The organism is Ornithinibacillus liuyingii (assembly GCF_055550225.1).
On record NZ_JBPWOS010000014.1, the window covers coordinates 1 to 57,671 of the forward strand.

Consider the following 57,671-nt stretch of genomic DNA (forward strand, 5'->3'; position numbering starts at 1 on the left):
TACAGGCCCATAAATTAATGGAGCGGGTGAAGGGAATCGAACCCTCGACATCAGCTTGGAAGGCTGGAGTTTTACCATTAAACTACACCCGCATAAAGTATAGAAATAGATATTCTTTTTTTAGCCAGTCTTATTAATAAAGCCTCGGATCGGGAAGACAGGATTCGAACCTGCGACCCCATGGTCCCAAACCATGTGCTCTACCAAGCTGAGCTACTTCCCGATAAAATGGCGCGCCCGAGAGGAGTCGAACCCCTAACCTTTTGATCCGTAGTCAAACGCTCTATCCAATTGAGCTACGGGCGCAAAAGCGACATTCTTAATAATACCATATTAATCATATTAAATCAAGTCGTTTATTTGTGCAAAACAAACACTGGAACTAAGTGCGGCCGAGAGGATTTGAACCTCCACGGGATTAACTCCCACTAGGCCCTCAACCTAGCGCGTCTGCCATTCCGCCACGACCGCATTAATACGGACTTTACATTTTGTAGTGGTGCGGGTGAAGGGAGTCGAACCCCCACATCCGAAGATACTAGATCCTAAGTCTAGCGCGTCTGCCAATTCCGCCACACCCGCATATTTAAATGGTGAGCCATGAAGGATTCGAACCTTCGACCCTCTGATTAAAAGTCAGATGCTCTACCGACTGAGCTAATGGCTCGTAGTAATGAATGATTCCAAAACCACTTTGTTAAAGATATCACAAACAAAAAATTGGCTGGGCTACCAGGATTCGAACCTGGGAATCACGGGACCAAAACCCGTTGCCTTACCGCTTGGCTATAGCCCAACAATTAAATGGCGGTCCGGACGGGACTCGAACCCGCGACCTCCTGCGTGACAGGCAGGCATTCTAACCAACTGAACTACCGGACCTTTATTTAGTTTATTAAAGAAATGACCCGTACGGGATTCGAACCCGTGTTACCGCCGTGAAAGGGCGGTGTCTTAACCGCTTGACCAACGGGCCATATTAGAATGGCGGAGAAGGAGGGATTTGAACCCTCGCGCCGGTTACCCGACCTACACCCTTAGCAGGGGCGCCTCTTCAGCCACTTGAGTACTTCTCCATATGGCTCCACAGGTAGGATTCGAACCTACGACCGATCGGTTAACAGCCGATTGCTCTACCACTGAGCTACTGTGGAATAATAATAACTTGTTCACTTATTCTGTCTTAAAACAATTTCCATAATCTCGACCCCTGCATCTACTAGCTTGTTCTAAGATGCCAAATGCTTCGGGGTTACTCGTAGCTTATTCGGTAGATGTTTTGCTCGTCTCTACCACTGAGCTACTGTGGAATAATTTCAGCGACGAAAAATATCATATAACATTATTAATTTATTGTCAAGATATTTTATAAAAGTTTTTTCTTAAACTTCTATGTACATTTCGTCTGTTTTGTTAAGACTTTATATAATTTATCATGGCTAGTCCATTTCGTCAATCTATTTTTTGCGTCTGAATTTATAAACTTTTCCAGACTCTATTTTCTTCCTACTATATTGTTTTTTCATCTACTTTATTAAGGAAGCATTTTTTACTTCTACTAATCTCCCCCGACAAATACCACATCGATACTTTTTCATGTCCACTCTTCTTACTCTCCTATAAGTATGATGACAATTAGTACATTTATACTCATAGTTAAATTTATTTAGATTGGATTGAAGTGGTTTACAATGTCTTGGTGATCCGGTCTTTTGTAATAGAGCTCTAAATTCTGGATCTCTATGCTTATACCCTTTCCCTTCAATATGCAGATGATAATGACATAATTCATGTTTTATTATTCCAATAAACTCATCCTGGTCCGCTTCCACATAATATTTCGGATTTAATTCAATTAGTCTTTTTGCCGGTATATACCTACCACCAGTTGTCCGCAGACGATTATTAAATTTAACTTTATCAACAAAAGGTTTATGGAAAAATTCTATAGAGATGGAATGAACCAATTGTGTTAGTTCTTTCTCACTTAATAATTTCATTTGCGAAAACCCCCTTCATTTAAAGTATTATATTTCAAAACCAACCTATTAAACAAAATAAACTTCATCCTTAATTAAAATTATTATAATTAAAAATTGATTTTTGTTTATAATCCTTTATAATAGAATTTGAAAGTAATTATTATCAGATTACACGAAAGGAGGATAGTCTTGTTTACTTAATCCTAATAAGGGATTTTACTCAAACTATCTTTTTAGTAATCTATTAATTACTCTAATATTTGTATTTTATTATTTAGGAGGGACATATTCAATGAGTGAAGATAAGAAAAAGTTAACCACTGCATTTGGTGCTCCAGTACCAAATGATGATGATTCAAAAACAGCTGGTCCAAGAGGTCCACTATTAATGGAAGACTTCTGGTTCCTAGAAAAACTAGCTCACTTTGACCGTGAAGTTATCCCAGAACGCCGTATGCATGCTAAAGGTTCAGGTGCTTATGGTACATTTACTGTTACGCATGATATTACTAAATATACGAAAGCATCTATCTTCTCCGAAATCGGTAAGAAAACAGATATGTTTATCCGTTTCTCTACTGTAGCTGGTGAGCGTGGTGCTGCTGATGCTGAGCGCGATATTCGTGGTACAGCACTTAAATTCTATACAGAAGAAGGTAACTGGGATTTAGTTGGTAACAACACACCAGTATTCTTCTTTAGAGATCCTAAGCGTTTCCCAGACTTAAACCACGTAGTTAAACGTGATCCTAAAACTAATATGCATAGTGCACAAGCAAACTGGGATTTCTGGACTAGTATACCAGAAGCTCTTCACCAAGTAACAATTGTTATGAGTGATCGTGGTATTCCTGCAACATACAGACATATGCACTTATTCGGAAGTCATACTTACAGCTTAATTAATGCTGATAACGAACGTGTATGGGTTAAATTCCACTTCCGTTCTCAACAAGGTATCAAAAACCTAACAGACAAAGAAGCAGAAGCAGTAATTGGTAAAGACCGTGAAAGTCATCAAAGAGATCTATTTGAATCAATCGAAAAAGGTGACTTCCCTAAATGGACACTTTACATTCAAGTAATGACTGAAGAACAAGCTAAGCAAGTACCTTACAATCCATTTGATTTAACTAAAGTATGGTATAAAAAAGACTTCCCTCTAATCGAGGTTGGTGAGCTTGAGCTTAACCGTAACCCTGAAAACTACTTTGAAGAAGTTGAGCAAGCAGCATTTGCTCCAACTAACATTGTACCTGGTATTGGTTTTTCACCAGATAAAATGCTTCAAGGTCGTCTATTCTCTTATGGGGATACACAACGCTATCGTTTAGGAGTTAACCACTGGCAAATTCCAGTTAACTATCCTAAAAATGCGAAGAACTTCAATCCATACCATCGTGATGGCGCTATGCGTGTAATTCCACATGGTAGTCAAGTTTCTTACAGCCCTAACAGCTACGGAGAATGGCAAGATAGTAAGGAGCATCAAGAGCCTGCATTACAGCTTGGAGCAGATGTAGACTATTATGATTTCGATAAAGATGATGATAACTACTTCGAGCAACCAGGTAAGTTATTCCGTCTTATGACTTCTGAAGAGCAACAAAGATTATTTGAAAACACTGCTAACAACTTACAAGGAACTACAAAAGAAGTACAATTAAGACACATTAACCATTGCTACAAAGCAGATCCAGCATATGGTGAAGGTGTTGCTAACGCACTTGGTATTTCCATGAGCGAAGTAGAAGCTGCAAGTGAAGTAGAATAATAAAAGCACACTATGAAAGACGGCTGGATACTTTTCCAGTCGTCTTTTTTATTGTGGCTCGTGTTGTCTTAGTAGTATTTAGCATCTATCGTTTAGAAGAGTTATTCTGCTTCATATTTAGATGGATACGCATCACGTATCCCATCATTAAAGCAAAAAACGTTATGAGAATTCCTCACAACGTTTTTTGCTTAGTATATATCGGACTACTATACATTAATTTTAACTTTCCTTCACCATGGACAAAGCGACTCTTCCTTTATGCACATCAACACTTTCAACCCAAACTGTTATAACATCACCAACAGATGCTATATCCATTGGATGTTTAACAAAGGTATTTGACATCTTAGAAATATGCACTAGGCCATCCTGTTTTACTCCAATATCAACAAACACTCCAAAGTCTACCACATTTCGAACCGTTCCTTGTAGCTCCATTCCTGGTTTTAAATCCTCCAGGGACAAGACATTTTTCTTTAACAATGGTTGAGGAAACTCGTCACGTGGATCTCGTCCAGGCTTACTCAATGCTTCCATAATGTCTTCTAATGTTGGTTCACCAATTTCTAGCTGTACGGCGGTTTCCTTTTTATTAAGAGAGGCAAGCTTCTCTTTTAACTTATCGGAGCCAATATCGTCAATCTTGCAATCAAGCATAGCTAGTAGCTTTTCGGTATGATCATAACTCTCTGGGTGGATTGGTGTTCGATCTAGTGGGTTATCTCCATCAATTATTCGTAAGAACCCGATTGCTTGCTCATATGTTTTAGCGCCTAATCTTGGAATCTTTTTCAACTGTTTACGATTGGTAAACTTACCATTTTCATTGCGCATCTTCACAATATTCCCAGCCACTGTTTTACTTAAGCCTGATACATATTGGAGTAATGATCTAGATGCTGTATTTACATTGACCCCCACTTGGTTTACGGCTGTTTCTACAACAAAGGTTAGGGATTCATTTAACGCTTTTTGACTTACATCATGCTGGTATTGTCCAACACCAATCGATTTCGGATCAATTTTCACTAGTTCTGCAAGTGGATCCTGTACACGTCGAGCAATCGATGCCGCACTTCTTTCCTCTACCTGTAAGTCAGGAAATTCTTCCCTCGCTAATTCAGATGCAGAGTAAACACTTGCCCCCGCTTCATTTACAATAATATACGGAATATCTAGGTTGTGTTTCGTAATAATATCTGAAATAAATTGCTCTGTTTCACGGGATGCTGTCCCATTACCAATTGCAATTAATTCGATAGAATACTTCTTTATATATTCCATTACTATCTTTTCTGCACCTGCGACGTCATTTTTTGGTGCAGTTGGATACATGACACCTACTTGATGTAATTTACCAGTCTCATCAATCACAGCTAGCTTACAGCCTGTCCGAAACGCTGGATCTACACCTAATACCGTCCTTCCCTTTAATGGTGGCTGTAATAAAAGATTTTTCAAATTGGTACCAAAGACAGAAATTGCTTGTTCCTCCGCTTTTTCTGTTAATCCAGCTCTAATTTCTCGCTCAATCGAAGGTTCAATCAAACGTTTGTATGAGTCTTGAATAGCAACCTTGATCATGTCTACAATTTCTAGCTGTGTTTTATGTTTCATGATTTTCCGCTGTAAGTATCCAATAATCGCATCAACAGGAGGAACAATGGAGACTTTTAATACGTCCTCTTTCTCTCCTCGGTTTAGTGCTAATATTCTATGGGAAACAATCGAACGAACAGCTTCACTATACTCATAGTACATTTCGTAGACGCCTTTTTCATCTTGCTCTTTATTCTTCACCTCTGATTGTACTAGACCTCGCTTGAATGTCTCTTTCCGAATGTACTCACGGAATTCTGGCTCATCTGAGATCCATTCTGCCATTATATCGTTTACACCAGCCAACACGTCCTCTACAGTGTGTAACTCGTGTTCTTCTGATAGATACTTCCCTGCTTCAGCTTGGACATCCATTTCTTGTTGCTTCCAGACTAATTCAGCCAAAGGCTCTAATCCTTTTTCTTTTGCAATGGTTGCCTTAGTTCTTCTTTTCTGTTTATAAGGTCTATAGAGATCTTCAACTCGTTGTAGCTGTGTTGCAATTCTTATCTCGTTTTCTAATTCTGGTGTTAATTTCCCTTGTTCATCAATTAAACGGATAACCTCATCTTTTCTTTGGGCGAGATTAAGGGCATAGTTCCATTTATCCTGGATGGATTTAATTTGGACCTCATCAAGTCCTCCAGTAACCTCTTTACGATAGCGAGCAATAAATGGTACTGTATTTCCCTCTTCTATTAAAGCTATTACTTTATGTACAACAGTAGAATGAATAGCTGTTTCTTTGGAAACCCATTGGGCTAATTCTTGATTTAAACCTTCTGACATTGTAGTTCCTCCTTTACACAAACTCTATTCTATCAAAAATGAAATCTAAATCCTACAAACTCCATTACACTTCCCTTATAACATTAGGGTATTGATTTCGTTTTTTATACAGTAACGGTAGGTATTGAACGTACTTAGAAGCCTCAATCAAAAAAACACTCAAAAAGGCACCTGCCCAAAAGTTAGCGTAAAATTCTAACCCTTGGGCACCACGACCAAATTGAGTGTTATCGATTGCTAGCTTATTCGATATCATTATCTTTATTCTCATAGCGAATAGCAATCAAGGTTGTATCATCTTTTCTCGGGGTTCCACTTCTTAGTGCAAAAGACTTTGTGATCCTCTCTACTTCCGTACCAAAGAAGTAATTATCGGCTAGCTCTTGATTCGTAACGCCATCCGTGTACATAATAAAATTCATCTCACTCTCGAGAGGCTCACGAATAACCTTAAAGTCTCTTTTGTATCCTGCTAGATACCCTGCGCTAGGTACATTTCGCTTTCTTTTATTCTCCCCAGTAACTGTTATGACACCAACATTCCCAATCGTGGAGATAGAATAGATTCCGGACATAAAATCAATTTTTAGAATAGCTAAGACTGTGCCGCGTTTTCCAAACAATTGTTCATTACACTTTTGGACTAGTTTTTCAACGGAGCAGTTCATATTTTCTTTAATAATATTTATTACGATATCAGATGATTCTTTGGCATATTCTCCACTACCTAAACCATCTGCTAGGGCACATATAAATTCACTTTCAGTTTCACAAAAATAGTAACTATCTCCACATTCATTATTACCATTTTTTGCTTCCTGAAAAACAGCTACCTTTACTCGGTTCATGACAATTACAATACCTCCGCACTATCTGAGTTAATTGCTTCACGGAGTTTCTTTAACGACTTACGTTGTAAACGTGAAACATGCATTTGTGATATTCCTAATAATTCACCGGTTTCTTTTTGACTCATATTTTGAAAATACGTACAACGGATAATTTGTTGTTCACGATCATTTAAAATGGGAAGTATCTTTTCTAATAGCATCTTGTGGTCAATTTGCGAATATCCATCTTCATCAGTACCTATCATATCTAGTATAGCTATTGTACTCCCATCTGGAGTTCCCTCAATACTACGATCAACAGATAACGCTTTATAGCTTTTATTCATTTCCATTGTTTCTAGTATCTCTTCCTCAGAGACTCCAAGATATTCGGAAATTTCCTTAACAGTGGGTGATTTTTGATTTTTAGTGGTTAGTTCATCAGCGGCTTTCTTAATCTTAGGACCTAATTCTTTAATTCTTCGTGGAACATGAACACTCCAAGTTTTATCACGGATAAATCGCTTTATTTCTCCAACTATTGTAGGAATAGCAAATGATTCAAATGTTTTACCATATGAGGCGTCAAATCGCTTAATAGCTCCTAATAAACCTATCATACCTACTTGAACTAAATCTTCATGAATCATACTATTTCTAGAATATTTTCTAGCAATCGATTCTACTAGTTCCTTGTAGGTAAAGATTATTTTCTGTTGGGTTTCCTCGTCTAAAGGGTTTTTCTGAAGTAGTTCAATCCATTCATATACCTCATCTCTTCCCTTATTGTTCGGTTGAGACGTGGTCGTCATGTAACCCCACCCCTAATTTCTCAAGGTATTTCGTCATTAGAACAATGACACCTGAATTATTATATATTTCGACTTTATCCATTAATGTATTAATTAAAAATAACCCAAAACCCCCTTCACGAAGATTTTCAATCGACTCGTTACTATCGTAAGGTCCTATTTCCGCCTTAATTTCATTAAGATTAAAACTTCCTCCATGATCTGCTACCATAACTTCTAATCGGCTCTCATATACGCCAAACCCTATGGTTACTTCTCCATCATCCTGTTCCCCATATGCATGATTAACGACATTGGTCACTGCTTCAGAAACAGAAATTTTGAGATCCTCAATATCCTCATAGGTGAAGCCCATGCGGTTTGCAATTCCGGAAATACATAATCGTATAACACCTACGTATTCCGGCTTTGCTGGGAATTTCATTTCGATAAAATCAAACGATTCCATTTATTCATCCACACCTCGAATCGTAGAGTTTATGTCCATTATTTCGTGTAATCCAGTTATTTGGAATAAACGAAATACTCGATCTTGTAAATTTATCAACGTTAATTGGCTTTCATACTCTTTCGATAACTTCAGAGCATTTACAAATACCCCTAATCCCGTACTATCCATATAAGTTACATTACTTAAATCAACTTCTAGGGATGTTCCTTGCTGCTGTAATAATGGGAGCAGTGTGTCTTTTAACTTAGGTGCTGTATAAACATCAATTTCTCCAGATAAATGAACTATAGATTTATCAAGACCTTCATCTATTTGGATTTGTAGATTCATAGTTTTCCCCCTATAACACCGATATTCGTAAGTACATCACGAGTGTTTGTTTTCCTTATTCCCTTTACACGCTAATATTAAACCACTTTTTTCAATATAACTAAGGTAAAATCATCCCGTAATTGAAAGTTTTGTAATCGTTCAAAATGACGATAAACTTGATTGACAATCTCTTGCGCAGGCAGGTGCATATATGACTTGATGACTTCTAACACTTCATTTCGTTCGATAAAAACGTCACCTTTTCGACATTCCGTAACACCATCTGTAAGCAAGACAATCATGTCACCTTTTTCAATTTCTAATTCGTATTGGGAATAGGTAGTATCAGGATTGACCCCTAATACTAACCCTTTTGCTTCGAACTCTCTAAAGGTATTATCTTTACCACTGTAAAAAAAGCCTGGCTCATGCCCTGCTGAAGAATAATAGAGCTTACCAGATCCTGGTTTATATTGTGCATAGAACATCGTAATAAACATACTAGGGTCAACATTTCGTTCTACCACTCTATTTAGGCTAGCTAGTATTGCATCGGTAGACATCTCACTTTCCGGAAAGCTATCCATCGCGTATTTAATCATGGACATAGACAATGCTGCTGGTATGCCTTTTCCAATGATATCGGCAATAGCAATACTAATCGATCCATCTTTCCCTTTGACAAAATGATGATAATCGCCATTCATTTGATTTGCCGGAACGCTAATAACACCAATATCCAGGTCATCCGTTTTAGGAATGGCAGATTTTAATAACATTTTTTGCATTCTGGCAGCAACATGAATCTCAGATTTGATTTCCAGCTGTTTTTCTCTGAGAAGCTGGTATTCTTGATGTGCTAGACCATATGAAATCATCGTCTCCAATAAGAAATTCATCGAAGTCTGTATTTGATCATGTAGTTCAGGGGATATTTCTAATAATGCTTGAATATGTAAGTTAACAATCTCTTCTGGTAAAATATTATTTTTAATAAAGGACTTTGAAATTTGTTCAGCTCCATATAATGCTTGCTCATCTTGTGTTTCTATATACCCCTTTAGTAAATCCTTATAGTTCCTAGCAAATAACTCTCTCGTATCCATCTTGGCCTCTCCTATTCTATTATTAAGAACTAAATTTCAAGTTCAAACAGTTGAGTAATCTTTGTTGATAATAAAGAAGCTTTAGATACTGAAAGGTTTATCTAACCCATTTGGCGGTTATGATTCTCGTGCCTTTTCCAACCTCGGATTCAATATCAAATTCGTCCATTAATCGCCTTACACCAGGTAACCCTGCACCTAGCCCTCCGGATGTGGAAAAACCATCCTCCATTACCTGACTTATATCTTTAATTCCCGGGCCATTATCTTGCGCTACGATAGAGATACCTTTATGATCTAAAGATTCCAATACTTCAAAGTAAATCTCACCTTCACCGGCATACAAATATATATTTCTCGCAAGCTCGGATATTGCTGTCGTAATACGGGCTTGGTCAACCGTACCAAATCCTAAGCTTTTTGCAATTTCTCGCCCCATTTGACGAGCGGCAACAATATCCCACTCTTTCATTATCTTCACACAGGATTGGGATTTCATCATCTATTCCCCCAATTCCTGATGCAGCTTCATTAAGCCCTGTTCAAGATCCAATGCGGTCGGTACATTTTGTAGATGAATACCTAATTCAATTAACGTCATAGCAACCGCTGGTTGAATTCCAGTTAAGACAACTTTAGCCCCCATTAGGTCTGACATCGAAACTACATCTCCTAACACCTTTGCAATAAAAGAATCAATAACTTCCACCGAGGTTAAATCAATGACAACCCCTGTAGCTTCTGTTGAATGAATTTCTTTTAATAAATCCTCTTGGAATTGAATAGCTGTTTGGTCATCTAGTTCGGTTTGAATAGAGATTAATAAATAATTATGTAGTTTCAATATTGGAATGCGCATGACCTTTTTCACTCCCTTTATCCAATCCTAGTAATTCATCAATGCTTTGAGCTTTATTATCCATCTCAACAATTGATTTATTGGTAACTTCTAATGCTAGCAAGAAACCCTTTTTAAGCGTACTCTTTGTTGGTAGATTTGAGAAGTTAATGCCTAAATTCACAATGGTTTGGGCAATTTCCGGACGTATTCCCACTAGAATACATTTGGCACCAAGTAATCTGACTGCTTCCGTAGCTTGAAATAAATGATGTGCAACCATGGTATCTACAACTGGTACACCTGTAATATCAATTAATACCACTTCCGCATTATGACGCATAACCCCTTCAAGAAGGTTTTCCATAATGAATTTCGCACGTTCCGTATCAATTGTACCAATTAACGGCATAATCGTAATATTATCCATCACTGGTATAAGCGGAGCAGACAGCTCCTGTAGCGCAATACGTTGCAAGGATACAACATGCTCCCAGCTAACAGAGTACTCATTCACGAGTTGTCTAATAATCGGCTGCACCCAGGACTCCACAGTATCTAGTGTCTCGGACATAAATTCACTGTCCAATTGTTCAAATTTATTTAATATTGTATGTGTTGTAACTTTACTAAACACCAATAGACCGTCTGTAATATAACTCAATGGCCATCCTAATTTAATGATTCGATCTGAAAAATCTTTTACTATTTTAGTTGAGCCGGTACCTTTGATACTACTTAATATGACATTTACAAATTCTTCATTATTATTTTCGAATAACTCATCCGAAATATCTGCTGTGTAATTTTCACTTCTAAGCTTGTTAATTTCCTTTGACCATTCCCTAATAATCTCTTCACTATTTTCAATGGCAATCTTCCTCAAATCTTTATTCATTCGAGCAACCCCCGATAAGCCAAAAATATTATAAATATTTTCACATGTTATGTTTATTATAGCAACTATATTCATTTTCACAAAAGTTTATCTATATATGCGAGTTATTTTACGAATCATCATTTTAAAAGTATTCGATATAATTTGGACATAAAAAAACTCATAAGTTTATTAATATAAACTATGAGTTCTATTGACCATACATATCCTTAAGCCCAAGGCTTATTTCTAGTGCATGATTGATTTTTTGCATCATAACTTCGTCGAGTTTGGTAATTTTATCTGTTAGTCGCTGCTTATCTAACGTTCGAATCTGCTCTAAAAGAATAACAGAATCTCTATCAAATCCATATCGTTTCGCATCAATTTCTACATGGGTGGGTAGTTTTGCTTTCTGGATTTGAGCAGTGATTGCAGCAACGATAACAGTTGGACTGAATCGATTTCCAATATCATTTTGGAGGATTAGTACCGGACGAACGCCCCCTTGTTCTGATCCAACTACAGGGGATAAGTCAGCGAAATACACTTCGCCTCTTTGAACAATCAAATTCTACACCCCGATCACAGAGCGCTCTAAAGTAATTTCAGCCTCCTCTTCAGCCTGAAAAGCTTCTGAAGCAATAGAGAGATTGATTCTTGCCATTTCTTGATAGCCTTTTTGCATGGATTTATAAAAGTTTTGGATATATTCCTCTTTCTTAGTTTCAAGATAATTTCTAGTTGCCTGACATATGAAATCACTAAGATCTCTGTTTTCTCTCTTCACTAATCCATCCACCTCATTTAGTAGGTTTTTCGGTAGCCGTACCATGATTTCCTGTGAGCTTTCTGACAAAACCAAGCACCTCCGCCAACTTCCTGAACGATCGTTACTATTTTTCTATATTTAATCAAATTTAATAATATCATTGTCTAGCTGTAATTGCAAAGGCTTATCAGCATTTTATTGAAATAAATTGGGTATAAAAGCCCGGTAATACGAATCTAACTTCTAGGCACTTTACATTCCATTATTCTATATAGATTCTTGGTACTCTTTCATTTATCATACAAGGTATCTCATAACTTATTGTATCCAAATAAGCTGCAACCTCATCCATCTCGATACAATCATTCCCTTGCTCCCCTATTAAGGTAACCTTTGTTCCGATTGGATATGATTTATCCAGTCGTATCATCATTTGATCCATGCATATTCGACCAACTATAGGCATTCGCTTTCCATTTACTAAAACGCTCATTCCTTGTAGCTTCCTATTCCATCCATCACCATAACCTATTGGAATCGTGCCAATCCATTCATCCTCCTCGGCAACATAGGTTCTACCATAGCTAACAGATTCACCCGGTTTTATTGATTTGACGTGAATCAGTTTACTATGTAAGGAGAATGCCGGTTTTAAAGAAATATGATTTTCCTCTTTTACATACTTCGAAGGATACAACCCATACATGGATATGCCAAAACGAATGGAATTATGCATACTTTCCGGAAAGCGTATGGAGGCAGCACTATTGCCGACATGAATCGTAATGGATTCTTTCCAATATTGTTTAAATAACGTTAGCAATTGTTCCATCCGCTTCGTTTGCTCATGGTAGTAAGCCAAATCACTTTCATCTGCAGTAGCAAAATGAGTAAATATTCCGGTTAAGTTTATATCACGATTCTTCTCTATTTCTTGTAACATACCTACTAACTCTTCTTCTGTCCGTACACCAATCCTACCCATTCCAGTATCCAATTTTAGGTGAACATATAGAGGCTGCTCTAGGGTTAACTCGTTTACTTCTTTTAGCCAATCCTCTTGAAAGACGGTTAAGGTGATATGATTTTTGGCTGCAATTGGTGCGTATACCGCAGGAACTCCTCCTAATACTAGGATCGGCGCTGTAATGGAGGCTTTTCTAAGTGTTATAGCTTCTTCTAATAAGGCTACTGCTAATCCATTTGCTCCTGATTTAATTGCTTTTTGGGCTATTGGGACTATTCCATGCCCATATGCGTTTGCTTTTACAACTGCAATAATATTACTATCTTGCGGTAGTTTTTCCTTTATTTGCATGATATTATACTTAATTGCTTGAAGATTTATTTCAATCCATGTATCGCGATACATTTCTCCTACCACAATAATGCTCCCTTTCTTTTCAATCATTTTACATACAAGAAAAAGACGATGATATTGATTAGACAACGCCATTCTTCCTATGCATGAAATTGGCTATGTTTACTATTATTATTACTTATTATAAAATAAAAGCAGACTCTTATCTATGAGCCTGCCCAAGTTTATGATTATTTTACGTTATGTCCTTGTACGGACTGTGCTACTTCTACCAATTCTTCTCTTGTTAGCTGATCACTAGCTAAGTAGAAATTCGAACCATTATAGTCCCATTCAACTGCATTTTCCGATAATGCACCAATAGCACCGAATCCAAGGTTGACGATATCTCCTTCAACTTCTACCGGGGACTGTAATGTCTCCACTACATTCCGCTTTTCTTGTACTAGTGTAAAATTCTTTTCTCCAGTGAAGGTTGAAATAATTCGTTTTCCATTCTCCAGGTCTACTTCAACTTGCTCAGCCAACTCGGCTCCTACTGTTTGAATTGGTACCATAACCTCTAATTCATCTATAACACCATCTCCAGATGTCGGAACATCCTCTGGGGTTGCACTTGCCATATTTTCTTCAATTTCAAAATCTTTATCATTAAAACTAGGGTTTAATTCAAAACTATTAAATTTCACTTCCACAACAGCATTACCATCCGTATCTAATACTTTCACAAGCGCCGGCGTATAGTTTTCTTTATCAAAGTAAATTTCTTGGTATGGTAAATTGTTGTTACTTTGATAATTTGTTTTTGTCTTAAAGATATAGTGGTTTTCATTAGAAGTAAATTCTGCTTCTTCATCATTTGCAATGTCCTCTACTAAGGACTGATATAAATATGGCTGACTACTGTTATCTGGCCAATCCGACTGAAATTTAAAACTCTTCTTCAGCTCTGGTGTAAGAACAAATACACCGTCTTTGTTCTTAAGAATAATTTGACTACCCTTATCCTGTTGATTGTTACTCAATGCTACACGATAGAAGTCTTCTTTCTTATGCCATACATCGATTTTGAATAGCTGTTCCTCTTGTCCCGTATTCATTTTCATTTCAACATTTGCTTTGTATCCAGCTAAATCTGCAACATTACTGCCCAGCTTTTTAACAACATCTTCTTGTGACTGTTCACCACACGCAGCTAGAACTAATACAATACCGAATACAACTATCATCCATAAACGAGATTTTTTTATCATGGACATAACTCCCTTGTCTAAAATTACAAACCTACTCTTTAGGTTTTACGATTTATACAAAGGGAACTGATTACACCGAAAGAATATACGACAGACCATACACACCCATTATGAAGACAATACGATCATCCTATCCAACCACCCTCTCTTTCTTTTCCGTTAGTTTTGCATACATAATCTCCCAATACATCTTGTTACTTGGGCCAGCTTGTTCTATTGGTGCTTGGTCATATCGTTGCTTCTTTTGCGGTGAACAACGTTATAGCTTGTTCCCTCCTGCCCGCAATAAAATATATGAGACAACCTCCATAATTATGCAGATGATAATCGATTAACAAGGAACTTTAGACTTCAATCACCACTTGAGCAACAGCATATTCTCTACTATGAGTAATGGAGATAAAAATATTCATATGCTCTTCTTTAAAATACGTTATACAGGGCGCGCCTTTTTCATCATTCAAAACCTCGATATCTTGGAAACTTAACTCGCCTATACCTGTTCCCATTGCCTTTGAAAAAGCCTCTTTGGCAGCAAATCGCCCTGCAATAAATTCTACTTTTCTGCTTTCACTTTGGAGTAAAGCAAATGTTTGTTTTTCTTTAACGGTTAAGATTCGTTCTATAAAACGATTATTATTCATTAGGTTGCTTATTCTATCAAGTTCAATAATATCTATTCCGATTCCTTTAATCATTTTAACATTCTCCTAACATGAAAGATGCCATACGCTGTTGTTTATGTAAAAATAGTATTATAGTAATCTAATAATGTACATAATAATATAATACCCGAGCAAGCTTTAAAAATACTTTAGTTAAAACCCGATATGAAAGAGGGGAAAAAATGTTTATTCGAAATGAGAGAAGTATTAAAGAGTTTATTCGATACTATCCGGTAGTGTCGACGATTATTATCATCCATATACTTACATGGCTTCTAGACATCATACCGATTGGGTTATTCAATCAATTATACCATTTAGGAGTTGGGAGTCATTGGGGGTTACAAAATGGGGAATATTGGCGATTTATAACACCAATTTTTTTACACGGTGGACTTACACATATGCTATTTAATTCATTTTCTCTAGTATTGTTTGGACCTGCACTAGAGGAAATGTTAGGTAAAGCAAAATTCTTATTCGCATATATCGGTGCTGGTGTGCTTGCAAACATTGCCACCTTCATTATCCACCCTTCGATTCTGTATTCTCACGTAGGGGCTTCTGGTGCGATTTTTGGGCTATTCGGTGTCTATGTATTTATGGTGGCATTCCGTAAAAATCTGATTGATTCCCAAAGCTCCCAAATTGTAATGGTCATTTTCATTATTGGTATCATCATGACTTTCCTACGTCCGAATATTAACATCTATGCCCATATCCTTGGATTTGTGGTGGGATTTCTTATCGCCCCTCTAGTCCTTAATGGAGCACGTCCGTATTATCCGCCGCAATACAGAAAAAGTTATGACGATGATGGAGAGATTCGCTTTGATCCGAACCGATGGAAGAAAAAAAGGTTTTCTAGAAAAACAAAACAAAATTTCCTATGGACTATTATTATTATCTTAGTAGTCATTGGGGTTTTATATAATGTGTTTTAACTTATCGAGGGGGGTTAGCCCCCTCGATAAGAATACCAATCCGCTAAGGTATCAGCATCCTTTAAATCCAATTCTTTTACATGATAATGTTTTCCTTGCCCCATCTTCCCTACGATAGACAACTGTATCGTTGCTAAATTTTCTCGCTTATGAAGGATATGTTGTTTTTTATTAAATGCTTGAATCCGTTTATGATACAGCATCATGGTAACTTTATTAAAATTACGATAGCGAATTAGAAGTTTATTCCCTGTTATTTGATATGCCGAGTCCTTATACTGAAGAATCCCTAAAAACACACTTAGTACAAACACAACACTCGGAATCCATGCAAACTGTGGAAACATATACAGAACAACGCCTAATACCAATAGCGGTATGATTGCTGCCCTTACGAGATAATATTTAAGTGAGCGCTTCGGCAATTGGATTAGCTCTGCATCGTCGGGTCTATATTCAGGTAACAATTTAGTCAGGAACTCATTCACCTCTTTTTTCTTCATAATAGGAAATAGTACCGTAGAAAAATCTTCCCCTTTTTCATTCGATCCACCTGCAATTTCTGCTATTACCGTCACATACCCGAATGGTTGTCTAATTAGATTTTCCACATAACCGACCGCTTGAATTCGTTTTAGTGGAATTGTAATTAATTTTTTCTCTAGTAGTCCACATGTTATGACAATATCTTCGTCCACTTTTGCTATGGTGAAATTCCAATATTTCAGCATTACTCCCGCAATTCCTAATAACCATAGAGAAAGAATCCCCCCTAAAGCCATGAGAGCCATTATCAACATTCCCAATCCAACAAGCCACGTATATGCACTATCGTAGAAATTAGTAGGTATAAACCGTCCCATTTCGGAAAACGCAGCCCCCGCAACGGCCAATAACACCCCTATACTACCTGAAGTAGCCCCAGCAAGAATAAGGCGTTTTCTAGTAATCGTTACGGTTGGGGGTTGTTTTTCTTCCTCCAGTTCTTCAGCCGGTTCCTTTTCCGTAATAGTGGATTTTAACTCCGACCGTAATTCCTCCCCTTCGACAAACGTGACGGTATTAAGTGATGCTTCTGCCTCTTTACCAGTACCAGCTGTTTCTATCTCCACTTTTACTAATTTAAATATTCTATGTAAGATGTTTTGCGTTAGATCGATCGATTGAATTCTATTTTTAGATATATAACGCTTCTTCCGTATAATCACACCGTATTCCAGTTTTAATTCATCACCTTCCACACGGTATGTAAATCGTTTCCAGGATATGTAGCTTGCGAAGATTAATAGTACGATTAGCGCTACGACAGCTAAAATAGCATATAAAATATCGATATTTACTAACGTAACAAAAGCAATGACAAATAAGAAAAACATATCCTTCACACTATTTATCAAATTAAAAATAATAGTAGCAGGGTGTAATCGTTTTTGCTCAGACATCATCCTCATCCACCTTTGCTAGTGAGGAAATTTTATCTCGCAAATCTGAAGCAATTTCATTTGATAATGCCGGTATTTCATGTGTAGTTGCCGCCGTTGAAATAGATACACTAGCTAGATTAAAGTGTTTCAGAATCGGCCCTTGCTTCGTCTCGACATGTTGGACACGAATCATTGGAATAAGCGTTCTGGAAACAATTAATATCCCATGCTGAATATAGATTTCCTGTTCAAATACTTCATAACGCCATCTTTTCCATCGCAAGTTTGGGATTAGGAAAACGGTGATTATAGTACTTAAAATACTAATTCCAAATGCAGCTAGGACAATCCAAATTGGAAAATCATTTATGAAGTGTAATACTAAACCTACAATTGCAAGTAGCCAAACTATTAATTCGTATAGGATAGCTGTAATTTGCCATACTTTTATCGCATCTCGTGAAATCCTATGAACCGGTGGCTTTCTCATATAATCTCTTCCCCCTAATTAATGATAAAAAAAGCCCCTATTTTACAAGGAGCTTTTTTCTAGTTGATTAGTCACGGTTTCTTCTTTTTTGAAAATTCCCTTTGCGGTTTCGTCCACCCTGGCTTCTACCACCTTGGTTTTTTCCACCGCCTTGATTGCGTTTCCCGTAATAACGTTTGTTGTTAGAACGACCTTTTTCTTGCTGAGCTTTTTTAACACTGATAGGTGCAACTCCAGAAATTTGTACTGGAACATCTCTTCTTTCCTTCGTTAGCATTTTCAATGCAGCAGCAACGATGGTTACAGAATCATGTTCTTCTAGTAATTCATTTGCTGTTTGATGATATGCATCAAGTTCGTTCTTTTCGATGGTTTTTAAGATTTTTTCAACTGTTAATTGTTGTTGACCAATACGTGCTTCCTTATTAGTTGGAGGAACCATTCGTTTCATTTTACTTTTCGTAACCTTCTCAATTAATCGAAGGTGAGCCATTTCCCTTGGTGTAATAAATGAAATTGCTTCTCCAGTACGTCCTGCACGTCCAGTACGACCGATTCGGTGTACATAGCTCTCCGGGTCCTGAGGGATATCAAAGTTATATACATGGGTAACACCTGAAATATCAAGTCCACGTGCCGCCACATCAGTAGCTACTAACACATCTACTCGTCCATTTTTAAATTTATTTAACACAGACATACGCTTTCCTTGTGTTAAATCACCATGTATTCCTTCTGATCTAAATCCTCTAGCCTGCAAGCCTTCTGTGATTTCATCAACACGTTTTTTCGTTCTACTAAATACAATTGCCAATTCAGGATTTTGCATATCCAAAAGATTGGTTAACGTATCAAACTTGTATTTTTCTGGTATTTCCACAAAGTGTTGGACGATATTTTCTACTGTCATTTCCTTTGCTTTAACCTTAACCTCTTTTGGCGTATTCATTAAGTTCGTTGCGATATCGCGAATTTCTTTTGGCATAGTCGCTGAAAATAATAGCGTTTGTCGCTCACTAGGTACTTGTTTTAGAATTTCACGAATGTCATCAATGAATCCCATGTTTAACATTTCATCCGCTTCATCTAAAACAACCGTGTGTACCGTATTAGCACGAATTGTTCTTCTTCTGAAGTGATCCAATAATCTTCCAGGGGTTGCTACGACAATTTGAGGACCGTCTTTTAACGAACGGATTTGTCTGTCCATAGGTGCACCGCCATACACTGGAAGAACACGAACTCCTTTAAATCTACCTAGACGGTTTAATTCTTCAGCAACTTGGATAGCTAACTCTCTAGTAGGAGCTACAACTAGTCCTTGCACCTTTCTTTCTGCTGTATCGATTTTTTCAAGCATTGGGATTCCAAAAGCAGCAGTTTTACCTGTACCTGTTTGTGCTTGCCCAATGACATCATGACCCTCTATTGCAAGAGGAATAGTTTGTGCTTGTATTGGTGTTGCTTCTTCAAACCCCATTTTTTCTAATGACTTCATAACCGGATTTGAAATTCCTAATTCATTAAATGTTGTCACGCTTACTAATTCTCCTTTGTACAAATATTATATTTTTTAGCGTTTGACTTGCCGTGATGCTTGTACCGAGAATTACATCACCCATTTATCTTATCTTATCCATTTATCCGAAATCTTACCTGTTTCCAAAGATACGAACTCGTCCTCAAGATAATGCAATTTGAATATGCTTCAATTCACAGAAAGTGGAAAAGGCTTAAGCCTGAAAGGAAAAGCCCTATGATTTTCATCTTATAACGTACTCTCCTAGTTCTTAAGGAGTCTCTTGACGCCTGATTTATAATCAGGCAATAAGCACCGTGGCAAATTAACCGTTAGTCTATGATAACATACGAATAATGGTAAGAGCTAGTTGCAAATGATTTTTCCATTGGGGCATGATAAAATAAGAAATTAAGTTGAAGTAAAATATCACAGAATTAATTCTTTAGGAGGCAAGAGAATGAGAGTTCCTCCATTCAATCCATACATAGCTGTTGTAATTGGTGTGTTATCTGTTTCCACATCAGCAGTACTGGTTAAACTAGCCAGCAATGCTCCAGCAGCAATCATTGCCAATTACCGTTTATTAATCGCCGTCATACTAATGGCTCCGATTATGTTCCTGAAGTATCGCCATGAATTTAAGTTAATTACGAGAAAAGATTGGCTATTATCTACCCTTGCTGGGATCTTCTTAGCATTTCATTTTATTCTCTGGTTTGAATCTTTAAATTATACATCGGTTGCAAGCTCCGTAGTACTTGTAACACTTCAACCGATATTCGCTTTTCTAGGAACATATCTGTTCTTTAAAGAACGTTTCACATCAGGGGCAATTATTAGTATGATTATCGCCCTTCTCGGTAGTGTCATTATAAGCTGGGGAGACTTCCAGATTAGTGGAATGGCGTTATTCGGGGATATTTTGGCCTTCATTGGCGCAATTGCGATTACGGCCTATTTCCTATTAGGGCAAAATGCCAGAAGAAGATTATCCTTAATGACCTATACGTTTGTTGTCTATAGTGTTAGCTCCATTACATTAATTATCTATAATGTTCTGTTGCAAAATCCATTCACCGGATATTCAACTAATTATTGGCTAATTTTCTTAGCATTAGCCATTTTTCCAACCTTCTTTGGACATACACTATTTAATTGGGCATTAAAATGGTTAAGTACTTCTACCATTAGCATGGCAATTGTGTTTGAACCAATTGGAGCATCTGTCTTAGCCTATTTTATTTTAGGGGAAAAAATTACCTGGTCACAATGGCTCGGTGGAACGATTGTCATCTTCGGATTATTCTTATTCATCCTGAGTACTAATAGAAAATCAAGTGTTACCATTCATAAAAAAGTTCAATAAGATATCACTAGGTTTACAAGTAAATAAACGATATAATAATAGCAATATACGTTAAAACCAAAGAAATAAGGTGATTCAATGTCAATTCAATTAATGACTGATGGCGGTGCAGATATTCCGAAGGAGCTTATGGACCTTGCCGATATTAAAGTGATTTCATTATATTTAAACTTTAAGGATACGCAATATAAAAGCGGTGTAGAACTTGATCTCCCTAGCTTCTTTAAAAAAATTGAAGAAACAAAAGAACTTCCCCGTTCAGCAGCACCTAGTCCTAATGATTTTTATGAAGGATATAAAGAGATTGATCCTGCTAAGCCGATTTTAATGATTAGTTTATCGAGTGGTTTAAGTAGTACTTATGAAAACGCTGTAGCCGGGAAGCAATTACTATTAGAAGAAGAACCTGATAGAAAAATCGAAGTCATAAACGCTCGTACAGCCTCTGCGGGGCAAGCATTGCTCCTTTTCGAGGCATATCAGAAGATACAAGAGAATTATTCACTGGAGGAGCTAGTTCTTCACCTGAACAGTAAAGTTAAGCAGACGGCAACCCTATTCGTATTAAAAACATTAGAAAACTTGGTCCTAGGAGGCCGAATTGATAAGGTGAAAGGAACGTTAGCAAAAACACTTAATATTAAGCTGTTGATGAAGGCTAGTGATGAAGGAACGATTGAGGTCGCCGAAAAGGTACGAGGTGACAAAAAGTCCATCCGTCGTTTTGTCGATCAAATTGGGGAATATGCGAAGACATTTGAAGATAAAATATTAGTCATGACCCATTACAACGCAGCTGAACGTGCCAAGTCCGTATTACATGATATAAAAACGAAATATCAATTTAAGGAAACATATTTAACAGAAATGGGTCCATTAATCTCTACCTATGGCGGAGAAGGAGCTTTAGTTATTACTTTCTTTAGGGATTAAATTAACAACTACGATTCAATAAAGAGATTGAGACAAAATGAAAAGTCTCAATCTCTTCTTTTAATTTGAGATCGCCATTATCCTTGTCAGAAGATCTAATCATAATCCTTTACGCTTAGCTATATTAAAACTTCACTACGTTCAACCGGCCGTTCCAAAAACTCAAATACTATCCGATTCAGAGCATCCTTATCATTGCCTAAACAGATTAAATGTCTAGACCGCTCAAAAAACACAACTTCCTTCCATTTCGCAGGAATTTCCTTATCTAAATAATATGCAGTCTTATACGGTACTAAGCTATCCATCTGTCCCTGTGCAATCAAAACTGGTGACTCCACATTTTTAAGATATTTTCTCGTCAACTTAACCAGCTTTAAAAACTCAATATTAGCCTTTAACGGGACACTGCCTAACTTCCTTTTGTAATGACGATATAGCTTATTTTGCCCAAGTTTTCCAGTAATGCCATCTTTAATGACATCCCCGATGTCAACACTAATACGCTTCAACGATAAGTACTTTCCTGCAGTAGCTAACAATACTAGCTTTTCAACTTTATATTTAGCTGCTAAATACGCGGCTATCATTCCCCCCATTGAAAAGCCAATAAGATAAATCTCATCATATTTTTCCTTTAAATGATTTAAGGAAGCTTCTGCAGAATCAATCCAACTCTTATAATTTACATTTTCAAGAGCTAACTTTTTCCCATGTCCAGGTAAAGTCGGAACTGAGATATGCCAATCTGTATGTTCTTGTAAATAATCTGTTAATGGCTCCAGTTCATGGGGCCCACCAGTAAAGCCATGAATAATTAAACAAGCTATCATGTGATTTATTCTCCTTTATGAAAAACGTATTAAAGAGCTTACGTGTACTTTTCTTTTGCCCTAATTAAGCGAAATTAATTCAGTTAGCTCTCTATTCCCGCCTTGTAAATAATCGCATTTCATTAACGGAAAGTTTTCATAAAGTCGCCAAATTGTTTGAGAATTGGCGATACTTGATGATATGTGTTTGCAATTTGGCTCACAGTAGTTAACACCTTATCTAAATTCACTTGCCCACCTTGATTTTGGAATGGCGTCGTTGTTGCATTTTGTTGCTGGGCTTGTTGATTAGCTCCTTGGGATTGGTCCAAATTAGCATACCAGTCCTGTGGTTGCTTTGGTTTGGCAAATTGTTCAAATGGTGATTGATACTGTTCATATAGGTTTACATAGTGCTGTTGATATGGAGTCGATTGGAAAGGTTGTTGGGTTGGCTGATGATGGTAGTAATTAGGCGGATTTACCGGTTGTTGGTATGGAGGGTAACCAAATTGTCGCATAAATAACACACCCTTTCCTTAGCCTTTTTCTATAATTTATGCAGATAGCTAATGTTTTGTGTGTTATTAGCTTATTGTGTTGGAGGAAATTATCATTATTGGAACAACTCTTATATCTCTAGTCTGCTAGTAATGCTTTACAAGCAGACTAGAGTCATCACATTCCTCTCACGGTGACTACTCCCCCCGCAAGAATCTATTCATATTTCTAAAGTGGTAAGCTTTTCATGATGTCTTGCTCTTACGAAATTTTAGCTGTATAAAACCATATAGTAAAATCACTATTGATACAGCGGAATAATGCGGATTAGTATGGCAGGCGATAATAATTCCTAAGCTACCAAAAGCGATCACACCTTTGATGGAAAATTGCACTAACCTTTTGTTAAGACTTTCAAATGCATTGTCCATCTTGCTCATGTAATGAATCATATATAAGCTAATTACCAACAGTAAGAAGGTAATCGACCACCAAGAATACAGGATAACCGCAATGATTGTAATAGGAATCAGAACTGGAATAAAACCAATTATTGCCCAACGCCTCATCGTCCTACGGTAGCTTTCGATATTCCAAGGCAATACTTGCACAATACCTGAGTGAAACCGATCGACAAACAAACTTGCACAAAAGGCAGTATAGATATGGATACTTAAAGCGATTAAAATCATGCCTAGAAACTCATTAAAGAAGGATAAAACTGTAATGGCCAATACTAAGCCACCAATAACTTGTACGATATATTCTATATTCCCTCTAAAATGCTGTAACCATAGCCTTCTATAGATAGCAGAGTCTGTATAAACAAATGGCTTCTTTCTAGATGCTCTATTCAAAAATAAATTGTGCTTTCTTTGCCGTTTAAATTTCACTTTCGTAGCTTTTGAAACGGCAGGCATATTCCAGACTAAGAAATCATTTACCTCTGTCACTCTTCCCCAATTGATATTGGTGAACATTCGTTTAAATAGTAGAAAATTACTGAGCACAACGATAGTGAACACAATAAAACTAATAATCATATTTACTTGGGTTACCGTTCCTAAAAAGTTAACCAATATAAGTACAACGAAAAGGATGAACCTAGGTATAAACCTCACTTGAAAAAGCTTCCATTGTGGAATCGTCATGAGCAACTCAATCAACCAAAACACAGCTAAATATACAACGATAATTTCTGGTTTAATCGGGGTAATTAAAATGATAGCAGCACTAACGATAGCGTATTTCAATAGTAGCTTTACCCACTTCTCAAGTGCTGTAAAGAGAACAATTCGCTTCATTTCATATGGAAGCATAGCTAATTGATACTCAGAACTAGTAATCAAAATGCCAGGATTACGAAAGGACTGAAACACATAGCGTAATGGAAGAATAGAAAATATGAGCCAAAATCTTTCGGTTAGCTGTTCCTCAATGAATAGAAACTGATCTTGATAAGCTGCTAAAAAATCATTAAAGATAAAAATGCTAGCAAACACGTATCCACCAACAATTAAAGAATAGAGGCTTGTTGTTAAGTCAAAGGACAGCGCCATCATTTTCTTATATACTTTCATCTTCTTGCGGGCCCTGCCTCGTCTAATTAACCAATATGCTTGCCAAGAAGAAGCATTATTCATTACACATCACTTCTCCTCTTAATCGTTTCAAACTCTTCAATTAATCCTTTATGTAATAACTCCCCTTCCTGAAGCATGATAAATTGGTTAGCAAGTCCTTTAACCCGTTCCAATTGATGCGTGGTTAGAAGTATAGCCGTTCCATTCGCTATCTTTTCCTTTAACAATTCTTCAAAGTAATCTATCGCATATATATCAAGTCCCATAAAAGGCTCATCAATTAATAGAAGGGGAACATCGGGAAGCATGGCACAAATCGTTTGTACCTTTTGTCGCATCCCTTTCGATAATGACTCTGGGTATTCATCCAACTTCCCTGTTAATTCAAACCCTTCTATATATCGCTCTATTCGTTTCATTAGCTCTTCTTCCTGAATACCATAGCTCTTACCGTACAATTGAAAATGTTGCATAGCGGTTAGCTCCGACATTAATAATGGCTCTTCTGGAATAAACGCTATTCTCCGTTTAAATTCGAGAAAATGTTTATCTTGACTATAGGTTTCCTCAAGCGTTATTTCTCCATTTGATTTTTCCTGAATCCCCATTATCGTCTTCATTAAGGTAGATTTACCTGCTCCATTATGCCCAACCAATGCAACAACAGACCCCTTCTCTATCGAAAACGAAACATTATTTAATAATCTAGTAGAAAGCACGTCAACATGTAATTCATGGACATCTAACACGTTCATTTTCTATCATCCTCTCTTTCCTTTACTATTACGATATTTTAATAAAAAGGTTTCAATTTCAACAATATGCCACACTAATTACGGTAAAATCCGAATATTATACATCGTTTTTTGTCGTTTTTTGTAAAAAACGTGTAAAAATAGTGTAAATTACACAAAAAAAGCCTAGCTTTTTCTAGTATTTTGTTATTTAATAAAATAGTAAGAAAAAAATAATCTTTATATTTTTTAGGAGGGTCACAATGAAGAAACTTTATGGTCTAGTGCTTATTCTCGGACTAGCACTTGTACTTGCAGCATGTGGAGGCTCTGGTGATGAAAAAAAATCATCAGACGAAAATACATCAGGAGATTCAAAAAAAGAAGAAGCAAGTGAAGGAATGGTTCCTGATACATTAGTAATTGGTTTCGTACCGTCTCAGGATTCAGATAATATTGCAGATACTGTAGAACCTTTAGCTAACCGCTTAGGTGAAGAGCTTGATATTGAAGTTAAAAGTCAAGTTATGACAGACTACAATGCACTAGTTGAAGCAATGGGTGCTAACCAAGTACATGTTGGTTTTATCCCTGCATTCGGATATGTTCTTGCAAATGAGCAATATGACGTTGAAGTAATCTTAAAATCTATCCGTTATGGATCAGGTACTTACAAAGCACAATACGTAGTACGTGCTGATTCTGGTATTGAAAGCCTTGAAGATTTAAGAGGAAAAGTTTGGGCATATGCTGACCAAGGTTCAACTTCTGGTTATTTATTCCCTGCAAACCAATTAATGGAAGAGTTTGACATTGCGACTACTGCTGAGTTGGAAACTGATTTCTTTAATGGTACAAGACAAGCTGGTGGACATGATAACGCAGCAATCCTTGTTTATGAAGGTGATGCTGATGTTGCTACTACTTTCGACGATGTACGTACTGAACTTGAAGAAGAATATCCAGATATCATGGAGAAATTAAAAGTTTTAACATACACAGAAGATATTCCTAACGACACAATCTCTGTAACGAAAGAACTAGACAAAGAGTTTGTTCAAAAAATTAAAGATACTTTCTTATCCTTTAACGATGATGAAGATATGATTCAAATCATGAACGATGTTTACAACTGGGATGCTATCGATGAAGCGAAAGATGAAGAGTATCAAGTAGTTAAAGATACTTACGCTAAATTCAAAGATTCTGTTGGTTTCTAATAGAAGTAACTAGTTTAATAACATAACAAAGGGGAAGGTTAGTTGACTTCCCCTTTGTTATGTTACATTTTGTAGAAAAATGTTACAATATATGAAAAACTTAGCCTTTAATGGAGGACTTATTATAATGATAGAATTTAAAAATGTGGGCCTTGTCTATCCTAATGGAACGGAAGGTTTAAAAAACATTAATGTAAAAATCAATGATGGCGAATTCGTTGTTATTGTTGGATTGTCAGGTGCCGGAAAGTCTACATTTATTCGTAGTATTAATAGATTGGTAACCCCTACTTCTGGATCCCTTCTAGTAGATAATGAAGATATCTTAAAATTCAAAGGTAACAATCTTCGCAAACTTCGCACGAAAGTCGGCATGATTTTCCAAAATTATAACTTAGTCAAGCGTTCAAATGTTTATAAGAACGTTCTAGCCGGTCGTTTAGGACACACTGGTACCTTACGATCCATCTTTAGTCTTTATTCTAAAGAAGATAAAGCATTAGCTTATGAAAGCTTAAAACGTGTTAATATTGCAGAAAAAATTTATAGCAGAGCAGATGAACTAAGTGGTGGGCAACAACAGCGTGTAAGTATTGCACGTGTATTAACACAAAAGCCTAAATACATTTTAGCGGATGAGCCAGTAGCATCACTGGATCCACCTACTTCTCATCAGGTTATGACGTACTTAAGAAAGATCAATAAAGAAGATAATATTACAACCATTGTAAACCTACACTTTATAGATATGGCAATGGAATATGCGGATCGTATCATTGGTATGCGCGCCGGAGAAGTAGTATTTGACGGACCAGCCTCAGAAGTAACCGAAAAAACATTCGAAGAAATTTATGGCCGTTCTATTCGTGAGGATGACTTGCGTGGAGGTGCAGAGGAATAGTGACTAAGGAAAATAGCACATTAACACAAAAGTCAGTACCTCTTTACCCTGCGAAAACTAAAATGCAAGTAACCATTATCTTTTTTGTAATTCTAGGAATCTATATTTTTAGTATGATCAAGACGCAAGAAGATATGGTAGGGGGCTTCAGTGGCGCTCTAGGAAATATGTACGTTGTTATTGAAAAGTTCTTCCCACCAAATTTCGCCGTATTATCAGCGATTTGGAGTTCGATGCTAGAAACCATTAAGATGGCAATTATCGCCACTACGATTTCAGCAATTATTACCATACCATTAGCGGTTCTATCAGCACAAAACATTACAACATTTAAACCATTATATTATTTCATGAGAACGTTACTGAATTTATTACGTACTATTCCTGATTTAGTATTAGCAGTAATATTTGTAGGATTATTCGGCGTTGGTGTATTCCCTGGTATTTTAGCCCTTGCCGTTTTCTCTTTAGGTATCTTAGCGAAGTTGATTAGTGAGACAATTGAGTCAGTTGATATGAACCCATTAGAAGCAATGCGAGCTTCTGGGGGAAATGTATTTCAAGTTATCTGGTACTCATTAGTACCTCAAATAGCACCACAGTTCACTTCTCTAGTACTATATGTATTCGAAATTAATATTCGTGCATCTGTTGTACTAGGAATGGTTGGAGCTGGTGGTATCGGGCTAGTATTAAACCAGCAAATTAAGTTCTATAACTACCCAAATGCCATGACGATTATCCTAGTTATATTCGCAACGGTATTGATCATTGAGTACATTAGTAATAAGTTAAGGGAGGCATTGTTATAATGGAAAATTATCAATTACCTCCAAAGCCTGCTAAATCTACCTTTAAACGGGTTCGAACCATTACAATCTTAATTCTGGTAGCAGCCTTATATGTGTGGACATTCACTACTATTAATATTGATTGGGGAAGAGCGATCGAAAGGGCAATTAATAATTTCCATCGTGTTATTCCAAGACTATTCAGCCCCGACTGGGCAGCAGCTGCTGATGTAGGAGCTGCCATGCTGGAAACCGTATTTATCGCCTTTGCAGGTTCTTTAATGGCAGCAATCATTGCTGTTCCACTATCATTCTTAGCAGCGCAAAATATGATGGGTGGTAAAATTGTTTCTGTAATCGGTAAATGGATTTTATCTGCTATTCGTGCATTTCCGGATTTAATCTTAGCGATTCTTTTCGTAGTAGCAGTTGGACCAAATGCCTTTGCTGGGGTACTTGCCATTGCGATCGGCTCAACCGGTATGCTCGGTAAAATGTTCTCCGAAATTATTGAGTCAATCGATATGGATGTTGTCCAAGCTATGGAAGCTAATGGAGCTAACAAAATACAGATTCTATTCTATGGTGTCATTCCACAAATCATCCCTGAATTCCTATCTTATGCGATTTACCGCTTTGAGGTAGATATTCGTGCATCATCCATTCTAGGTATTGTTGGTGCGGGTGGTATCGGTACGATGATCGTATTCGCATCAAGTAACCGTAACTGGAATGAAATGGGTATGATTCTTCTAGGAATCATTATCGTTGTAACCATTATTGATTTTGCTTCTGCTAGAATTAGACGTAAAATAGTATAAGGAATGAAGAAAAACCGCGTGGGAACTAACCCAATGTTCGGTGCTTACTTTTCATTTAATCAGGAAACGAAATTGAAGAAATCCTCTTTAATTTCGTTTCTTTTATTCGTTGATAGACTAGATGGTTATTTTCTCGGTAGAAATACTAAGGTATTCCTAAATGCCAAGCAAGTACTAGTTTTTATAAGAAAGGATGTAGAATGTGTCAAATAAAACCATGCTCAAAATAATGTACACAAGTGATATTCATGGTCATGCCATGCCCCTATTATATGGTACGAACGAGGCTTACAATTTAGGGTTAGCAAAGTACACCTCAATCGTTAAACAAATTGTTCAAGAACATGATAATGTCATTGTTCTAGATAATGGGGATTTAATCCAAGGTACACCACTTATGACCCATTATGTAAAAGAACATCACGATAAAGAAAATCCAATGGTTGGGATTATGAATCGCATTGGTATTGATGCTAGTGTAATTGGAAACCATGAATTCAATTTCGGGAAAAAGATATTAACCGATGCGATAAACAGCTCTAACTTCCCTTGGCTCTCGGCTAACCTAGTTAATCAAGATGGAGAACCTTACTTTGGAAAGCCGTATATCGTTAAAGCCTTACCTAGTGGTATACGTGCAGCAATAGTTGGGGTAACCACACATTACATACCAAACTGGGAATCCCCAGCACATATTGAAGGGATTCAATTCCAAGATGCTCTTACAACCTTAAAGCATTGGGTAACACGGATTCGAGAAGAAGAACAGCCAGATATACTAATCGCGTCCTACCACGGTGGCTTTGAAAGAGATATTGAAACCGGTGAACCGACAGAGCCATTAACTGGAGAGAATCAAGGGTATGCCATGTGCCAAGAAATTGAAGGAATTGATGTTTTATTAACAGGACATCAGCATCGCATCCTAACCGGTGAGATAAATGGTGTGCTAATTGCACAGCCAGGAAATAATGGAAAAATGTATGGCGAAATAGAAGTGGAGCTAGAGCATGTGAACGACCAATGGAATATTACGAAGAAAAAAGCCGAAATAAAGCCTGTCAATGAAATCGAAGCTGATAAAGAAATAATGCACTACTTGAAAGAAATAGAATCTTCTACTCAGAGTTGGCTAGATTATCCTATCGGCTATATTGATGGAGATATGACCATAACAGATCCGTTAAAGGCCCGTACAACGAAACATCCGTTTATTCAATTTATTCAAAATGTACAAATGGATGTTAGTGGTGTCGATATCTCGGTTACCGCACTTCTCAATAATGAGTCTAAAGGATTCAAGTCTGTTGTTACGATGCGAGATATTGTCTCCAATTATATGTATCCTAATACACTGGTGGTACTTGAGCTTACCGGAAATGATATTATACAAGCGCTAGAAAAAACTGCGGAATACTTTGTTTTAGATAATGCTGGTAGCATAGTCGTAAACCCTTCCTATATTGAGCCAAAGCCACAGCATTATAATTATGATATGTGGGAAGGAATTAACTATACGATTAATGTATCGAAGCCAGTTGGTTCCAGAATTGAAGATGTAACATATCACGGTAACTCCTTAAAGATGGATGGAAAGTATCACGTTGTGTTAAATAACTATCGTGCCAGCGGTGGTGGAAACTTTGATATGTTCAAGAATAAGCCGATTATCAAAGAAATTCAGCGAGATACTGCAGAATTAATCCATGCCTATTTTGAAAAACATAAAACCGTAAAAGCAGAAGTCCATTCTAATTTTACGGTTATATCCTAAAAAGAAAAATAGGTTATATAAAAAATAACTACTAGCACTACTCTGCTCCAGAAATCATACCCTTCCGACTAGTTAGATCTACGTATATTTCTGGAGCTAGAATGGTGCACTGTGTCATGATGCATCTATTTCTTATCATGTTGACTGTCTCAATTTTATAGTGACCTTTTTAATCATCATCTCTATCGTCATCATCACCTATTTCTGTATCGATAGAGATGGAGATAATGTCGCCTGTATAAGCATCTATATCGATTTCTGCTTCTCCATTAACACTTTCTATTTCAATTTCATAAATAAGACGTCCATCATCTTCATCTAATTCTAACTCTGTAATGATTCCATCAAACTCAGCAAGCGCAATTTTCTTGGCTGTTTCATAATCAATTATTGCTTTTTTTCCTTCCTTTTTGTTTTCTATTTTCCCATTATCTGCTTGGTTATCTTTCTTTGATTCCTCTACTACATTGTCATCTTGATTATCCTTTGAGTTAGTGGCCGTGTTGTCGTCTGAGTCATTTATTTTTCCGTTCTTACTTTCGGATTCAGATGTTGAATTGCTTGATGGTTTATCCTGTTTTTCAGAGATAGTTAAATTTGTTGATTCTTCTGTACTAGCATGACGTTCTCTTTGTTTAATCTTCAGTACTTCACCAGTATTACCATCTAATTTAATTTCATATTCCTTACCATTGCTTTCTACTTCAACCTCATAGACTACACTGTTAAAGCCCTTTTCCATTTCAATTTCTGTTATGGTTCCAGGATACTGTGCTGTTACAAGTTCCACAATTTCTTCTTTCGATAATTTAGGATCGGCTTGCGCAGCATTGGAATGATATATCCCTAAACCTAATACAGTAGCTATGGCAATACTAGAAACCGTAATTAATACTTTCTTTTTCATTTTTTATTTCCTCCTTATTTCCTCTTGATGTCTTTATCATATACATCGAGAATGAAATAACCATAAGAGAAAGATTAGAATTAGATTAGAATGTGCGTTACGTTAAAGGAAGCATGACTTGAAACGTTGATCCTTCTCCAGGACGACTATCTACTGAAATGGTTCCTCCATGTGAATGGATAATTGATTTCGCGATAGCTAGACCTAGTCCTGTTCCACCAGTGTTCCGACTCCTTGCTTTATCCATTCGATAAAATCGTTCAAATATCCGTTCTCTTTCTTCCTTTGGTATTCCTTGGCCAAAATCTCTAACAGATATATCAATTTGATTATCATGTGGAGCCATAGTAATTACTACATTATGGTCACTATACTTCAGCGCATTATCGATTAGAATATAGAATACTTGCCTCAATTGATCTTGATTACCTAATATATGGATTGGTTTTCCATTATCATGGAGCTCGATATTTCTATCATAGGCACCCGTAAATACCTCAATCGTCTTCTCCATTAATTCGGTAATATTGACGTTTTCACTATGTTCAATTTCCTTGTTTTTAGCTAAAGCCAGTAATTGTTCTACGAGCTTTTGCATACGGTCAGCTTCCGATCCAATTGCGTCTAGAGATTCCTTCCATAGCTCCGGATTATCCTTCCCCCGCCGTTCTAGTAATTGTGTATAGCTTTTGATAATAGAAATTGGTGTTTTTAATTCATGAGAGGCATCCGATACGAAAATCTCCTGCATCTCATAGTTGTCCTTCAAAGAATCAATCATATCATTAAACGTTTTTTCCATTTCATACAGCTCATCATTCGAACGATTAGTTAGCTCGATTTTTTTCCACTTCCCATATTTCATATTTTCTTTCATCGTACTAATCAGTGATTTAATGGGTTGAAGCAAAAATCGAGCCAATAGATTCCCAGCAATAATGATGGGAATGATGATGATAATCGAAGCAATGGTTAACACATAAAATAGATTTTTCATATTAGCAGTTAACGCAACTAGCTCTTTGTATACTTGAAGAGTAACGATGTCCCCGTCATTCCAAATGATTGGTTTAGAAACCGTAGCATATCGATTCCCTTCAAAGGTAATCACTTCCCGTACCTCTGATGTACCATATCCCCCTGGAAGGTCAAAATAATCCGCTGACTTCGAATGAACGAGAGGATCCCCCGATTCCGGATAGACTCGTATGATTCCATCAGCTGGCAAAAAAGCCTTTATCAACTCCCCAGGTGGTATTTCAGGATTTTCATTAACCGTTGCTATTACAGTATTTGTTTGTTCGGTTAGTTCGGTTAGCTCCGTTTCAACAGAATTCTGGTAAAACAAATAGTAAATCGAAGCGTTTATCATTAAAATAAACAGGAACATAAAAAAACTTGTAAACAACTGTATCTTGGTTCGTAGCTTCATACTAGGAATCCTTTATAGAATATCCGACACCACGTACGGTTTGAATATACTGTTTCGAATATCCTTTTTCAATTTTTTGACGGAGGTACCGAACATATACATCCACTACATTTGTCTCGCCAAAATAATCAAATCCCCACACCTGTTCAATTAATTGATCTCGTGATAGCACGATATTCTTATTCTTTAATAAACACACGAGCAAATCAAATTCTCTTGGAGTGAGTTCGATTTTATTTCCTGCACGCATAACTTCATGTGCATCCAAATCGACAATTAAATCCCCAACAGAGAGTGTATTCTTCTTTACAGTACTTTCTATAACAGGCTTTCTAAGATGCACACGGATTCTTGCTAATAATTCTTCGATTTGGAACGGCTTTGTAACATAATCATTAGCACCTAAGTCTAAGCCGCTTACTTTATCATGGACAGCGTCCCTCGCAGTTAGAAGGATGATCGGTGTACGTTCATCTGTACGTCTAATTCTACGAAGTACTTCTAAGCCACTTAATTCAGGGATCATAATATCCAGCAATACTAAATCCCACTCTTTCTCTTGCATAAGCCTTAATGCATCTTTACCATTATCTACAATCTCAGTAAGATAGCTTTCATATTCTAATTCAAGCTGTATTACTCTACTTAGCTTTTCCTCATCTTCCACAATAAGTATGACTGGTTGGTCCATTTCATCACCCACATATCCGTTCTTTTCGTTTACTATAACAAACAAAGATTAAAAAGTAATGAGAAACTATCGATTAAAATAATTGCTTTCCCATTTATTTCAGTAAATAATGATTACATATAAAGGAGGGATTGTTTTGTTAGCACTTGATCATATTGTCATTGCTGGAAAAAATGCTGAAGAAGCGAGTGAAAACTATCATAAACGTATGGCAATTAAAGCCATTAAGGGTGGAGAGCACGAAAATTGGGGAACGTACAATTACCTTGCCTATTTTTCAAATGAAAGCTATATTGAATGGCTTGGGATACAGGATTACGATAAAGCGAGTGAGAGTGATAACCCCTTAATCAAACATTTAGTTTATCGGCTAGACCAGAATAAGCCTGGCCCATTCCAATTTGCTCTCCGTACCAATCAAATGGACGAGTACTGGAAGCATTTTCAAGCGAACAATATTCCCTTTGATGGTCCTTTTTCTGGTGAAAGACTACGGCCTGATGGAACATTATTGACTTGGAGGATGCTGTTTCCGAAATATCATGTAGAGGATGAAATGCTACCTTTTCTAATTGAATGGGGTAATTCCAGTAATGCCCCTACAACACAAGGGTTAACCAATCCACAAGCCATCATGAACATTCATTACAGTGGTGTTAATAAAGCCACTTTTATGGATATTTATCAATTAAAAAACAGAAAAAGCCTATCTAACCAATTTTTATTAAGAAATTCCAAAATAAGTTTTAAGGAAAGTGGCGATTTATCGTTTGAATTGGTTTAATAAATAAAGTTCTATCCGAAACCGTGGTTAAATAAACTACCAACTAACTAATAAAAAATAAACCTAATTACCTCATAACGGCGTGATTAGGTTTATTATCGTACTACATCTCGTCTGTTTATTAACCTAATTGTTGATGTAGGAACTCTGTAACAGACTCAGGTGTTTTCGTATAGGCACTATGTTGATGGGCAAGCTTTTCTCCATTTTGGAAAATCAAAATACTTGGAATACCCATTACTTCATAGGTTTGTGCGATTCCTTCTAGCTCATCTGTATTTACTTCATACCAGGCATAATTATTAAACTCATCTAAAATCCCGTCTATAAACATGTCCATTCTCTTGCAGTCCGGACACCAATCAGCAAAGAATTTGATGATTACTGGTTTATCACTTTGAATTACTTCATTGAATTTATCCATTGATTGAATGTGTTCCATGCTATCTCTCCTTTTCCATCCTTATTGTAACGATTAAACAAACGTTTGTCTTATGAATTGCTTACTCCTTATATTCCACTCTTCCTAGTACATACGCTACAAATAAACCGCCTGCAAAAGTCACTACACTTAATAATAAGAAGGGAGTAGATTCTGGCCAGCCTGGAAATACAACAACTATTGAGCCAATGACTAGTCCAATAATTAAAGCAAACGTTCCACTACGATAATGCTTAAAAAAGTAGTGAATAAGCTTACTCATCGTCAGGATACCAAGAACAATTCCAAATCCAACAACAGCGATAATCGTTAATTGAAGATTACTAATCGCACTAATTACTGTAGCATAAACACCCATTACTAGCAGAATAAATGAACCGCTAATACCAGGTAAAATCATAGCAGCACTAGCAATAAACCCGGAAAAGAATAACAAAACATATGTAGATAAGGTAAACTCCTCTATAACTACCCCTTCGCTTTCATGCAGAAATACCATACCCGAAACGATTACTGCTCCAATGATTAGTAGTATATAATGGTTTACTTTAAAATTTGCCTTCACATCAGCTTGACGAAATAAATAAGGCAAAATACCAATTATGAGCCCTAAAAAGAAAAACTGAGTCGGTCCTGGATAATCCTTAAATAACCATTCAATTAATCGACTTAATAATAGCACTGCACCTGCTATCCCAATACCTAATGGAATGAGAAAACCTAGGTGTTTTTTCCACTCCTTGCTAAATAGTCCATTTATAGAAGCAATTAATCGGTCATAAATACCTAAAAGGACTGCAATTGTACCGCCACTTACCCCTGGAATAACATCACTTGCTCCCATCATTAATCCGCGGTATATATTTTTCCATTCCATTGAAATATCCCCTTTTACATTACTATTTATTATAATATCAAATTATAGTTGTAATTCATATTAAAAGTTAGTATACTATAAATAAGCTACTTTGCATCGCAAGGTAGCTTATAACAAAGTCGGTATCTTGTTACACAAGGTAGGTGAAATTCATGTCTTTAAGGAGTCAATTACTTAAGGGCGTATTAGAGGGTTGTATTCTTTCCATCATACACAAGCAGCCTACATATGGCTATGAGTTATCTGTACGATTACAGGAATTCGGATTGTCTGATGTAAGTGAAGGATCTATTTATCCCATCTTGTTACGCCTTCAAAAAGAAAAATTAATTGAAGGCACGATGCAAAAATCCGAAGTTGGCCCTAAGCGAAAATATTACCATCTGACAGAGCATGGCCTACATGCATTACAAGAGTTTAAAACCCAATGGGAAAACATTAAACATCCTGTTGACAAAATCATTGATATAGAGGAGGAGTAGCATTGAATTCCAAAGATATTATTAAGATTAATAATGAAATGAGAGAAAAGCTTACGGAAGAGAACCTAGCAATCTATGAAGATATGCTTGTCTATATTCGGTTAAACGGAAATAAATCCGAACAACAAACCGAAGAGGTATTATTTGAACTGTTGGAGCATTTATTACATGCACAGGAAGAAGGAAAGACGGCAAAAGCAGTATTTGGTAATGACTTGAAAAAGTATTGTGATGAGTTAATTGCGGAAATCCCAAGTGAAAAGAGATCAGCATCAATTTTGTTTGGCGTTTATATCGCAATCGACTTTTTAGCATTTTTGAGTTTGATATACGGGATACTCAGCTTTGGAGCGTATCATTTCTTTAATTTAGGTTCCAATGAATTTACCTTTGCTCTTGGATCAGCTATTACCATAATCCTAATCTATCTACTGTTACTATATATTTTTATTGTGCTTGTGTTCAAATGGATTAAAAAATCATTATTTAAAGATGAAAAACCGAAAAAGTGGGTAGAGTTTTTCAAATTATGGGTTATTTGTACATTATGCATTGGGTTGTTAGTACTCATTCCATTCATCTTCCCGAGCTTCGGAATGGAGATTAGTATTCCTGTATTAAGCTTTGCTGTGGTAGGTGTTGTACTATATACAGTTAAATTTATATTAAACAAAAAATATAAAATAACGAAATAAACTTAAAGAAGATGAGACTAGAGGCTAGCTCTCATCTTCTTTCTCATTTTCAATAAACTTCAACTCTGGTACCCATTGTGACATATGGGCTTTTATTTCTTCATAATGGTTATGTGCATTAGGTAATTCTTGATTCGTTAACTGAAACATCGGGATTACCTCATATCCCCTCCCCTGTTCATACTTCACATAGGTTGGTAGAAATTCAGGGGAATGAACCTCTATTTCGGTTTTTCCATCTGATAATGTTTTCGTTACATGAAACTTAAATACCCCACCAATTTGGCGATAAAATTCATCCTGTCCTGAGAGAAAATTTCCTAAAGAATAAATAACTAATGTACGATTTCCATCCTCTCCTATAACCCAATCCACTGGTTGCAGGACATGGGGATGGTGTCCTAGTACAACATCTGCTCCTTGATCAGCTACAAATTGTACTAAATCCTTTTGAGCTTGATTAGGCATCCGCTCATATTCATTACCAAAGTGCAGACTCAATACAACAACATCAGCCTTCTCCTTGGCTACTTCTATTTCTGATGCAATCCGTTCTTGATCAATCAAGTTTACTAAGTACCCTTTTCCCTCAGGAACTGGAATTCCATTCGTGCCATAGGTATAGGATAAAAAGGCAACAGATACCCCTTCTTCCGTTTCCATCACACGAAGATCTTCTCGATCTCGCTCACTCTTATAAGAACCTGTATACATCATATCAATTGTTTCCCAATGCTTAATCGCTCGTTGTATTGCTTCCTCTCCACGGTCCAATGTATGATTATTGGCAAGTGATACGACATTAACACCTGCCCATTTCAATGCATCTCCTACTTCTTGCGGGCTATTAAAAGCTGGATAAGTAGAGAGCCCTAATTCGGTTCCGCCAATCATCGTCTCTTGGTTAGCTATGGAAATAGTCGCATCACTTATAAATGGCTTCACCTTTTCTAGCATAGGTGTAAAATCATAACCAGTATCATTCCAGGCATCATCATAAACACTACTATGAATTAACATATCTCCAATTGCTGTGATAGATATTCCTTGCTTCACTTCCACTTGCTCTTTCGGTTCCCTAGACGCTTTCACTTTCTCTACGTGGGAACTTGCAGTTCGTGCATTATCAACATCTTCCTCTGATGTTTTTATTCCACATGAGAATAACAGCATGCTTAATAACACAAATACCCCTATTAATCTCCCCTTTGCCATAGACCTCTACCTCTCATACTTTTCATTCATTATAACACGGGAGGCAGGTAATCCTTTCAAATAATATTAATTTTCAACATTTTTCTACAGCCTGTACCACAGTATTTAGTTGGAATGGATAGTATAGTAATCATCTTTTATTATCTTAGATTACTGGATACTTACACGAATTAAACGCAACTTTCAGCTACCGGTTCCCTACACCCGTCAAATAAGAAAACAACTACTTTAAATGAAAGCAGCTGTTTAATTCGATACTATTCTATTCTCTCAATAATGGTCGCATTAGCCATACCCATTCCTTCACAAATAGCTAATAACCCGTATCGACCTTTTATGCGCTCTAGCTCATAAAGTAATGTTGTCATTAGCTTTGTTCCAGTTGCACCTAGTGGGTGTCCTAGGGCAATGGCACCTCCATTTACATTGAGCTTCATTGGATCTGCTCCCGTTTCTTTTAGCCATGCAAGTGGGACTGGTGCGAAGGCCTCATTTACTTCATATCGATCAATATCCTTTATTGCTAGACCTGCTTTCTCCAATACGATTTTAGTGGCAGGTATTGGTCCTGTTAGCATTAGTGTTGGGTCAGAACCAACAACAGCTCGAGCCACTATTCTCGCCTTAGCTTTGATACCTAGTGCATCTGCTTTTTCTTTTGACATCAGCAATGCCGCACTAGCTCCATCACTCATCTGACTGGAATTCCCTGCTGTAATCATGCCATTTTCTTGGAATACTGGCTTCAAATTAGATAGTGCTTCTAACGATGTATCTGCTCTTGGTCCCTCATCTACTTTAAATTCCTTCCAATTTCCCTCCTGATCCTCAACTTCAACAGGCATGATTTCTGCATCAAATTTTCCCGTTTCTATTGCTTTTAACGCCTTCTGGTGACTAGATAAAGCGTAATCATCTAATTGTTCCCGAGTAAATCCCCATCTTTCTGCAATTTTCTCAGATGAAATACCTTGGTTCACGATTTCATAGCGTTCTAATAGCTTATCACTCGGCTTTGTCCTCCCTATATTCGAGAACATAGGAGCCCTAGTCATACTCTCTATTCCACCAGCAATGACCATGTCCATATCACCTGAGGCAATTGCTTGCGCTCCGAAATGAATGGCTTGTTGGCTGGATCCACATTGCCTGTCAATCGTAGCCCCAGGAACATGTATTGGGAAACCTGCAATAAGAGCCGCCGTGCGGGCAATATTTCCACCTTGCTCATTAACTTGGGTAACACAACCTAGAATAATATCCTCTACTTCACGTTTATTCACGTTTGTACGTGTCATTAATTCTGTTAAAACAACGGCTGCTAAATCATCTGAGCGGTAATGAGATAAGGCACCGCCTTTTCGACCAACTGCCGTACGAACCCCATCAACAATAACGACTTCACGCATACATCTCACCTCTAATCCCTTTTACGTTCATTATAGGTTATGTTTTCGGATAATTCTATATTTTAAAGCAAGAACAAAATTAAAAAAATGAAACTATAGATCACTATTTTCGTATAGAATAATAGTAGTTATGTATAAAGGGGGAATATGATTTGAAACGTATAGCAGAATATACACTCGGAATTATCGGAGCTGTATTTTATGTTTTTTCAATTGCAATTGGTGCATTAAGATTATGGATGGAGAATAATAAAGATTACTTAAAGGATTATATGATTGATAATCAAGATGAGTTTCAATTAACACCATCGGACATCGATATACTGGAGGAATTCTTTAATCTGAACCTTGCCTCACCAGGGATGTTACTAGTTATCATGCCTATTTTAGCAATCATTCTTGGTATTGTAGCAATGGTTCTCTTAAAAGGAAATAAGCATCCAGTTGCAGCTGGTGTCATCTTTATTACAACAGGTGTAGTTTATGTTATCCTTACTGCTGGTGGCGGCATTCTAAGTGGAATCTTATATTTAATCGCTGGTATTCTTTGCTTAGCTCGTAAGCCAAAAACCATTATAGAAGAATAGTAACTTACTATACTATTGTAAAGCAGCGAAACAGGACTTTAGACTCACACAGCAATAGTATAGTAGTATATAATGAACATATACTTTAATATCTAATGGTTAATTCCCATTTGAGGTGTAAATAATGAAACGCTACTTAACGTCGATTTTTCTTCTTATCACTGCAATTATTATCTTCGTTGGATTAAGAATCGATTTACCATGGACTGGTATCGCTACATGGGGACTTGCCCTCATTACGTTAATTTTTGCAGCATATTACACGAAATATATTCCAGATCGAAAAAAAAGTAACAAGAGGAAATAAACAAATGTTTATTTCCTCTTTCTTTGTCATACTATTACTATTCACCTAAGAAGACCATCGCTTCGTAGGGCCTTAGATTGATCGAGGTTACTTCTAGACTATTGTTGTCAGGATAATTACCGATTAACTTTTCCTTTGGTGTAAAATCAATATTCTCTGGTAATGTCCATTCTATTTCTTTGTCTGTAAAATTAGTAATGACTAGTAGCTTCTTGCCATTTAATGTTCTCAAGTAAGAGAAGTCTTGCTGACTCTCAGGGTGAAGTAGTTGATAATCACCATATACAATAATCTCATGCTTTTTCCTTAACTGAATTAATTCTCGGTAATAATGGTAAATAGAATTGGGATCCTTCACGGCCGATTCTGCGTTAATCTCTTTATAATTCGGATTTACTTTAATCCACGGCTCACCTGTTGTGAATCCAGCATTTTCATTACTATTCCACTGAAACGGTGTACGTGCATTGTCTCTTCCTTTTACATAAATCGACTCCATTACCTTTTCAGGATTTTCATTTCCATCGATTACTTTCTCTTTATACATGTTCAGGATTTCAATATCTTTATATTCATCAATGGACTCAAAACGAACATTGGTCATGCCGATTTCCTCTCCTTGATAAATATAAGGAGTGCCTTGAAGCATATGAAGGAACGTTGCTAGCATTTTAGCTGATTCTACCCGATAATGTTGATCATCACCGAATCTGGAAACAACCCTCGGTTGATCGTGATTATTCAAATAAAGGCTATTCCAGCCTACACCGTGTAGTCCTGTTTGCCATTTCGTAATACTTTGTTTTAGATCCCGCAAATCTAATGGCTTCAAATTCCACTTACCACCTGGTGCAGAGTCTAGATCCATATGTTCGAATTGAAATACCATTTGTAACTCATTTCGCTCTAAATTAGTATATAATGTTGCTTCTTCGACATTTACTCCAGGCATCTCACCAACAGTCATGATGTCATAGCCAGCTAACACTTCCCGATGCATTTCTTGGAGGAACTCATGAATTCTTGGTCCGTTCATGAAATAACGGCTGCCCGATACATATTTTTCCCCATTCGGATTAGGTGCATCTGGTAATTCTGGTACTTTTGAGATGAAATTGATAACGTCCATGCGGAAGCCATCAATTCCCTTATCTAACCACCATTTCATCATGTCATAAATTTCTTGCCGAAGCTTAGGATTTTCCCAATTTAAATCAGGCTGTTTTTTACTAAAGATATGTAAATAATACTCATCGGTGACCGGATCTAGTTCCCATGCTGATCCACTAAAAGTAGATTCCCAATTATTCGGCTCCTTACCGTCTTTTCCTGGTCGCCAAATATAATAATCACGATAAGGATTGTCTTTCGATTTTCTTGATTCTGTAAACCAATAATGTTCATCAGAAGAATGGTTGACAACTAAATCCATAATTAATTTCATATCACGGGAATGAATCTCATCTAGTAGCTTTTCCCAGTCTTCCATTGTCCCAAAATCATTCATGATTTGCTGATAGTCTGAGATATCATAACCATTATCATCATTGGGAGATTGATAGACTGGTGAAAGCCAAATGACATCAATTCCTAAACCCTTCAGATAATCTAACTTTTCTATAATCCCGTTAATATCGCCAATTCCGTCACCATTACTATCACGAAAGCTGCGAGGATATATTTGATACACTACAGATTCCTTCCACCATGCCTTTTGCACGATTACCCCTCCATTTAAATGAAATAAGGATGTCTCTTTAGGGTCAGGAGCACCTCTTTAGAGACATCCCAATTTACTTCACTCGTCTAGCAAAATCGATAAACCGGAACTTATCTGGTCTATGTCTTGACTCCGTATATTGAAACAGGCTAGCATCTTCCAAATAGACTAAACTTTTAATGACAACAATTAAGGAGTACCCCTTTACATCTAATAAGGCTCTATCCTCTTCCGTTAATTCTTCTACAACGATTTCCTTTTGAGCAAATCCAATGGAAAGTCCCAGTTCATTCTCGAGGTGCTCATAAATTGACTTCTTACAGATGTCCTCTGATAAAAGTGGAACAAATTGATCAGAGAAGTAATCTTTATCCAAAATGATCTTTTCCCCTGATATTTCACGGACTCTTGTTGTTCCCCACACCCGATGATTATCGATCTCTAATTTCCGATAAACTGGATGGCTTTTATCTAGATACGCTATGGACTTTACATACGTATTACTATCCAGCTTCAAATTAGTTGCCAATTCTTTAAAGCTGACAATACCCGAGACTGGAAAGGAAAATTTATTTACGTCCAGTATCATAGAGCCCTTCCCTTGAATTTTTTGAATATAGCCGTTTTGTGCCAATAAATTTAGTGCCTTTCTTACTGTCTCTCTTGAGGTATGATAGTCACTAGCTAATTCATTTTCAGAAGGTAGCATTTCGTTTGCTTGCCATTGTTTAGAATCAATTTTATTCGCGATATCCTCATATATCGTGACATATTTCCTTTGCATTTAAGCCCCTCTTCTTATTTTACATAATACACGATAGACTCATATGGTCTTAAAGTGAACCTAGATGCATTCGGTGAATCTGGATAATTGGATAGCAAAATTTTCGTATTATCCTTCCAATCAATAGGAAGTTCCACCGTAGCTTCCTTACCATAGAAGTTGTTCACCACTATTAGTTGTTCTCCGTTCCAATTACGTGTATAAGCAAATATTTGAGAATCATCATCAAGCAATAGTTGATAGTCCCCAAAAGTTATAATATCATATTCTTTCCTTAATGCTATTAAATTCTGATAATGATTGAAAATAGAATTCGTTTCCTGAAGCTCTTTCTCCACATTTATTTCTCGGTAATTACTTGCCGGCTTAATCCAAGGGGTACCTTTCGTGAATCCAGCATTGGCTTCTGATGACCAATGCATAGGCGTTCTGGAATTATCTCGAGACTTTTGATTTAAAATCGCGATAATTTCATCATCCGATTTTCCTTTTCCTTTTAAAATCTTATAAGCATTAAGAGACTCTACATCCCGATAATCATGAATATCCTGGAAATTTGGATTGGTCATACCAATTTCTTCACCTTGATAAATATATGGGGTTCCTTTCATCATATGGATCGTTGTGGCAAGCATTTTAGCCGATTCCACTCGATATTCTTGATCATTTCCAAATCTTGAAACGACACGAGGTTGGTCATGGTTACACCAGAATAACGCATTCCAGCCTCCCCCCTCATGCATTCCTACCTGCCAGTCGGATAATATTTTCTTTAATGATAGGAAATCAAATGGAGCCTTTGTCCATTTTTCGCCATTCGGATAATCCACTTTCAAATGATGAAATTGAAATGTCATATCCAATTCCTGTCTCTCTGGCTTTGTATATAACACGCAATTTTCCAATGTGGTTGAAGACATTTCACCTACCGTCATCATGTTATATGGACTGAAAGCCTCTTTATTTAGTACATGTAAGTACTCGTGAATCCGCGGGCCATCTGTATAGAATTTTCTTCCATCACCAGAGGGATCATTTGGAAAATCTTGATTCTTCGATATTAAATTAATTACATCAAGACGGAATCCATCAATCCCTTTATCCGCCCAGTAATGGATCATGTTAATGACTTCTCTTCTTAGCTTTTCATTTTCCCAATTTAAATCCGCTTGCGTAACATCGAAAAGGTGTAAATAATATTGTTCTGTATTCTCATCATATTCCCAAGCAGATCCACCAAATTTAGAGAGCCAATTATTCGGCTCTTTCCCGTCAATTGAATTCTTCCAAATATAGAAATCGCGAAATGGATTATCTTTAGATGAAGCTGCTTGCTTAAACCAAGCATGTTCTGTAGATGTATGATTAATAACTAAGTCCATAATCAATTTCATACCACGCTTATGTGTTTCCGCTAACAGTTCCTCAAAATCCTCCATTGTGCCATACTCTGGCTCAATAGCGAAATAGTCACTAATATCATATCCGTTATCTTTTTGTGGAGACTTGTAAATAGGTGTCAACCATAGTACGTCGACACCTAATGTATTTAAATAGTCCAGTTTTTCGATAATTCCTCTAATATCCCCTATTCCATTGCCTGTTGTATCCCGAAAGCTTTTCGGATAAATTTGATAGACTACTGCTTTTTTCCACCATGGTTCTTGTTGCATTATATTTCACTCCTAAGCTGATCTTTATCTCGATAGTTTACCTTTGGCGATTAAGAAAGTAATAATGAATGGTACGATAATAACGATTGCCATTCCAATTCCAAATGAAAGCCAATCCTCCGTTAGGATAGATAGTGGAGCAGGAATTCCACCTACACCAATTGAACTTGCCTGTACTCCACGGAAGGTGATAAAAGCACCTGCAATGGCAGTACCAATAATTGCGGCAATGAATGGATAACGATAACGTATATTAACACCAAACATTGCAGGCTCTGTTATCCCAAGCCATGCAGACACACCAGAAGTTCCCGCTAGGCCTCTTAGCTTTTCATCTTTAGCAGCAAGCATAATACCGAATACAGCCGCACCTTGAGCGATATTAGATAATGCTAAAATAGGCCACAAGAATGTCGTCCCTGTACTTCCAATTAATTGTAAATCCACTGCTAGGAACGTATGATGCATTCCCGTAATAACTAATGGAGCATATAGGCCACCATATAATAATCCCCCAATGATTGGGAATGTATCAAATACGTGAACTAGACCATCCGTAATCCAAGAGGCAATTGTAAATGTAATAGGTCCAATAATGATAAATGCTAAGAATCCGGTAATTAATAAGGCTATAGGTGCTACAACTAATAATTGTAATGATTCCACTACGCGTTTTCTTAAGAATAGCTCGATTTTTGCTAATACCCAAGAAGCAATTAATACAGGTAATACTTGACCTTGGTAACCAACCTTCTCTACTTCCAATCCAAATAAGTTCCATGTAGGAATCGAACCTTCTGTTAATGCTGAACCATATCCCCATGCATTCATTAAATCAGGATGAACTAGGATTAACCCAAGTACCATACCTAACAATTCACTTCCACCAAATCGTTTCGCTGCAGACCAACCAATTAAAGCAGGTAAGAAGGTAAAGGCAGTATTTGCAATAATATTAATCATCTCTGCAATACCAGCCCATGATGGATACATCTCAACAATGGATTGTTCCGAAAATAGTGGGTTAACTAAAATATTGTTAATCCCCATAAGCAAACCGGCTGTTACGATGGCAGGTAGAATGGGAATAAAAATATCCGCTAATGTTTTAATTGCACGTTGTAGCGGGTTTTGCTTGCTACTTCCAAGTGCTTTTACATCATCCTTAGATGACGCTTTAATACCAGTATCTTTGACCATGGCAGCATACACGTTATCCACGGTACCTTGACCAATTACGACTTGAAACTGACCGTTTGCGGAGAATGATCCCTTTACAATATCAAGGTTCTCCAGAGCCGCAATATCCACTTTTGCTTCATCATGTAAGACAAAACGAAGTCTTGTTACACAATGTGTTGCAGCGGCAATATTATCCACGCCACCAATCGCAGCTACAATATCTCTAGCTTCTTGACTATATTTCATCGATGAATTCGCTTTCTTTTTAGATACTGTAGGTGAATCTATTACCTTTGTTCCTAATAGGACAGAATCTAATACCACAACATCTTTCTCTTCCGTCTTCGTTAAAGGAGCGAACTGTTCTCCATTGGTAATGATGATTGGTGTTATCGTACTTTTTGCTTTTTTACGGATCAAATCAACATCAAAAGTAACCAATATGTCCCCTGCTTTGAGTTTGTCACCCGCTTTAACATGCGTCTCGAAGCCTTCTCCATTAAGCTCAACGGTTTCTAAGCCAATATGGATTAACACTTCAACTCCGAGGCTTGATACCATCCCAATTGCATGTTTTGTCGGGAAAACTTGGATTACTTCCCCATCGAAAGGTGCAACTACTTTTCCTTCAGTAGGTTCAATGGCAATTCCATCACCCATCATCTTTTCTGCAAAAGTAGGATCTGGAACTTTTTCTAATGGAACAATTTTCCCACTTATTGGCGCATATATCAATTGCTCTTCTCTATTTGTCATAGGAATGAATCCCCTTTCATTATTAACTTGTATATACATGTTGACCTTGATATTCATAGTATACTTGTATATACAAGTTTTGTAAAGGTTTTCATTTTATTTTTTTATCTTTTCCCTAAAGGTTATTGGTATTACCATTAATTATGAGAAACACAATTCCGATTCCTTCTAAATAAAAAAAGAGCTCCTTATTCAGAAGGAAGCTCACTCAACATATCAAATGGTATAAATAATAGTTTGTCATCATCTTCGGCTGGGTTACCACGTCCATCTGTATTATTCGTAATAGCATATAACCCTTCATCCGTAGCTAAAACATCGCGTACTCTACCTACATCTGAAAAAACAAGTTTAACCTGCTTTGTATCAGGGTTAAATTGTCGTATTCCTTCCCCACGTAATGATGCGAAATAAAATGTTTCATCCAGGTAGCTCATACCCGAAGGAGCCCATGTATCTTCTCCTGAATGCACAATTGGGGTCTCCATCCCTTCGCTTATTTCATCTCCCTCAATCACTGGCCAACCATAATTATTTCCTTTTTTAATTTGATTAATCTCATCGTGGGCAGTTTGACCATGTTCCGTTGCATACAAGTTGCCATCCGAATCCCAAGCTAACCCTTGAGGATTTCGATGACCATAAGAATAGATATAGCTATTCGGAAATGGATTATCCGATGGTACAGAGCCATCTAAATTCATGCGAAGAATTTTTCCCGCTAAGCTTGCTACATCCTGTGCTAACTCTGGAATAGAAGCATCCCCCGTTGTAATATACAGTTTATCATCGGGACCTATCTGGATACGACCGCCTTGATGATACTGTCCTCCAGGAATTTGATCGATCAATACTTTACTTTCTTCCCACTGATCCTTCGTTCGCTTTATTTCTACGACGCGTTGATAGTACGCTTGGTCATCAGCATACGAATAATAGGCAAAGGCTCTATCCCTAAATTCGCTAGGAATAGCTATGCCTAACAGGCCTGCTTCAGGTTGGTTCGATAGCGTTTTTTCTAATGCTACTGGTACTCGCCTCATGTCTCCATCTGCGATTTCCACAATAAAACCATTACGCTCACTGATGAAAAACTGATTGTTTTGCATTTCGATTTCCCACGGCTCTTGCAAGTTGGTCATAACTACTTCGTACGTCAGATCATTTTCCGTTGGGTTGGTCTGTTGGAACGAATCATCTGGATTAGAACAGCCTATAAGGATACATAACATAATCAGTGATAGAAATATACGAATGGTCAACCACTCCTCCAATAGTATTTTATTCCATTGTAAAGGAGTCATCTTGATTTTATAAGTATAATCCACCTACCTAATGAAAAAAGAGGATATCAATGGTAGTTCCCAATGATATCCTCTAATTAAACATTAAACTTGCTTCTCACGTTTTGCTGCTTTTTCACGTTCATTTTTATTTAAAATTTTCTTACGTAAACGGATGGATTCTGGCGTTACTTCACAGTACTCATCATCATTCAAGTATTCAATCGCTTCTTCCAGTGACATCGTTCTCGTTTTACGAATAGTTGATGTCTGGTCTTTCGTAGCGGAACGAACGTTAGTTAGATGCTTCTCTTTTGTAATATTAACAGTTAGATCATTTTCGCGGTTATGCTCCCCAACAATCATACCAGCATAAACTTCTGTACCTGGTTCAACAAAAATGATTCCGCGGTCTTCAAGGTTCATAATTCCATAAGTAGATGCTTTTCCATTCTCTAAAGCAACAAGTACTCCTTGACGTCTTCCTCCTACTTGCCCTTTAATAACAGGCTCATAAGACTCAAATGTATGGTTTAGAATACCATATCCACGAGTCTGAGACATAAATTCTGTAGAATATCCAATTAATCCACGTGAAGGAACCTTGAATTCTAGGCGAACCTGACCATTACCATGGTTGACCATATCGAGCATTTCACCTTTACGTGCACCTAGGGATTCCATTATTGCACCTGTATGCTCTTCCGGAACATCCACTTGTACGCGTTCAACTGGCTCACAAAGCACACCATCAATTTCTTTAAGAATAACCTTTGGTTTTGATAATTGTAGCTCATAACCTTCTCGGCGCATATTCTCAATTAAAATAGACAGGTGCAATTCCCCACGACCAGAAACAATCCATGCATCTGGAGATTCTGTAGGGTCTACACGTAAGCTTACATCGGTCTCAAGCTGTTTCATTAGACGTTCTTCAATTTTACGAGAAGTTATGTACTTCCCTTCACGACCAGCAAATGGACTATTATTTGTAACAAACGTCATCTGTAAAGTCGGCTCATCAATGTGTAATACTGGTAGTGGGTCTGGATGATCCTGTGGACAAATCGTCTCACCGACATTTAGGTCCTCAAGTCCTGAGATTGCGACAATATCTCCAGCAATTGCTTCTTCAATTTCCATCCTTTTCAGACCAAAGAAACCAAACAACTTGCTTATACGGAAGTTCTTCTGTGTGCCGTCCTTCTTAATAACAACAACCTGTTGCCCTACCTTAATCGTTCCACGTACAACACGTCCAACCCCAATACGTCCAACATAGTCATTGTAATCAAGCAATGTCACTTGGAACTGTAATGGTTCATCACGGTTATCCTGTGGTGCAGGAATATGTTCAATAATCGTTTGGAATACTGGATCCATTGTTTCTTGTTGATCTTCTGGCTCATAGCCTGAAGTACCATTTAGTGCAGATGCATATACAACCGGGAATTCTAATTGCTCATCATCCGCTCCTAATTCTATGAATAAATCTAATACTTCATCAACTACTTCTGCCGGTCTTGCATTAGGTCGGTCAATCTTGTTTAACACAACAATTGGCGTTAATTTTTGCTCAAGTGCCTTTTTTAACACGAATCGTGTTTGTGGCATAGTTCCTTCATAGGCATCTACTACTAGAGCTACACCATCAACCATTTTCAGAATACGCTCTACCTCTCCACCGAAGTCTGCGTGTCCTGGTGTATCTAAGATGTTAATTCTTTTATCGTTATAGCTAATCGCTGTGTTTTTGGCTAAAATCGTAATTCCACGTTCACGCTCAATATCGTTGGAATCCATTGCACGTTCGTCTACTTGCTCGTTTTCACGAAAAGTACCAGAGTACTTCAGTAATTGGTCTACTAATGTTGTTTTACCATGGTCAACGTGCGCAATAATTGCGATATTACGAATATCTTCTCTTAATTGCATAAAAAGTACGCTCCTCTTGTATCCGACTGAATCAAACTAGATTATTATATCATATATCGTGAATACTGTCTTTTTATTTTTATCGACTACTTTGGGCTCATGTACTCCGGGGGTGAGCTCATCTTCCTCCTGAATCTATCCATTATGACAGTCAACAGTGTTAATCCCTCGTAAAACTTAATGTGAATTTAGCCCCGCCTAAATTGGACCTACTAGCTTCAATTTTCCCATTGGATTGTTCAATAATAGCCCTCGCAATGGCAAGACCTAATCCAGTCTCTCCATTCTTACCTTTAACAAAACGATGGAAAATATGTGGCATTAATTCTTCAGAAATCCCTTCCCCATCATCTTCAATTATGATTTGCACTTGTCCATTACTCTCTTGTGCTGTAATAAGGAGCTGACTATGTCCATGGCGAACACCATTAAAGGTCAAATTCAACAAAGCACGTAAAATTCTTTCTTCATCCCCTATTAGATAAAGCTGCTCCTCTACCTGTTGCTGAAGTGTGACACCCTTTTCGGTTGCAATAGGCAAGGCCCGTTCCATGACTTTATTGATTAAATCTGTCAATGCGATCTTTTCTTGATGATACGAGATTTCTTCACTCTCAAGCTTCGCAAGTAATATCATTTCATTAATAATCTTCTTCAGTCGATTCACCTCAGAAACAATGACTTCAAGACCTTTTTCCTCTTCCTCCGCTTCAAAAATTTTCTCCTTTATTCCTTCCGCATAGCCTTGAATAGTCATTAGTGGGGTTTTTAATTCATGACTAGCATTTTGGAAAAACGTTCGCTGTGTACTGATATAGCGCTGTAACTCATTTGCCATATCATAAACACTCTGTGCAACCTCTTTTACTTCCCCTGATGCCTGAATCGGTTCTACCTCATCAAAGTCCCTATTCTCAATTTTCTTCAACTGATATTTGAGCCTAGTTAGCGGTGTTACTAACTTTCTTGTTAAGAAGTAACTGAGACCAATTGCAACAAGCGCTCCAATAAGGAAAACAATTAACATCCGTACAATAAAATCCTGTTGCACAATTTGTAGATCCTGTAATGGCGTAAGTAAAATCAGTTCTAATCCAAGACTTTGTGGCACAATTAGAATACGAGAGGTCACATATTTCTCATTACCGTATTCCCATAGCTCTTCATTAGGATTACTAAAATCATTATTCATAAATAATCCTGTTACGACAGAAGTCGGTAAGGTAGAGAAATGTACCATATTTTGCCCGCGATCATACAAGAATAATTGTAAATCCTGTTCTTGTAAAAATTCATTGAAGCCTCTTATATTTTCCCTTGATATGAATGCTTCATCTAATACACTTACAATAATCTCACCTTTTTGCTCAAGCTGTCTTTGTTCATCTTGAATTAATAAATTTAGTATTAATGAATACACAACGTAAAACGTAACCGCCATAATGATAAGTAGTAACGCTGTAAATGCCGCATTTAATTGATACTGAAGCTTCATCGCTATTCCTCTTTATCCCTGAGTCGGTAACCAAAACCCCATACCGTCTCTAGTGGTAGCTCTTGTAGTTTTTTTCGAATTCGTTTGACTAAATCATCCACTGCTCGATCACTACCAAAATAATCATCTCCCCAAATCCGTGTTAAAAGCTCCTCCCGAGAAAAGGCTCGATTGACATTTTGAGCAAATAAAAGCAGCATATCAAATTCTTTTGTTGTGACATCTTTTTCATCTTCATCCCAAAAAACTCGTCTGTTATTCTTATCAATGACTAAACGATCGACAATAACTTGATTTCCTTCATGGTGCTCCTGTTTTTCCTCTGGACGATATCGCCTAAATATTCGTTTAATACGTGCCATAAGCTCTCTCGGACTAAATGGCTTGGTCAAGTAATCGTCGCCACCTAATTCTAGACCAAGAATTTTATCAATTTCTTCATCCTTCGCAGACACAATAATAATTGGAACTTCACTTTCATTCCGGATTTTTTTGCAAAATTCATAGCCATCCATACCTGGTAGCATAATATCAACAATCCACATATCAGGGGGATTTGCTTCCCATAGTTCCATCCCTTTTTCTGCCGTATCCATTACCGTCACTTCATATCCCTCTTTTTTAAGGAAGGCAGAGACGATTGCCTGGATATTCGGGTCGTCTTCAATCACTGCAATATGATAATTCATATTTATCACCACACTATTTTCTAATAGAGTTTACATCTAAAATTTTAAACCCTTTTACCATTAAATAAAAGAAACGCATTATAAATTTTGCATATTTCCACATTTATTCCACATTTATACCTAAGCTGTGCCGAGCCTTAAGGGTATGTTATAGCTATAGATTAAGAAAGGGTGAATGTTTTATGGAGCACAATGAACAACATAATCCGCAAAATGAGCAAGAACATTCATTAAATCATGATAATATACCTTACCAAGCAGAACAGCTTGATGATCCAGGACTAACCAAGCCACATACGACGCCAAAAGAGAAAAAAGAAAAATCAAAAGGTCCTTCTAACATAAAGGCATTCTTTTTTGGCTTAGTGGGAGGTTTAATACCGGTAGCTGTTCTTTTAGTACTTCTCTTCACGAATGTCATAGCATTTGGGAATACAAGCAAAACGGATAGTGCACAAGGCACCAATCATCATTCGGGGCAAAACGTCATCACTACCATGGCCTCAGAAGATGCTAACAGTTCTACAAACATTGCAGAAGTTTCGGAAGCAGTGGTAGGAGTAACTAATTTACAACGTCAAAGCATTTGGACAAACAGTGAAGAAGCAGGAACCGGCTCTGGTATCATTTATAAAAAAGAAAATGGAAAAGCATATGTCGTTACTAATCATCACGTCGTAAATGGTGCCGAGCAGGTCGAGGTCGTATTAGCTAACGATGAGCGTATCCCAGCAATAGTACTCGGAACAGATGAATTAACCGATTTAGCAGTACTTGAGATAGACGGGGAGAAAGTAAACCGTGTTGCTACATTAGGTACAACGGAAGATAAACAAGTTGGGGAAACCGTATTTGCTATCGGTAATCCATTAGGTATAGAATTTGCCAACTCGTTAACAAAAGGGATAATTAGTGGATTAAATCGATCCGTGTCAGTCGATACAACTGGTGATCAGGTAGCCGATTGGGTCACTGAGGTTATTCAAACAGACGCAGCAATCAACCCTGGTAATAGTGGTGGGGCATTAGTTGATGCTAATGGAGAAGTAATTGGTATTAACTCCATGAAAATAGCCAGTACCCAAGTAGAGGGAATTGGTTTTGCAATTCCAATTGACACTGCCCTACCCATCATGGAACAGCTAGAAACCAATGGAAAAGTGCAACGTCCATTTATTGGTATTAGTATGGCTAAATTAAACCAAGTTCCGATGCAATATCGCCATAATATTATTCTTCCAGATGGCGTTGAGCAAGGTATGGTCGTAGCAAGTGTAGAACCAGGCTCACCTGCCGAAATAGCTGGATTACAGCAATTTGATGTCATTACGAAAATCGATGATCATGAAACACCAACAGCGCTAGAACTTAGAAAATACATGTATTCGGAAACCAAAGTCGGTGACACGGTTAAACTGGAAATATATCGAAATGGCGAAAAACAAGTCATTGACCTTGAGCTAATGGATAAAAATGAATAAACCAGTGTAAAAGAAGGGTACCTCTCCCTTCTTTTTATCTATTTTTGTCCTTTTCTGCCGAATTTGTTTATAGTATCATTTAATTATTATTCAATAAATGGAGAGTGGAGTTATGAAGTGTGAACATTGTGACCATGAATCAGGGACAGGGGCGTTATGTGTTCATTGTGGATCACCACTAGAAAAAAACGAAGACTATAATGACCGATTAACAGAAGAACTTCCTGAGGAAAAGGTTGATTCAACAAGCAAAGAAGAGGCTATCCCTTCCCAAGCTACCAATTTAGTAACACCATCTGAAGGTGAAGCTACCGGTACCTATCATGCACAAGAAAAAGAAACACATCAAACAACAGAAAACAAAAACGACTTTGCCGATCAATTAGGTTCCATCTTTACTAACTTCGGTTACTTCTTTATGACGTTAGTGAAAAAGCCTAGTATGGCCAGAAAAGCTAATCATAAGGATAAGTACTCAGCACTGATTACATTAGTAGCAATTGCTTTGTTTATTTCTTTAAGTACTTTTATCCCTATGGCCATCTACTCACGGAACAGCTTTTTCATGCCAGCACCATCCATGTTTTATGGATTTTTAGTGCCATTATTCATATACATATTATTATTTGCAGGCTTTATCGGTATTACGTTTGCAGCAGCAAAACTTATAAAGTTAAATTTATCGTTTCTAGATGTTCTTGGTAAGTACGGGGCTTATATATTACCATATGGCCTACTTTATGTATCTGGTAGTATATTGCTGATTGTTCAAATGCCAATCATCCCCGTCCTATTATTGGCTATTGGTGTAGTAGGGTCGATTTTTGTCGTTCCTGTACTTATTTTGTGGGAAAAAGAGGGGGATGGTTTCGATAAGATTTATACCTTATTGGGACTATATGTATCAGAGCTTTTATTAATTGTACTATTTTCAAACTCCCTATTTGGAAGTATCATGAGAGAACTGTTTTACTTTTTACCGTAGATGAGAACATCAAGAAAAAGCACACAGCAACCTATGGATTGTTGTGTGCTTCCATTTATTCTTGTTCTAGCTGATTTTCATATTTATTATGATTTGGGGTTACACCAATGAAATTACCATGTTGGTCTGCAGCTACAAAGTTCTCGATATCCTCTACATGACCTACTTTTTCGTCATGATTCGGATACATCTCATCGTAATCCTCTTGATCACCATAGAAGTCTGCAGCGGTTTCTGAAGTTCCATAACGACTTACTTCCTGCCATGTGTCCTCGGCGTCATAGCCAACCTGTTCTTCGTCGGACACCTCATTTGGATTAATATTTGGGCTAAACACTTCCTCTTCAACCGTACGTTCACGATTAAATGTATGGTTCGTTGCATGATGCACACAACGATCTGTAGTAGGAATAGCTTGCAACCGCTCCAAAGGAATATCCGCACCGCACTCTCGACAAATACCATATGTTCCTTGTTCAATGGCATGTAGTGCTTCATTTATTTCCTCTAGTTCCTTTTCAACATGCTCATTGAGGGCTAAATCCTTTTGCCTTTCGAATAACTCTGTTCCATGGTCTGCAGGGTGATTATCGTAATTCGATAGCTCTCCCATTGATTCTTTAATAAATTCCCGAGACAACCCATAATGATCCTGAACATGGTCAATCAATTCATTTTGCCGAGCTAATAATGCATGCTTAAACTGACTCAATTGCTCACCTGAAATCATTTATTAGCCTCCTCTATAAAACGGATTGACTTGAAAAAGGTTGCTAATAATACTATGTGTAAAAGGCACATAATGATTCTTTAATTTCGTTTTAGAACCATGTCAATATGTGGAATGCCATCCTCTAAATATTCTTTGGAAACTTGTTCAAACCCGAAAGACCCATAGAATTTCTTTAAATACACTTGCGCCTGTATTTTGATTTCATTCTCATGCCACTGCTCGTGGACATACTGAATACCTTTTTCCATTATTTGACGAGCATAGCCATTTGACCTGAATTTTTTCACAACCAATACCCGACCGATTGCTGCATAGTTTTCATACTTTAATCCTTTAGGGAGTAATCGTATGTAAGCTGCCAATTCTCCATCAACGGTTAAGTAGAAATGTAATGATTCTTGATCCTGGTTATCTAATTCAGGATATGGACAATCTTGCTCCACTACAAAAATATCTGTTCTAGCCTTTAATATTTCATATAATTCATCATTTGTTAACTCTTGAAATTTCTTGATATGCCAATCCATGCTTGTCCAACTCCTCAGAATGTTTTCACTTTTATAATCCTAACTTTCATTATATAGTAAAGCCTAGAGAGGAGTGTCATGTTATGCTTACAAAAGATACAAAGATTGGATTTATTGGTACAGGTGTTATGGGGAAAAGTATGGTTTTAAACCTTCTTTCAGCAGGCTATCCAGTAGCTGTTTATACAAGAACAAAGGAAAAAGCACAATCGTTATTAGAGCAAGGAGCAGCATGGAAAGACTCTGTTGCCCAATTAGCAGCAGAATCAGAAGTTATTATTTCCATTGTCGGTTACCCACAAGATGTGGAGCAAGTGTACTTTGGTGAAAATGGTATTATTGAAAATGCTAATACCGGAACTTATATCATTGATATGACGACCTCCAAGCCATCTTTAGCGAAGGAAATATACAATAAGGCAGCCGAAAAAGGAATACATGCGTTAGACGCACCGATTTCAGGTGGAGATATTGGTGCTAGAAATGGTACTTTGGCGATTATGGTTGGTGGAGACCAAGTCGCATTTGATACAGTCTACCCAATCTTTGAAGCGATGGGCAGTAATATCGTTCTTCAAGGTGAGGCTGGTGCTGGTCAGCATACGAAGTTAAGTAATCAAATCGCAATAGCGACAAATATGATTGGGGTTTGTGAGGCAATTGTCTATGCAAAAAAAGCCAAGCTTGACCCTGTTCGCGTACTAGATACCATCACGACCGGAGCAGCCGGAAGCTTTTCCTTATCGAAGCTCGGTCCACGTATGATTGAAGGAGACCTTGCACCAGGTTTTTATGTAAAACACTTTATTAAAGATATGAAAATTGCCTTAGAATCTGCAGAGGAGATGGGACTATCTACACCAGGTCTTGCGCTATCTCTCCAGTTATATGAGGAATTAGCAGAAAAGGGCGAAGAAGATAGCGGTACACAAGCATTAATTAAATTATTCGATTCATCTATTTAAACTTTTCTATTTCACTTTGGACAACAAAAGCTAAGTCATCGTTCCCAAAAAGCTGCAGGACATTTAATACGGTCTCATTCGGAATATCCTCTGCTTCATTTTTGGGAACGGTTAATTCCATCGCTTCCTCTAAAGCATGATTTTTCATTTGACCTGGGTATGCCATTTGGTATAGCTTAACAGGTTCTAATTCATGGTTTATACACCACTGCGCAAAAATTAAAATCATCATTTTTTCATCGTTTTGATATTTTTCTATAATTTGTTCTTCTAGTTGTTTCCTATCCAACTTATTCACCTACTTTTTTCGTAACAAAAATACCCACATAAAGCTTATTGCTTGTTTGAGCGGAGTAGATAATCCTTCATAATGACGTTCTGTTACGCCTTCTTTGTACACGGCTAGTTCATCCTCCAATTCAAAGCCCATTTCTA

Annotated in this window: 59 protein-coding genes and 11 tRNA genes (1 of these 70 running past the window's edge); 17 read left to right on the top strand and 53 right to left on the bottom strand. The window is 37.2% G+C overall.

From position 1 onward, the window contains the following. Positions 1-18 precede the first annotated feature (18 nt). The 12 genes from ACSKT4_RS16680 to ACSKT4_RS16735 all read right to left on the bottom strand — a co-directional run bounded on the left by ACSKT4_RS16680 (position 19) and on the right by ACSKT4_RS16735 (position 2,000). Positions 19-92 (bottom strand) — tRNA-Gly (locus ACSKT4_RS16680). A gap of 57 nt (positions 93-149) precedes the next feature. Next, positions 150-223 (bottom strand) — tRNA-Pro (locus tag ACSKT4_RS16685). A gap of 6 nt (positions 224-229) precedes the next feature. Then, positions 230-306 (bottom strand) — tRNA-Arg (locus ACSKT4_RS16690). A gap of 81 nt (positions 307-387) precedes the next feature. Next, a tRNA-Leu gene (locus ACSKT4_RS16695) sits at positions 388-471 on the bottom strand. Between the two features lie 26 nt (positions 472-497). Then, a tRNA-Leu gene (locus ACSKT4_RS16700) sits at positions 498-582 on the bottom strand. Between the two features lie 9 nt (positions 583-591). Then, positions 592-667: transfer RNA gene (locus ACSKT4_RS16705), tRNA-Lys, on the bottom strand. Positions 668-721: 54 nt separating this feature from the next. Continuing rightward, positions 722-796: transfer RNA gene (locus ACSKT4_RS16710), tRNA-Gln, on the bottom strand. A gap of 9 nt (positions 797-805) precedes the next feature. Then, positions 806-882, bottom strand: a tRNA-Asp gene (locus tag ACSKT4_RS16715). A 22-nt stretch (positions 883-904) separates the two neighbouring features. After that, positions 905-976: transfer RNA gene (locus ACSKT4_RS16720), tRNA-Glu, on the bottom strand. 9 nt (positions 977-985) lie between these two features. Continuing rightward, positions 986-1,076, bottom strand: a tRNA-Ser gene (locus ACSKT4_RS16725). Positions 1,077-1,079: 3 nt separating this feature from the next. Then, a tRNA-Asn gene (locus ACSKT4_RS16730) sits at positions 1,080-1,154 on the bottom strand. A 372-nt stretch (positions 1,155-1,526) separates the two neighbouring features. After that, positions 1,527-2,000 carry a SprT family protein gene (locus tag ACSKT4_RS16735; RefSeq protein ID WP_186869701.1) on the bottom strand — a complete coding sequence of 158 codons (474 nt, stop codon included), beginning with the start codon at positions 1,998-2,000 and terminating at the stop codon, positions 1,527-1,529. A gap of 274 nt (positions 2,001-2,274) precedes the next feature. On the opposite strand from ACSKT4_RS16735, the gene ACSKT4_RS16740 reads away from it, so the two are divergent. After that, positions 2,275-3,756 (top strand): catalase, encoded by a 1,482-nt coding sequence (locus ACSKT4_RS16740; protein WP_186869700.1) that lies wholly within the window; start codon positions 2,275-2,277, stop codon positions 3,754-3,756. A 222-nt stretch (positions 3,757-3,978) separates the two neighbouring features. Here the strand turns inward: ACSKT4_RS16740 and ACSKT4_RS16745 are convergent, their stop codons facing one another. From ACSKT4_RS16745 to acpS, 15 genes are all read right to left on the bottom strand, one after another. After that, a complete protein-coding gene (locus ACSKT4_RS16745) occupies positions 3,979-6,147 on the bottom strand; it encodes a Tex family protein (RefSeq protein ID WP_186869699.1) in 2,169 nt (722 codons plus the stop codon). A 64-nt stretch (positions 6,148-6,211) separates the two neighbouring features. After that, positions 6,212-6,418, bottom strand: coding sequence for a hypothetical protein (locus ACSKT4_RS16750; protein WP_339217121.1), 207 nt, complete (start codon positions 6,416-6,418; stop codon positions 6,212-6,214). Beyond that, positions 6,390-6,995, bottom strand: coding sequence for a PP2C family serine/threonine-protein phosphatase (locus tag ACSKT4_RS16755; protein ID WP_186869697.1), 606 nt, complete (start codon positions 6,993-6,995; stop codon positions 6,390-6,392). The genes ACSKT4_RS16750 and ACSKT4_RS16755 overlap by 29 nt, the downstream gene beginning before the upstream one ends. Before the next feature lie 5 nt (positions 6,996-7,000). Continuing rightward, a complete protein-coding gene (sigB, locus tag ACSKT4_RS16760) occupies positions 7,001-7,789 on the bottom strand; it encodes an RNA polymerase sigma factor SigB (RefSeq protein ID WP_186869696.1) in 789 nt (262 codons plus the stop codon). Beyond that, on the bottom strand, positions 7,761-8,237 hold the full coding sequence (gene rsbW / locus ACSKT4_RS16765) for an anti-sigma B factor RsbW (RefSeq protein WP_186869695.1): 477 nt from the start codon (positions 8,235-8,237) through the stop codon (positions 7,761-7,763). Before rsbW ends, sigB begins: the two co-directional genes overlap by 29 nt. Then, positions 8,238-8,570, bottom strand: coding sequence for an anti-sigma factor antagonist (locus ACSKT4_RS16770; protein ID WP_186869694.1), 333 nt, complete (start codon positions 8,568-8,570; stop codon positions 8,238-8,240). A gap of 77 nt (positions 8,571-8,647) precedes the next feature. Beyond that, positions 8,648-9,658, bottom strand: a complete 1,011-nt coding sequence (locus tag ACSKT4_RS16775) for a PP2C family protein-serine/threonine phosphatase (protein WP_186869693.1) — start codon at positions 9,656-9,658, stop codon at positions 8,648-8,650. Positions 9,659-9,755: 97 nt separating this feature from the next. Continuing rightward, the gene (locus ACSKT4_RS16780) at positions 9,756-10,157 is read right to left on the bottom strand and encodes an anti-sigma regulatory factor (RefSeq protein WP_186869716.1); all 402 of its coding nucleotides are present in this window, start codon (positions 10,155-10,157) and stop codon (positions 9,756-9,758) included. Between the two features lie 3 nt (positions 10,158-10,160). Beyond that, entirely contained in the window at positions 10,161-10,517 is a 357-nt protein-coding gene (locus ACSKT4_RS16785; protein WP_186869692.1) for an STAS domain-containing protein, read from the bottom strand. Further along, positions 10,489-11,394 (bottom strand): RsbT co-antagonist protein RsbRA, encoded by a 906-nt coding sequence (locus tag ACSKT4_RS16790; protein WP_186869691.1) that lies wholly within the window; start codon positions 11,392-11,394, stop codon positions 10,489-10,491. The genes ACSKT4_RS16785 and ACSKT4_RS16790 overlap by 29 nt, the downstream gene beginning before the upstream one ends. A gap of 190 nt (positions 11,395-11,584) precedes the next feature. Continuing rightward, positions 11,585-11,944, bottom strand: a complete 360-nt coding sequence (locus tag ACSKT4_RS16795; protein ID WP_186869690.1) for a type II toxin-antitoxin system PemK/MazF family toxin — start codon at positions 11,942-11,944, stop codon at positions 11,585-11,587. A gap of 3 nt (positions 11,945-11,947) precedes the next feature. Then, positions 11,948-12,232 (bottom strand): CopG family ribbon-helix-helix protein, encoded by a 285-nt coding sequence (locus tag ACSKT4_RS16800; protein WP_186869689.1) that lies wholly within the window; start codon positions 12,230-12,232, stop codon positions 11,948-11,950. Between the two features lie 175 nt (positions 12,233-12,407). Continuing rightward, entirely contained in the window at positions 12,408-13,595 is a 1,188-nt protein-coding gene (alr, locus tag ACSKT4_RS16805) for an alanine racemase (RefSeq protein ID WP_366480998.1), read from the bottom strand. A 101-nt stretch (positions 13,596-13,696) separates the two neighbouring features. Further along, entirely contained in the window at positions 13,697-14,719 is a 1,023-nt protein-coding gene (locus ACSKT4_RS16810; RefSeq protein WP_186869688.1) for a LolA family protein, read from the bottom strand. Between the two features lie 344 nt (positions 14,720-15,063). Further along, positions 15,064-15,417, bottom strand: a complete 354-nt coding sequence (gene acpS / locus ACSKT4_RS16815; protein WP_186869687.1) for a holo-ACP synthase — start codon at positions 15,415-15,417, stop codon at positions 15,064-15,066. 149 nt (positions 15,418-15,566) lie between these two features. On the opposite strand from acpS, the gene ACSKT4_RS16820 reads away from it, so the two are divergent. Further along, positions 15,567-16,328 carry a rhomboid family intramembrane serine protease gene (locus ACSKT4_RS16820; protein ID WP_186869686.1) on the top strand — a complete coding sequence of 254 codons (762 nt, stop codon included), beginning with the start codon at positions 15,567-15,569 and terminating at the stop codon, positions 16,326-16,328. Between the two features lie 14 nt (positions 16,329-16,342). Here ACSKT4_RS16820 and ACSKT4_RS16825 read toward each other — a convergent pair whose 3' ends face one another. The 3 genes from ACSKT4_RS16825 to cshA form a co-directional block, all read right to left on the bottom strand. After that, positions 16,343-17,770, bottom strand: coding sequence for a PH domain-containing protein (locus ACSKT4_RS16825; RefSeq protein WP_186869685.1), 1,428 nt, complete (start codon positions 17,768-17,770; stop codon positions 16,343-16,345). Further along, entirely contained in the window at positions 17,763-18,242 is a 480-nt protein-coding gene (locus tag ACSKT4_RS16830; protein ID WP_186869684.1) for a PH domain-containing protein, read from the bottom strand. Before ACSKT4_RS16830 ends, ACSKT4_RS16825 begins: the two co-directional genes overlap by 8 nt. A 67-nt stretch (positions 18,243-18,309) precedes the next feature. After that, complete coding sequence (gene cshA, locus ACSKT4_RS16835) at positions 18,310-19,779, bottom strand: degradosome RNA helicase CshA (RefSeq protein WP_186869683.1); 1,470 nt, start codon at positions 19,777-19,779, stop codon at positions 18,310-18,312. Positions 19,780-20,221: 442 nt separating this feature from the next. On the opposite strand from cshA, the gene ACSKT4_RS16840 reads away from it, so the two are divergent. After that, positions 20,222-21,130: a DMT family transporter gene (locus tag ACSKT4_RS16840; RefSeq protein ID WP_186869682.1), complete on the top strand. Its 909-nt coding sequence runs from the start codon at positions 20,222-20,224 to the stop codon at positions 21,128-21,130. Between the two features lie 78 nt (positions 21,131-21,208). After that, a complete protein-coding gene (locus ACSKT4_RS16845) occupies positions 21,209-22,063 on the top strand; it encodes a DegV family protein (RefSeq protein ID WP_186869681.1) in 855 nt (284 codons plus the stop codon). 119 nt (positions 22,064-22,182) lie between these two features. On the opposite strand, the gene ACSKT4_RS16850 is transcribed toward ACSKT4_RS16845, so the two are convergent. The 4 genes from ACSKT4_RS16850 to ACSKT4_RS16865 all read right to left on the bottom strand — a co-directional run bounded on the left by ACSKT4_RS16850 (position 22,183) and on the right by ACSKT4_RS16865 (position 25,714). Continuing rightward, positions 22,183-22,896, bottom strand: a complete 714-nt coding sequence (locus ACSKT4_RS16850) for an alpha/beta hydrolase (protein WP_186869680.1) — start codon at positions 22,894-22,896, stop codon at positions 22,183-22,185. A gap of 122 nt (positions 22,897-23,018) precedes the next feature. Beyond that, positions 23,019-23,396 carry a YppG family protein gene (locus ACSKT4_RS16855; protein ID WP_186869679.1) on the bottom strand — a complete coding sequence of 126 codons (378 nt, stop codon included), beginning with the start codon at positions 23,394-23,396 and terminating at the stop codon, positions 23,019-23,021. A 225-nt stretch (positions 23,397-23,621) separates the two neighbouring features. Then, positions 23,622-25,019 (bottom strand): hypothetical protein, encoded by a 1,398-nt coding sequence (locus ACSKT4_RS16860; protein WP_186869678.1) that lies wholly within the window; start codon positions 25,017-25,019, stop codon positions 23,622-23,624. After that, on the bottom strand, positions 25,019-25,714 hold the full coding sequence (locus ACSKT4_RS16865; RefSeq protein ID WP_186869677.1) for an ABC transporter ATP-binding protein: 696 nt from the start codon (positions 25,712-25,714) through the stop codon (positions 25,019-25,021). The genes ACSKT4_RS16860 and ACSKT4_RS16865 overlap by 1 nt, the downstream gene beginning before the upstream one ends. A gap of 242 nt (positions 25,715-25,956) precedes the next feature. Between ACSKT4_RS16865 and ACSKT4_RS16870 the strand changes: the two genes are divergently transcribed. From ACSKT4_RS16870 to ACSKT4_RS16890, 5 genes are all read left to right on the top strand, one after another. Further along, positions 25,957-26,913 carry a phosphate/phosphite/phosphonate ABC transporter substrate-binding protein gene (locus tag ACSKT4_RS16870; protein ID WP_186869676.1) on the top strand — a complete coding sequence of 319 codons (957 nt, stop codon included), beginning with the start codon at positions 25,957-25,959 and terminating at the stop codon, positions 26,911-26,913. A gap of 127 nt (positions 26,914-27,040) precedes the next feature. After that, complete coding sequence (gene phnC, locus ACSKT4_RS16875) at positions 27,041-27,814, top strand: phosphonate ABC transporter ATP-binding protein (protein WP_186869675.1); 774 nt, start codon at positions 27,041-27,043, stop codon at positions 27,812-27,814. Then, positions 27,814-28,626, top strand: coding sequence for a phosphonate ABC transporter, permease protein PhnE (gene phnE, locus ACSKT4_RS16880; RefSeq protein ID WP_186869674.1), 813 nt, complete (start codon positions 27,814-27,816; stop codon positions 28,624-28,626). The genes phnC and phnE (ACSKT4_RS16880) overlap by 1 nt, the downstream gene beginning before the upstream one ends. Further along, the gene (gene phnE, locus ACSKT4_RS16885; RefSeq protein ID WP_186869673.1) at positions 28,626-29,426 is read left to right on the top strand and encodes a phosphonate ABC transporter, permease protein PhnE; all 801 of its coding nucleotides are present in this window, start codon (positions 28,626-28,628) and stop codon (positions 29,424-29,426) included. Before phnE (ACSKT4_RS16880) ends, phnE (ACSKT4_RS16885) begins: the two co-directional genes overlap by 1 nt. A 217-nt stretch (positions 29,427-29,643) precedes the next feature. Then, complete coding sequence (locus ACSKT4_RS16890; protein WP_186869714.1) at positions 29,644-31,200, top strand: bifunctional metallophosphatase/5'-nucleotidase; 1,557 nt, start codon at positions 29,644-29,646, stop codon at positions 31,198-31,200. A gap of 169 nt (positions 31,201-31,369) precedes the next feature. Here ACSKT4_RS16890 and ACSKT4_RS16895 read toward each other — a convergent pair whose 3' ends face one another. From ACSKT4_RS16895 to ACSKT4_RS16905, 3 genes are all read right to left on the bottom strand, one after another. Then, a complete protein-coding gene (locus ACSKT4_RS16895; RefSeq protein WP_186869672.1) occupies positions 31,370-32,107 on the bottom strand; it encodes a PepSY domain-containing protein in 738 nt (245 codons plus the stop codon). 97 nt (positions 32,108-32,204) lie between these two features. Beyond that, a complete protein-coding gene (locus ACSKT4_RS16900) occupies positions 32,205-33,539 on the bottom strand; it encodes a HAMP domain-containing histidine kinase (RefSeq protein WP_186869671.1) in 1,335 nt (444 codons plus the stop codon). Between the two features lies 1 nt (position 33,540). Further along, complete coding sequence (locus tag ACSKT4_RS16905) at positions 33,541-34,230, bottom strand: response regulator transcription factor (protein ID WP_186869670.1); 690 nt, start codon at positions 34,228-34,230, stop codon at positions 33,541-33,543. 136 nt (positions 34,231-34,366) lie between these two features. On the opposite strand from ACSKT4_RS16905, the gene ACSKT4_RS16910 reads away from it, so the two are divergent. After that, the gene (locus ACSKT4_RS16910) at positions 34,367-35,014 is read left to right on the top strand and encodes a VOC family protein (RefSeq protein ID WP_186869669.1); all 648 of its coding nucleotides are present in this window, start codon (positions 34,367-34,369) and stop codon (positions 35,012-35,014) included. A 121-nt stretch (positions 35,015-35,135) separates the two neighbouring features. Here ACSKT4_RS16910 and ACSKT4_RS16915 read toward each other — a convergent pair whose 3' ends face one another. Next, entirely contained in the window at positions 35,136-35,456 is a 321-nt protein-coding gene (locus ACSKT4_RS16915; RefSeq protein WP_186869668.1) for a thioredoxin family protein, read from the bottom strand. 61 nt (positions 35,457-35,517) lie between these two features. Next, the gene (locus ACSKT4_RS16920; protein ID WP_186869667.1) at positions 35,518-36,333 is read right to left on the bottom strand and encodes a DUF368 domain-containing protein; all 816 of its coding nucleotides are present in this window, start codon (positions 36,331-36,333) and stop codon (positions 35,518-35,520) included. Between the two features lie 152 nt (positions 36,334-36,485). Here ACSKT4_RS16920 and ACSKT4_RS16925 point away from each other — a divergent pair, with 152 nt between their 5' ends. Then, complete coding sequence (locus ACSKT4_RS16925; protein WP_186869666.1) at positions 36,486-36,815, top strand: PadR family transcriptional regulator; 330 nt, start codon at positions 36,486-36,488, stop codon at positions 36,813-36,815. Between the two features lie 2 nt (positions 36,816-36,817). Then, complete coding sequence (locus ACSKT4_RS16930) at positions 36,818-37,510, top strand: DUF1129 family protein (RefSeq protein WP_186869665.1); 693 nt, start codon at positions 36,818-36,820, stop codon at positions 37,508-37,510. 24 nt (positions 37,511-37,534) lie between these two features. Here ACSKT4_RS16930 and ACSKT4_RS16935 read toward each other — a convergent pair whose 3' ends face one another. Together ACSKT4_RS16935 and ACSKT4_RS16940 are read right to left on the bottom strand one after the other, a co-directional pair. Continuing rightward, the gene (locus ACSKT4_RS16935; RefSeq protein ID WP_186869664.1) at positions 37,535-38,725 is read right to left on the bottom strand and encodes a CapA family protein; all 1,191 of its coding nucleotides are present in this window, start codon (positions 38,723-38,725) and stop codon (positions 37,535-37,537) included. A 257-nt stretch (positions 38,726-38,982) separates the two neighbouring features. Further along, entirely contained in the window at positions 38,983-40,134 is a 1,152-nt protein-coding gene (locus ACSKT4_RS16940) for a thiolase family protein (RefSeq protein WP_186869663.1), read from the bottom strand. Between the two features lie 152 nt (positions 40,135-40,286). Here ACSKT4_RS16940 and ACSKT4_RS16945 point away from each other — a divergent pair, with 152 nt between their 5' ends. Both ACSKT4_RS16945 and ACSKT4_RS16950 read left to right on the top strand, forming a co-directional pair. Next, complete coding sequence (locus ACSKT4_RS16945) at positions 40,287-40,721, top strand: DUF4064 domain-containing protein (protein WP_186869662.1); 435 nt, start codon at positions 40,287-40,289, stop codon at positions 40,719-40,721. A gap of 124 nt (positions 40,722-40,845) precedes the next feature. Beyond that, a complete protein-coding gene (locus ACSKT4_RS16950) occupies positions 40,846-41,028 on the top strand; it encodes a hypothetical protein (RefSeq protein ID WP_186869661.1) in 183 nt (60 codons plus the stop codon). 37 nt (positions 41,029-41,065) lie between these two features. Here ACSKT4_RS16950 and ACSKT4_RS16955 read toward each other — a convergent pair whose 3' ends face one another. From ACSKT4_RS16955 to ACSKT4_RS16990, 8 genes are all read right to left on the bottom strand, one after another. Further along, positions 41,066-42,748: a glycoside hydrolase family 13 protein gene (locus ACSKT4_RS16955; protein WP_186869660.1), complete on the bottom strand. Its 1,683-nt coding sequence runs from the start codon at positions 42,746-42,748 to the stop codon at positions 41,066-41,068. A gap of 73 nt (positions 42,749-42,821) precedes the next feature. Next, positions 42,822-43,532: a trehalose operon repressor gene (treR, locus tag ACSKT4_RS16960; protein ID WP_186869659.1), complete on the bottom strand. Its 711-nt coding sequence runs from the start codon at positions 43,530-43,532 to the stop codon at positions 42,822-42,824. A gap of 14 nt (positions 43,533-43,546) precedes the next feature. Then, positions 43,547-45,205 (bottom strand): alpha,alpha-phosphotrehalase, encoded by a 1,659-nt coding sequence (treC, locus tag ACSKT4_RS16965; protein WP_186869658.1) that lies wholly within the window; start codon positions 45,203-45,205, stop codon positions 43,547-43,549. 24 nt (positions 45,206-45,229) lie between these two features. Next, entirely contained in the window at positions 45,230-47,143 is a 1,914-nt protein-coding gene (treP, locus tag ACSKT4_RS16970) for a PTS system trehalose-specific EIIBC component (protein WP_465823688.1), read from the bottom strand. Between the two features lie 188 nt (positions 47,144-47,331). Continuing rightward, positions 47,332-48,399, bottom strand: a complete 1,068-nt coding sequence (locus ACSKT4_RS16975; protein ID WP_465823694.1) for a PQQ-dependent sugar dehydrogenase — start codon at positions 48,397-48,399, stop codon at positions 47,332-47,334. Between the two features lie 132 nt (positions 48,400-48,531). Further along, a complete protein-coding gene (gene typA / locus ACSKT4_RS16980) occupies positions 48,532-50,361 on the bottom strand; it encodes a translational GTPase TypA (protein ID WP_186869656.1) in 1,830 nt (609 codons plus the stop codon). Positions 50,362-50,521: 160 nt separating this feature from the next. After that, complete coding sequence (locus ACSKT4_RS16985; protein ID WP_186869655.1) at positions 50,522-51,856, bottom strand: sensor histidine kinase; 1,335 nt, start codon at positions 51,854-51,856, stop codon at positions 50,522-50,524. A 2-nt stretch (positions 51,857-51,858) separates the two neighbouring features. After that, a complete protein-coding gene (locus tag ACSKT4_RS16990; RefSeq protein ID WP_211742375.1) occupies positions 51,859-52,545 on the bottom strand; it encodes a response regulator transcription factor in 687 nt (228 codons plus the stop codon). A gap of 182 nt (positions 52,546-52,727) precedes the next feature. Between ACSKT4_RS16990 and ACSKT4_RS16995 the strand changes: the two genes are divergently transcribed. Both ACSKT4_RS16995 and ACSKT4_RS17000 read left to right on the top strand, forming a co-directional pair. Further along, positions 52,728-54,026: a S1C family serine protease gene (locus tag ACSKT4_RS16995; protein ID WP_222619012.1), complete on the top strand. Its 1,299-nt coding sequence runs from the start codon at positions 52,728-52,730 to the stop codon at positions 54,024-54,026. Positions 54,027-54,138: 112 nt separating this feature from the next. Next, positions 54,139-55,011, top strand: coding sequence for a hypothetical protein (locus ACSKT4_RS17000; RefSeq protein WP_186869653.1), 873 nt, complete (start codon positions 54,139-54,141; stop codon positions 55,009-55,011). A 55-nt stretch (positions 55,012-55,066) separates the two neighbouring features. Here ACSKT4_RS17000 and ACSKT4_RS17005 read toward each other — a convergent pair whose 3' ends face one another. Continuing rightward, entirely contained in the window at positions 55,067-55,741 is a 675-nt protein-coding gene (locus ACSKT4_RS17005) for a TraR/DksA C4-type zinc finger protein (RefSeq protein WP_186869652.1), read from the bottom strand. Between the two features lie 80 nt (positions 55,742-55,821). Continuing rightward, positions 55,822-56,271, bottom strand: coding sequence for a GNAT family N-acetyltransferase (locus ACSKT4_RS17010; protein ID WP_186869651.1), 450 nt, complete (start codon positions 56,269-56,271; stop codon positions 55,822-55,824). Positions 56,272-56,354: 83 nt separating this feature from the next. Between ACSKT4_RS17010 and ACSKT4_RS17015 the strand changes: the two genes are divergently transcribed. Next, a complete protein-coding gene (locus tag ACSKT4_RS17015) occupies positions 56,355-57,236 on the top strand; it encodes an NAD(P)-dependent oxidoreductase (protein WP_186869650.1) in 882 nt (293 codons plus the stop codon). Here the strand turns inward: ACSKT4_RS17015 and ACSKT4_RS17020 are convergent. Both ACSKT4_RS17020 and ACSKT4_RS17025 read right to left on the bottom strand, forming a co-directional pair. Then, positions 57,229-57,525 carry a hypothetical protein gene (locus tag ACSKT4_RS17020; RefSeq protein WP_186869649.1) on the bottom strand — a complete coding sequence of 99 codons (297 nt, stop codon included), beginning with the start codon at positions 57,523-57,525 and terminating at the stop codon, positions 57,229-57,231. The genes ACSKT4_RS17015 and ACSKT4_RS17020 overlap by 8 nt on opposite strands. Before the next feature lie 9 nt (positions 57,526-57,534). Next, positions 57,535-57,671, bottom strand: partial view of a class I SAM-dependent methyltransferase gene (locus tag ACSKT4_RS17025; protein WP_186869648.1) — the final stretch only. 538 nt of this gene lie beyond the right edge of the window; the window shows 137 of its 675 coding nt (coding positions 539-675); the start codon falls outside the window, past its right edge — the gene reads right to left on this strand; it ends in the stop codon at positions 57,535-57,537.

Excerpts from the sequence above, each read along its gene's own strand:
- ACSKT4_RS16735 (WP_186869701.1), bottom strand. The coding sequence starts at position 2,000 with ATGAAATTATTAAGTGAGAAAGAACTAACACAATTGGTTCATTCCATC.
- ACSKT4_RS16740 (WP_186869700.1), top strand. The coding sequence starts at position 2,275 with ATGAGTGAAGATAAGAAAAAGTTAACCACTGCATTTGGTGCTCCAGTA.
- ACSKT4_RS16745 (WP_186869699.1), bottom strand. The coding sequence starts at position 6,147 with ATGTCAGAAGGTTTAAATCAAGAATTAGCCCAATGGGTTTCCAAAGAA.
- ACSKT4_RS16750 (WP_339217121.1), bottom strand. The coding sequence starts at position 6,418 with ATGAGAATAAAGATAATGATATCGAATAAGCTAGCAATCGATAACACT.
- ACSKT4_RS16755 (WP_186869697.1), bottom strand. The coding sequence starts at position 6,995 with ATGAACCGAGTAAAGGTAGCTGTTTTTCAGGAAGCAAAAAATGGTAAT.
- sigB (WP_186869696.1), bottom strand. The coding sequence starts at position 7,789 with ATGACGACCACGTCTCAACCGAACAATAAGGGAAGAGATGAGGTATAT.
- rsbW (WP_186869695.1), bottom strand. The coding sequence starts at position 8,237 with ATGGAATCGTTTGATTTTATCGAAATGAAATTCCCAGCAAAGCCGGAA.
- ACSKT4_RS16770 (WP_186869694.1), bottom strand. The coding sequence starts at position 8,570 with ATGAATCTACAAATCCAAATAGATGAAGGTCTTGATAAATCTATAGTT.
- ACSKT4_RS16775 (WP_186869693.1), bottom strand. The coding sequence starts at position 9,658 with ATGGATACGAGAGAGTTATTTGCTAGGAACTATAAGGATTTACTAAAG.
- ACSKT4_RS16780 (WP_186869716.1), bottom strand. The coding sequence starts at position 10,157 with ATGAAATCCCAATCCTGTGTGAAGATAATGAAAGAGTGGGATATTGTT.
- ACSKT4_RS16785 (WP_186869692.1), bottom strand. The coding sequence starts at position 10,517 with ATGCGCATTCCAATATTGAAACTACATAATTATTTATTAATCTCTATT.
- ACSKT4_RS16790 (WP_186869691.1), bottom strand. The coding sequence starts at position 11,394 with ATGAATAAAGATTTGAGGAAGATTGCCATTGAAAATAGTGAAGAGATT.
- ACSKT4_RS16810 (WP_186869688.1), bottom strand. The coding sequence starts at position 14,719 with ATGATAAAAAAATCTCGTTTATGGATGATAGTTGTATTCGGTATTGTA.
- acpS (WP_186869687.1), bottom strand. The coding sequence starts at position 15,417 with ATGATTAAAGGAATCGGAATAGATATTATTGAACTTGATAGAATAAGC.
- ACSKT4_RS16820 (WP_186869686.1), top strand. The coding sequence starts at position 15,567 with ATGTTTATTCGAAATGAGAGAAGTATTAAAGAGTTTATTCGATACTAT.
- ACSKT4_RS16825 (WP_186869685.1), bottom strand. The coding sequence starts at position 17,770 with ATGTCTGAGCAAAAACGATTACACCCTGCTACTATTATTTTTAATTTG.
- ACSKT4_RS16830 (WP_186869684.1), bottom strand. The coding sequence starts at position 18,242 with ATGAGAAAGCCACCGGTTCATAGGATTTCACGAGATGCGATAAAAGTA.
- ACSKT4_RS16840 (WP_186869682.1), top strand. The coding sequence starts at position 20,222 with ATGAGAGTTCCTCCATTCAATCCATACATAGCTGTTGTAATTGGTGTG.
- ACSKT4_RS16845 (WP_186869681.1), top strand. The coding sequence starts at position 21,209 with ATGTCAATTCAATTAATGACTGATGGCGGTGCAGATATTCCGAAGGAG.
- ACSKT4_RS16850 (WP_186869680.1), bottom strand. The coding sequence starts at position 22,896 with ATGATAGCTTGTTTAATTATTCATGGCTTTACTGGTGGGCCCCATGAA.
- ACSKT4_RS16855 (WP_186869679.1), bottom strand. The coding sequence starts at position 23,396 with ATGCGACAATTTGGTTACCCTCCATACCAACAACCGGTAAATCCGCCT.
- ACSKT4_RS16860 (WP_186869678.1), bottom strand. The coding sequence starts at position 25,019 with ATGAATAATGCTTCTTCTTGGCAAGCATATTGGTTAATTAGACGAGGC.
- ACSKT4_RS16865 (WP_186869677.1), bottom strand. The coding sequence starts at position 25,714 with ATGAACGTGTTAGATGTCCATGAATTACATGTTGACGTGCTTTCTACT.
- ACSKT4_RS16870 (WP_186869676.1), top strand. The coding sequence starts at position 25,957 with ATGAAGAAACTTTATGGTCTAGTGCTTATTCTCGGACTAGCACTTGTA.
- phnC (WP_186869675.1), top strand. The coding sequence starts at position 27,041 with ATGATAGAATTTAAAAATGTGGGCCTTGTCTATCCTAATGGAACGGAA.
- phnE (WP_186869673.1), top strand. The coding sequence starts at position 28,626 with ATGGAAAATTATCAATTACCTCCAAAGCCTGCTAAATCTACCTTTAAA.
- ACSKT4_RS16890 (WP_186869714.1), top strand. The coding sequence starts at position 29,644 with ATGCTCAAAATAATGTACACAAGTGATATTCATGGTCATGCCATGCCC.
- ACSKT4_RS16895 (WP_186869672.1), bottom strand. The coding sequence starts at position 32,107 with ATGAAAAAGAAAGTATTAATTACGGTTTCTAGTATTGCCATAGCTACT.
- ACSKT4_RS16900 (WP_186869671.1), bottom strand. The coding sequence starts at position 33,539 with ATGAAGCTACGAACCAAGATACAGTTGTTTACAAGTTTTTTTATGTTC.
- ACSKT4_RS16905 (WP_186869670.1), bottom strand. The coding sequence starts at position 34,230 with ATGGACCAACCAGTCATACTTATTGTGGAAGATGAGGAAAAGCTAAGT.
- ACSKT4_RS16915 (WP_186869668.1), bottom strand. The coding sequence starts at position 35,456 with ATGGAACACATTCAATCAATGGATAAATTCAATGAAGTAATTCAAAGT.
- ACSKT4_RS16920 (WP_186869667.1), bottom strand. The coding sequence starts at position 36,333 with ATGGAATGGAAAAATATATACCGCGGATTAATGATGGGAGCAAGTGAT.
- ACSKT4_RS16925 (WP_186869666.1), top strand. The coding sequence starts at position 36,486 with ATGTCTTTAAGGAGTCAATTACTTAAGGGCGTATTAGAGGGTTGTATT.
- ACSKT4_RS16935 (WP_186869664.1), bottom strand. The coding sequence starts at position 38,725 with ATGGCAAAGGGGAGATTAATAGGGGTATTTGTGTTATTAAGCATGCTG.
- ACSKT4_RS16940 (WP_186869663.1), bottom strand. The coding sequence starts at position 40,134 with ATGCGTGAAGTCGTTATTGTTGATGGGGTTCGTACGGCAGTTGGTCGA.
- ACSKT4_RS16950 (WP_186869661.1), top strand. The coding sequence starts at position 40,846 with ATGAAACGCTACTTAACGTCGATTTTTCTTCTTATCACTGCAATTATT.
- treR (WP_186869659.1), bottom strand. The coding sequence starts at position 43,532 with ATGCAAAGGAAATATGTCACGATATATGAGGATATCGCGAATAAAATT.
- treC (WP_186869658.1), bottom strand. The coding sequence starts at position 45,205 with ATGCAACAAGAACCATGGTGGAAAAAAGCAGTAGTCTATCAAATTTAT.
- treP (WP_465823688.1), bottom strand. The coding sequence starts at position 47,143 with ATGACAAATAGAGAAGAGCAATTGATATATGCGCCAATAAGTGGGAAA.
- typA (WP_186869656.1), bottom strand. The coding sequence starts at position 50,361 with ATGCAATTAAGAGAAGATATTCGTAATATCGCAATTATTGCGCACGTT.
- ACSKT4_RS16985 (WP_186869655.1), bottom strand. The coding sequence starts at position 51,856 with ATGAAGCTTCAGTATCAATTAAATGCGGCATTTACAGCGTTACTACTT.
- ACSKT4_RS16990 (WP_211742375.1), bottom strand. The coding sequence starts at position 52,545 with ATGAATTATCATATTGCAGTGATTGAAGACGACCCGAATATCCAGGCA.
- ACSKT4_RS16995 (WP_222619012.1), top strand. The coding sequence starts at position 52,728 with ATGGAGCACAATGAACAACATAATCCGCAAAATGAGCAAGAACATTCA.
- ACSKT4_RS17000 (WP_186869653.1), top strand. The coding sequence starts at position 54,139 with ATGAAGTGTGAACATTGTGACCATGAATCAGGGACAGGGGCGTTATGT.
- ACSKT4_RS17005 (WP_186869652.1), bottom strand. The coding sequence starts at position 55,741 with ATGATTTCAGGTGAGCAATTGAGTCAGTTTAAGCATGCATTATTAGCT.
- ACSKT4_RS17010 (WP_186869651.1), bottom strand. The coding sequence starts at position 56,271 with ATGGATTGGCATATCAAGAAATTTCAAGAGTTAACAAATGATGAATTA.
- ACSKT4_RS17015 (WP_186869650.1), top strand. The coding sequence starts at position 56,355 with ATGCTTACAAAAGATACAAAGATTGGATTTATTGGTACAGGTGTTATG.